The sequence below is a fragment of the Cupriavidus sp. FW305-26 genome, from assembly GCF_058787975.1.
On record NZ_JBYTAH010000011.1, the window covers coordinates 57,468 to 115,138 of the forward strand.

Annotated in this window: 42 protein-coding genes and 2 pseudogenes (2 of these 44 cut by a window edge); 13 read left to right on the top strand and 31 right to left on the bottom strand. The window is 67.2% G+C overall.

Features of this window, described 5'->3' with window-relative positions; all coding sequences use genetic code 11:
- The 5 genes from AC3WQZ_RS09270 to AC3WQZ_RS09290 all read right to left on the bottom strand — a co-directional run.
- Positions 1-1,630 carry the 5' portion of a fimbria/pilus outer membrane usher protein gene (locus tag AC3WQZ_RS09270; protein WP_492300380.1) on the bottom strand. Its footprint begins 941 nt before the window's first position, so only the first 1,630 of its 2,571 coding nucleotides appear in the window; it begins with the start codon at positions 1,628-1,630; its stop codon lies off the left edge, out of view.
- Positions 1,631-1,746: 116 nt separating this feature from the next.
- Entirely contained in the window at positions 1,747-2,517 is a 771-nt protein-coding gene (locus AC3WQZ_RS09275; RefSeq protein ID WP_011617636.1) for a fimbrial chaperone, read from the bottom strand.
- 101 nt (positions 2,518-2,618) lie between these two features.
- Positions 2,619-3,173 (bottom strand): fimbrial protein, encoded by a 555-nt coding sequence (locus AC3WQZ_RS09280; protein WP_010811044.1) that lies wholly within the window; start codon positions 3,171-3,173, stop codon positions 2,619-2,621.
- A 416-nt stretch (positions 3,174-3,589) separates the two neighbouring features.
- Positions 3,590-5,038 (bottom strand): sensor histidine kinase, encoded by a 1,449-nt coding sequence (locus AC3WQZ_RS09285; RefSeq protein WP_492300381.1) that lies wholly within the window; start codon positions 5,036-5,038, stop codon positions 3,590-3,592.
- Positions 5,035-5,757 (bottom strand): response regulator transcription factor, encoded by a 723-nt coding sequence (locus AC3WQZ_RS09290; protein WP_010811042.1) that lies wholly within the window; start codon positions 5,755-5,757, stop codon positions 5,035-5,037. Before AC3WQZ_RS09290 ends, AC3WQZ_RS09285 begins: the two co-directional genes overlap by 4 nt.
- Positions 5,758-6,006: 249 nt before the next feature.
- Between AC3WQZ_RS09290 and AC3WQZ_RS09295 the strand changes: the two genes are divergently transcribed.
- On the top strand, positions 6,007-7,977 hold the full coding sequence (locus AC3WQZ_RS09295; protein WP_037024666.1) for a ligand-gated channel protein: 1,971 nt from the start codon (positions 6,007-6,009) through the stop codon (positions 7,975-7,977).
- 173 nt (positions 7,978-8,150) lie between these two features.
- Here AC3WQZ_RS09295 and treF read toward each other — a convergent pair whose 3' ends face one another.
- The 4 genes from treF to AC3WQZ_RS09315 all read right to left on the bottom strand — a co-directional run bounded on the left by treF (position 8,151) and on the right by AC3WQZ_RS09315 (position 13,304).
- Positions 8,151-9,938: an alpha,alpha-trehalase TreF gene (gene treF, locus AC3WQZ_RS09300; RefSeq protein WP_492300383.1), complete on the bottom strand. Its 1,788-nt coding sequence runs from the start codon at positions 9,936-9,938 to the stop codon at positions 8,151-8,153.
- 121 nt (positions 9,939-10,059) lie between these two features.
- Positions 10,060-11,484, bottom strand: a complete 1,425-nt coding sequence (gene mdtD, locus AC3WQZ_RS09305) for a multidrug transporter subunit MdtD (RefSeq protein ID WP_010811039.1) — start codon at positions 11,482-11,484, stop codon at positions 10,060-10,062.
- A 117-nt stretch (positions 11,485-11,601) separates the two neighbouring features.
- On the bottom strand, positions 11,602-12,705 hold the full coding sequence (locus AC3WQZ_RS09310; protein ID WP_492300385.1) for a metal-dependent hydrolase: 1,104 nt from the start codon (positions 12,703-12,705) through the stop codon (positions 11,602-11,604).
- Entirely contained in the window at positions 12,681-13,304 is a 624-nt protein-coding gene (locus tag AC3WQZ_RS09315) for a hypothetical protein (RefSeq protein WP_010811037.1), read from the bottom strand. The genes AC3WQZ_RS09310 and AC3WQZ_RS09315 overlap by 25 nt, the downstream gene beginning before the upstream one ends.
- 277 nt (positions 13,305-13,581) lie before the next feature.
- On the opposite strand from AC3WQZ_RS09315, the gene AC3WQZ_RS09320 reads away from it, so the two are divergent.
- Genes AC3WQZ_RS09320 through AC3WQZ_RS09330 form a run of 3 tightly spaced genes read left to right on the top strand, consistent with a single transcriptional unit; the run spans position 13,582 to position 17,944 of the window.
- Positions 13,582-16,428 carry an AMP-binding protein gene (locus AC3WQZ_RS09320; RefSeq protein WP_010811036.1) on the top strand — a complete coding sequence of 949 codons (2,847 nt, stop codon included), beginning with the start codon at positions 13,582-13,584 and terminating at the stop codon, positions 16,426-16,428.
- 59 nt (positions 16,429-16,487) lie between these two features.
- Entirely contained in the window at positions 16,488-17,507 is a 1,020-nt protein-coding gene (locus tag AC3WQZ_RS09325) for a TerC family protein (RefSeq protein WP_011617644.1), read from the top strand.
- Between the two features lie 11 nt (positions 17,508-17,518).
- Complete coding sequence (locus AC3WQZ_RS09330; RefSeq protein WP_010811034.1) at positions 17,519-17,944, top strand: universal stress protein; 426 nt, start codon at positions 17,519-17,521, stop codon at positions 17,942-17,944.
- 204 nt (positions 17,945-18,148) lie between these two features.
- Here the strand turns inward: AC3WQZ_RS09330 and AC3WQZ_RS09335 are convergent.
- The 7 genes and pseudogenes from AC3WQZ_RS09335 to AC3WQZ_RS09365 form a co-directional block, all read right to left on the bottom strand.
- Positions 18,149-18,293, bottom strand: a pseudogene (locus tag AC3WQZ_RS09335) (site-2 protease family protein); the annotation flags it as partial.
- A gap of 144 nt (positions 18,294-18,437) precedes the next feature.
- Positions 18,438-19,537 (bottom strand): annotated as a pseudogene (locus AC3WQZ_RS09340) (IS5 family transposase).
- A gap of 316 nt (positions 19,538-19,853) precedes the next feature.
- Positions 19,854-20,249, bottom strand: a complete 396-nt coding sequence (locus tag AC3WQZ_RS09345; RefSeq protein WP_136227881.1) for an immunity 50 family protein — start codon at positions 20,247-20,249, stop codon at positions 19,854-19,856.
- A complete protein-coding gene (locus AC3WQZ_RS09350; protein ID WP_492300410.1) occupies positions 20,246-21,046 on the bottom strand; it encodes an RHS repeat-associated core domain-containing protein in 801 nt (266 codons plus the stop codon). Before AC3WQZ_RS09350 ends, AC3WQZ_RS09345 begins: the two co-directional genes overlap by 4 nt.
- On the bottom strand, positions 20,997-25,004 hold the full coding sequence (locus AC3WQZ_RS09355; RefSeq protein ID WP_492300386.1) for a DUF6531 domain-containing protein: 4,008 nt from the start codon (positions 25,002-25,004) through the stop codon (positions 20,997-20,999). Before AC3WQZ_RS09355 ends, AC3WQZ_RS09350 begins: the two co-directional genes overlap by 50 nt.
- A gap of 41 nt (positions 25,005-25,045) precedes the next feature.
- Complete coding sequence (locus AC3WQZ_RS09360; protein WP_492300387.1) at positions 25,046-28,000, bottom strand: type VI secretion system Vgr family protein; 2,955 nt, start codon at positions 27,998-28,000, stop codon at positions 25,046-25,048.
- Between the two features lie 496 nt (positions 28,001-28,496).
- Positions 28,497-30,695: a TonB-dependent receptor family protein gene (locus AC3WQZ_RS09365; protein ID WP_492300389.1), complete on the bottom strand. Its 2,199-nt coding sequence runs from the start codon at positions 30,693-30,695 to the stop codon at positions 28,497-28,499.
- A gap of 314 nt (positions 30,696-31,009) precedes the next feature.
- On the opposite strand from AC3WQZ_RS09365, the gene AC3WQZ_RS09370 reads away from it, so the two are divergent.
- On the top strand, positions 31,010-31,630 hold the full coding sequence (locus AC3WQZ_RS09370; protein ID WP_010811027.1) for a flavodoxin family protein: 621 nt from the start codon (positions 31,010-31,012) through the stop codon (positions 31,628-31,630).
- A 74-nt stretch (positions 31,631-31,704) separates the two neighbouring features.
- Here the strand turns inward: AC3WQZ_RS09370 and AC3WQZ_RS09375 are convergent, their stop codons facing one another.
- Complete coding sequence (locus tag AC3WQZ_RS09375; protein WP_081050138.1) at positions 31,705-31,902, bottom strand: hypothetical protein; 198 nt, start codon at positions 31,900-31,902, stop codon at positions 31,705-31,707.
- On the opposite strand from AC3WQZ_RS09375, the gene AC3WQZ_RS09380 reads away from it, so the two are divergent.
- Positions 31,870-32,562 (top strand): MFS transporter, encoded by a 693-nt coding sequence (locus AC3WQZ_RS09380; RefSeq protein ID WP_081225831.1) that lies wholly within the window; start codon positions 31,870-31,872, stop codon positions 32,560-32,562. The genes AC3WQZ_RS09375 and AC3WQZ_RS09380 overlap by 33 nt on opposite strands.
- A gap of 10 nt (positions 32,563-32,572) precedes the next feature.
- Here the strand turns inward: AC3WQZ_RS09380 and AC3WQZ_RS09385 are convergent, their stop codons facing one another.
- On the bottom strand, positions 32,573-33,394 hold the full coding sequence (locus AC3WQZ_RS09385) for an HpcH/HpaI aldolase/citrate lyase family protein (RefSeq protein WP_492300391.1): 822 nt from the start codon (positions 33,392-33,394) through the stop codon (positions 32,573-32,575).
- 11 nt (positions 33,395-33,405) lie between these two features.
- The gene (locus tag AC3WQZ_RS09390; protein ID WP_492300392.1) at positions 33,406-34,578 is read right to left on the bottom strand and encodes a CaiB/BaiF CoA transferase family protein; all 1,173 of its coding nucleotides are present in this window, start codon (positions 34,576-34,578) and stop codon (positions 33,406-33,408) included.
- 125 nt (positions 34,579-34,703) lie between these two features.
- Here AC3WQZ_RS09390 and AC3WQZ_RS09395 point away from each other — a divergent pair, with 125 nt between their 5' ends.
- A complete protein-coding gene (locus AC3WQZ_RS09395; RefSeq protein WP_010811022.1) occupies positions 34,704-35,681 on the top strand; it encodes a LysR substrate-binding domain-containing protein in 978 nt (325 codons plus the stop codon).
- A gap of 107 nt (positions 35,682-35,788) precedes the next feature.
- Complete coding sequence (locus tag AC3WQZ_RS09400) at positions 35,789-36,772, top strand: Bug family tripartite tricarboxylate transporter substrate binding protein (protein ID WP_439669311.1); 984 nt, start codon at positions 35,789-35,791, stop codon at positions 36,770-36,772.
- A 9-nt stretch (positions 36,773-36,781) separates the two neighbouring features.
- On the opposite strand, the gene AC3WQZ_RS09405 is transcribed toward AC3WQZ_RS09400, so the two are convergent.
- From AC3WQZ_RS09405 to AC3WQZ_RS09425, 5 genes are all read right to left on the bottom strand, one after another.
- Positions 36,782-38,179 carry an ABC transporter permease gene (locus AC3WQZ_RS09405; RefSeq protein ID WP_492300394.1) on the bottom strand — a complete coding sequence of 466 codons (1,398 nt, stop codon included), beginning with the start codon at positions 38,177-38,179 and terminating at the stop codon, positions 36,782-36,784.
- 2 nt (positions 38,180-38,181) lie between these two features.
- On the bottom strand, positions 38,182-39,594 hold the full coding sequence (locus AC3WQZ_RS09410) for an ABC transporter permease (protein ID WP_492300395.1): 1,413 nt from the start codon (positions 39,592-39,594) through the stop codon (positions 38,182-38,184).
- Positions 39,591-40,307 carry an ABC transporter ATP-binding protein gene (locus AC3WQZ_RS09415; RefSeq protein ID WP_492300397.1) on the bottom strand — a complete coding sequence of 239 codons (717 nt, stop codon included), beginning with the start codon at positions 40,305-40,307 and terminating at the stop codon, positions 39,591-39,593. The genes AC3WQZ_RS09410 and AC3WQZ_RS09415 overlap by 4 nt, the downstream gene beginning before the upstream one ends.
- Positions 40,308-40,328: 21 nt before the next feature.
- Positions 40,329-42,440 (bottom strand): TonB-dependent receptor, encoded by a 2,112-nt coding sequence (locus AC3WQZ_RS09420; RefSeq protein WP_454749940.1) that lies wholly within the window; start codon positions 42,438-42,440, stop codon positions 40,329-40,331.
- A gap of 138 nt (positions 42,441-42,578) precedes the next feature.
- Positions 42,579-42,986, bottom strand: coding sequence for a DUF2946 family protein (locus AC3WQZ_RS09425; protein WP_492300399.1), 408 nt, complete (start codon positions 42,984-42,986; stop codon positions 42,579-42,581).
- A gap of 208 nt (positions 42,987-43,194) precedes the next feature.
- Here AC3WQZ_RS09425 and AC3WQZ_RS09430 point away from each other — a divergent pair, with 208 nt between their 5' ends.
- The gene (locus tag AC3WQZ_RS09430) at positions 43,195-44,352 is read left to right on the top strand and encodes a methyl-accepting chemotaxis protein (RefSeq protein WP_010811015.1); all 1,158 of its coding nucleotides are present in this window, start codon (positions 43,195-43,197) and stop codon (positions 44,350-44,352) included.
- Positions 44,353-44,446: 94 nt separating this feature from the next.
- Here the strand turns inward: AC3WQZ_RS09430 and AC3WQZ_RS09435 are convergent, their stop codons facing one another.
- The 7 genes from AC3WQZ_RS09435 to AC3WQZ_RS09465 all read right to left on the bottom strand — a co-directional run bounded on the left by AC3WQZ_RS09435 (position 44,447) and on the right by AC3WQZ_RS09465 (position 52,640).
- A complete protein-coding gene (locus AC3WQZ_RS09435) occupies positions 44,447-45,784 on the bottom strand; it encodes an aspartate aminotransferase family protein (protein WP_010811014.1) in 1,338 nt (445 codons plus the stop codon).
- A gap of 25 nt (positions 45,785-45,809) precedes the next feature.
- Positions 45,810-47,315 (bottom strand): N-acyl-D-amino-acid deacylase family protein, encoded by a 1,506-nt coding sequence (locus AC3WQZ_RS09440; RefSeq protein ID WP_010811013.1) that lies wholly within the window; start codon positions 47,313-47,315, stop codon positions 45,810-45,812.
- Between the two features lie 27 nt (positions 47,316-47,342).
- A complete protein-coding gene (locus AC3WQZ_RS09445; protein WP_010811012.1) occupies positions 47,343-48,296 on the bottom strand; it encodes a Bug family tripartite tricarboxylate transporter substrate binding protein in 954 nt (317 codons plus the stop codon).
- Between the two features lie 202 nt (positions 48,297-48,498).
- Positions 48,499-49,854 (bottom strand): amidase family protein, encoded by a 1,356-nt coding sequence (locus tag AC3WQZ_RS09450; protein ID WP_454749937.1) that lies wholly within the window; start codon positions 49,852-49,854, stop codon positions 48,499-48,501.
- A complete protein-coding gene (locus AC3WQZ_RS09455; RefSeq protein WP_454749936.1) occupies positions 49,844-50,023 on the bottom strand; it encodes a hypothetical protein in 180 nt (59 codons plus the stop codon). Before AC3WQZ_RS09455 ends, AC3WQZ_RS09450 begins: the two co-directional genes overlap by 11 nt.
- Before the next feature lie 18 nt (positions 50,024-50,041).
- A complete protein-coding gene (locus tag AC3WQZ_RS09460) occupies positions 50,042-51,367 on the bottom strand; it encodes an MFS transporter (protein ID WP_492300401.1) in 1,326 nt (441 codons plus the stop codon).
- Between the two features lie 181 nt (positions 51,368-51,548).
- Positions 51,549-52,640, bottom strand: a complete 1,092-nt coding sequence (locus tag AC3WQZ_RS09465; protein WP_010811008.1) for a helix-turn-helix domain-containing protein — start codon at positions 52,638-52,640, stop codon at positions 51,549-51,551.
- Between the two features lie 235 nt (positions 52,641-52,875).
- Here AC3WQZ_RS09465 and AC3WQZ_RS09470 point away from each other — a divergent pair, with 235 nt between their 5' ends.
- The 4 genes from AC3WQZ_RS09470 to AC3WQZ_RS09485 all read left to right on the top strand — a co-directional run.
- Positions 52,876-53,997, top strand: a complete 1,122-nt coding sequence (locus AC3WQZ_RS09470) for an aromatic ring-hydroxylating oxygenase subunit alpha (RefSeq protein WP_010811007.1) — start codon at positions 52,876-52,878, stop codon at positions 53,995-53,997.
- Between the two features lie 28 nt (positions 53,998-54,025).
- Positions 54,026-55,492 carry an aldehyde dehydrogenase family protein gene (locus AC3WQZ_RS09475; protein ID WP_010811006.1) on the top strand — a complete coding sequence of 489 codons (1,467 nt, stop codon included), beginning with the start codon at positions 54,026-54,028 and terminating at the stop codon, positions 55,490-55,492.
- Positions 55,493-55,577: 85 nt separating this feature from the next.
- On the top strand, positions 55,578-57,314 hold the full coding sequence (gene betA / locus AC3WQZ_RS09480; RefSeq protein WP_492292350.1) for a choline dehydrogenase: 1,737 nt from the start codon (positions 55,578-55,580) through the stop codon (positions 57,312-57,314).
- Between the two features lie 169 nt (positions 57,315-57,483).
- Positions 57,484-57,671, top strand: partial view of a TorF family putative porin gene (locus AC3WQZ_RS09485; protein WP_058696601.1) — the start only. 703 nt of this gene lie beyond the right edge of the window; the window shows 188 of its 891 coding nt (coding positions 1-188); its start codon is at positions 57,484-57,486; its stop codon lies beyond the right edge, outside the window.

Consider the following 57,671-nt stretch of genomic DNA (forward strand, 5'->3'; position numbering starts at 1 on the left):
GGAACTGGGTATCGGAACCGCCGCGGTTCCAGTAGTTCTGCGTGGAGCCGGACAGGTAGAACGAGCCATAGCCTTGCGGCAGCATCTGGTTGATGGTCACCTGCAGGCGCCCGCGCTGGATGCCGCCGAGGAACGTGCCAGGGCCCAGGCCGCGCTGGTCCAGGTCGCGCAGCGCCATGGCATCGGTCATGCTCAGGTAGCCGCTGCTGGAATAGCGGTAGGCGGCCAGCGTCAGGTTGGTGTTGGTCGGTGCCACCAGCTTGCTGTACGACAGCCGCATGCTCTGGCCGCTCCGGTTGGGTGCATTCTGCAGGTTGGTCCAGGCCTGGGTCACGTCGGCGCCAAAGGCGCCGAAGTCCGTGTTCAGCGCCCCGCCGCCCATCACCGCCGTGTAGTCCTGTGCCGCGATGACGCCGCCGTAGCCGGTCACCATATTGCTGATGCCGTGCTGAACGGTTGCCTGCATCAGCATCGGCCTGCTCTGGATCGACGTATTGCGGTACTGGCCGACGGTCACGCTGTAGCGCGTGACGCCCGGGCGCAGCGCATTGACGGCTGCGGCGTAGGGCACGCGCGAGGTATGGACGCTGCCATCGGCTTCCGTGACCACCACCTCGAGATCGCCGCCGTAGCCGGTCGGATACAGGTCATTGATCTCGAATGCGCCGGGGGCAACCGTGGTTTCGTAGATGATGTTGCCGCCCTGGCGGACCTGCACGCGGGCGTTGCTGTTGGCAATGCCATGGACCACCGGCGCATAGCCGCGCTGGGATTCCGGGTACATCCGGTCGTCGCTGGCAATCTGCACGCCACGGAAGCCGAAACTGTCGAACAGGGTGCCGTCGGTGAAGGCATCGCCGATGATCAGCTGGCTCCTGATCGGCGCAATCGAGCGCTGCAGGTTGGTCTGCACGCTCTGGTAGCGCGTGCCCTCGACGTCGCCGTGCGTCAGGTTGCCCAGATGGCGAAAGCGCCAGCCACCGAAGTTGAGTCCGGCGTTCACCCCGACGTAGCTCTGCGTGGTCGATATCCCGCTGGAGTCGGAGTGATAGACGTTGGCGTTGTACTGCAGGCGCGCCGCGGTCACGCCTTCGTCCCAGTACTTGGGATCGACATAGCCGCGCGCCGAGCGCGACATGGCGATCTGCGGCACCGAGACGTCCAGGCGCTGCTCGCCGTTGTCGAAGCTGGCCGTGGCAACGGGGATCAGGTCGGGCAGCGACACGCACCCCGTGTCCAGCCGCGCCGACGCCTCCGGTGACAACCTGGCCAGGTCCACGCCCATGCGCTCGATCGCGGCACGGTCAAAGCACGGCTGCACGTTGCGGCTGTCTTCGCCCACCTGGCGCATCGTCACTTCGGCACGGCCCAACCAGACCTGGTTGACGTACAGCTCTGCGCGATAGTTGCCCGGCAAGGCCACGTTGCCCTTGTTGAAGCGGCTCGCGTCGATGCGGGCACCGCCGGGCTGCTGCAGGAAGGTGTCGTTGAATTCCACTTCCGCCACCAGCGTCGGCGCGCTGTTACCACCGGGCGCGGCCCATGCCCCCACGCCGGCGAACAAGGACAATACCACCGCACTGGCCGGACGCAGCCGGGACGGGAAGGAAGAGGTCTTCTGGGTTTTCATGGGTTTATGCCGGATATCTGGCCTTGCGCGGGCAAGACTTGCCCCTGCCGCTGGTTGCGGCATCGTCAATCGGAGAAATCAGCTCGGAAGAACGCCGGACGCGGCCCGGCGTGTGGTCAGCGCGAAGCGGCCTTGGTGGCGCTGCTGCCCAGTGCGGCTTCGCCGCTTACGGCGCCGCCGTAGTCATTGATGGCCTTGTAGCGAACCCTGGCTTCGGTGCCTTGCGCAACATCGCCGGTCAGCGGGAACGTTTTGGCTTCGCCCGGGCCGACCATGCCGCCTTCTTCAAACTTCGCGGTCTTGCCGCCGCCAACCAGTTCGAGGTTGGCGAAAGAAACGTGATACTTGCTGGGGTTGCTTGCCTCAAGCGCCGGCTTGCCGCCTGCATGGGTGACGCGCCAGCTGATGCTGCCAGGGGCGTCGTCGGCGTTGCCCTCCAGGCCCGCGGGGCGGAAGAAAAGCTTGATGCGCGAGCGGAAAGCCAGCTGCAGCTTGTTGACATCGGCTTCTTCGGCGGTGGGCTTTGGCGGGATCTCCAGCACATTGAGCCAGAACACGGATTCGCGGTCCTGCGGCAGTGGCTCGCCGGTGTAGATGATGCGCAGCGTCTGGCCCTTTTTCGGGTCGATGCGCGACACCGGCGGCGTCACGGTGAACGGTACGTCGATGGACGACGGCGCAGCCTTCGCGTCGCCCTTGTCGATCCACGCCTGCGTCAACGCCGGCGACTGACCTTCGTTGGTCAGCTTGATCGTGGTCTCGGTGTCTTTTGCCTTGTAGATGACCCGCGTGCCCGCTATGACCACGGAAGCTTGCGCGTGCAGCGCGCTCATGAGCCCCAGCGCAATCACGCCGGCGGAAATCAGGGACTTGATGGACGTTTTCATGATGGTTGCAGCGGACTTGACCGGGTGAAGCGGCACACACTCAATATTCGGAAGGCGCGGAGCGCGCCGGTAACACGCTCCGCGCCCTGTGGTACCAGGGCTTACTGGTAAGCGATCGAGTACATCACGGTCGAGTTGGCGGCACCGGCCGTTGCCGCGCCAGTTGCGTAGTACTGTGCGTAGTACTCCAGCTTGGCCGCGCCGCTGTTGATGGCGACTACGCCGGAATTCTGCGCGGCGTCGGCAAAGCCGGCCTTGATCGGGCTGTTATCGGTGCCGCCGTTCAGCAGGCGGATCTGCACGTTGGTGGCGCCGCCGGCGTCCACGATCAGGTTACCGGTGGTGGTGTCGGTGGTCGGGCCAGCCTCGAAGTAGGTATGCACGTTGCCGGTGTTCGGCGTGCAGTTGGTCAGGGCGATATAGAACGGCGTCTGGCCAGCGGTGTCACCAGCCTGGACCAGGGTGGAGGCCGAAACGGTCGGCAGTGTCACGGTAAAGTTCTTGCTGCCCGTGCCGTTGCCGTTGATCGTGCAGGTCTGGGCGGTGATCTGGCCGTTGAAGGTGATCTGGCCGTCGGCATTTGCGGCATGTGCAAACTGCGCGCCCATGGCGGTACCGGCGACGATCAGAGCAGCGAGGAGCTTGGTATGGGTCATGATGGGTGATTCAAATAAGTTGATAGGTAGATGGCTTTCGGATCCAACGGATCCCGCCCCGCCCCGTGCCGCCATTGAACCGCCAGATCTGTGTTGCAGTTGCCGGTTGCCCCGGGGACAGCTGAACTATATGTATGGCACCTAATGCCACCAATCAGGCAAGCCCTAGATCTTGCTCGGAATTTTTTCCTTTGCCGCGAACAGCTCGCCGTGGTTCTTATGCGTCATGAGGTGTAAATCTGACTTGCCGGCGCAAGGCAGATGTGCCTGCGAAGAGCCTGGACGGTGAGGAGACAGGCGCCGGATTGATCTGCATCATGGCAGCCGCATTGAAGCGCCGCATCTACGCCAAAGGGTACGCGCCGCTTGCAGCGGCTGCATGGTGCAAAGGCCATCTCCGCAGCATCCGTCCGCCCTTAACTGGCCAAAGTCCCGGCCGTGCCAACAGCGCCGTCACACGTCCTGCGCGGCAGGCAGACCTGCAGCGCCAGCCCGCTCGGCGCCACGTTGTGCGCCGACACCGTGCCGCCATGCGCGGCAATGCCCGCCTGTGCGATGCTGAGACCCAGTCCCGCCCCGGTCGGATGCCCCGGACCGCTGCGTACGCGGTAGAAGGGTTCGAACAGGCTCGCCAGCGCGTCTTGCGGAACGCCGGGCCCGCCGTCGACGATGTCGATCCGGATCGCCGTCTCATCAGCCTGCAGCGTCACGGTCACGGGCGCGGCGGGGTCGGTGTACCGGATCGCATTGCGCAGGATGTTCTCGATGGCGCTGCCCAGCGTCGCGGCATCTGCGTCGACGATCAGTTCATCCGGGGGAGTCCAGCAGATCGCCACGCCCCGGGCCGCGGCTTCAAAGCGGGCATCGGTGACGATGACGTCGAGCAGTTCCGCCAGGTCGATCGGGCGGAGCACCGGCGCCATCGCATGCAGCCGCGCCAGCTGCAGCGTGCGTTCGACCAGCGCGTCGAGCCGTTCCGTCTCGCGCTCGATGCGCTCGAACTGCAGGTCGAGCATGGCATCGCGCCGCCGCGCCAGTTCCAGCGACAGGCGCAGCCGCCCCAGCGGCGACCGCAGTTCATGCGCGATATTGCGCAGCAGCTGCTCGCGCCAGTCCATCAGGCGCTGCAGGCGGTCGGCCATGGCATCGAAATCGCGCGCGAGCTGGCCCAGCTCGTCGGCGCGGCGGGCCAGCACGGGCGGCGTGCGCGTGGCCAGCTCGCCGTCGGCAAGCGCTTGCGTGGCTTCGCGCAGGCGCCGCACGGGGCCGGTGACATGCCGCGTCAGCGCCCAGCACAGCGGCGCCGAGACGGCCAGCGCGAACAGGCCTAGGGAGAGCACCACAGGCGACAGGTGCAGCACCTCCCAACGCGACGAATCGAACGGCAGGAACAGCATCAGGAGCTCGCCGCCTTGCGGCAGCGCGATGGGTTGCGGGTCCCACCATGACACGCGCGCGCCGGGCCCGGGCACATGCGCGACAGCATGGCCGATCAACCCCGCGCGCCACATCGGCACCAGCCGGTCGGCCAGGCGGTTGCGCAGCCGCGCCGGCAACGGGCGGCCCAGCAGTTCCTGCAGCGTGTCGTCGACAATGTAGATGTCCAGCGCCGAGGCGTGCGAATCCATCGCCCGCAGCCAGCGCTCGAGTCCGGGGCGCCCCTGGGTCTGGGCGACTTCCAGCGCATCCTCGGTCAGGGCCGCGGGGCTCAGGCCATCGAGCGCGTCGAAGCGGTACCAGGCCACCGCGGCCGTCAGCGCCATGCCGATGCCGACGATCGCGGCCATGCCCAGCCAGAAGGTCAGGAAGTTGCGCCAGAACAGCGGCAGCGGAAACAGCGCGCGCACGCGGCGGCGCCAGTTCACGGCGCCTGCACCAGCAAATAGCCCTGCCCGCGCAGGTTGCGGATCAGCAGCGGCGAAGTGATGCCGTCCAGCGCCAGCTTGCGGCGCAGCGCGCTGATATGCGTGTCGAGGCTGCGGTCGTAGCGTTCCGGCGCGCGGCCCAGCGCGAACCGGCCGATCTCGGCGCGCGCGACCACCCGGCCCGGCGCCCGCATCAGGATTTCCAGCACGCGCTGCTCGGCCCCGGTCAGCGGCGCCTCGGCGTTGCCGTGGATGGCCAGGCCTGATGCCAGGTTCAGGCGCAGCGCGCCAGCCTCCAGCCACGGCGCCTGTGCGGGCGCGGCAGGCGCGGCGCGGTGGAAACGGCGCAGCACCGCATGCATGCGCGCCTTGAGCTCGCGCGGGCTGAACGGCTTGCTCAGGTAGTCGTCGGCGCCCAGTTCCAGCCCCAGCACGCGGTCGGCTTCATCGCCGTGCGCGGTGAACATGATCACCGGGCGCTGCGAGCGCGCGCGGTGCAGCCTGAGCAGGTCCAGGCCGTTGCCGTCGGGGAGCATCAGGTCCAGCAGGGCGACGTCGTAGTCGTTGCGGGCCAGCAGGGTCTCGCCCTGCTGGCGGGTGTGCGCCAGCGTGACGGTGCAGTGATCGGGCTCCAGGTACTCGCGCAGCATCTGCGCCAGTTCCAGGTCGTCGTCGATCAGCAGCACGCGCGCGAGCGGCGTGTGGAAGCACATCAGCATGCAGCTTGCCGGGGCCTTGCGGACGTGGACGTGGCCGCCGGTCCCCGGTTCCGTCAAGAAACGTCAAGAAAACAAAAGCTATCCAAAGTGACTGGTAGGCACCTTCATCTCGAATTTTAATATGAGAATGATTGTTATTTACAGAAGACAGGGAAAATGATGAAGTTCAGGCAGGTCGCCGGGATCGGGGCGGCAACAAGAGCGGCGGCAGGGTTGCCAGCACCGGCGGGCGTACAACGGGGTCAATGGATGCGGATGCTGGCGGCGGCATGCGCCGCCTCCGGCATGACGGGAGCCTGGGCACAGGCGCAGGCGCTGAAGACGGAAGCCACCCTCGCCACCGTGGTGGTGACGGCGGCCGGCAGTGAGCAGGACATCCGCGACGCGCCCGCGTCGATCAGCGTGGTCACGCGCAAAGACCTGGAGAACAAGGCCTATCGCGACATCAACGATGCGCTGGTGGAAGTGCCAGGCGTGATCGTCAGCGGCGGCGGCGACCGGACCGACATCAGCCTGCGCGGCATGGGCGCCAAGTACACCCAGATCCTGATCGACGGCAAGCGCCAGAACTCGCGTGAGACCCGCACCAACTCCGACTCGTCCGGCGTGGAAAGCAGCTGGACGCCGCCGCTGTCCGCGATCGAGCGCATCGAGGTGGTGCGCGGGCCGATGTCGTCGCTGTACGGCTCCGACGCCATGGGCGGTGTGATCAACATCATCACGCGCAAGGTGCCCAGGACGTGGACGGGCGAGTTGCGCGGCGACGCCACGCTGCAGGAGAACAGCGACTCCGGCAATCTCTACCAGGGCAACTTCTACCTGGCCGGGCCGCTCAAGAGCGAGCTGCTGGGCCTGCAGCTGTACGGCCAGAGCACGCACCGCATCGAAGACGATATCGACTACGGCTTCCGCGGCCGCCGCGCCGAGAGCCTGACCGCCAAGCTGGCGCTGACGCCCACGCGCAACCACGACATCGTGTTCGAGGCCACCGGCATGCGCCAGCTGCGCAGCGAGACCGTGGGCAAGACCGTGCCGCCGCTGCCGCCCGGCACCGCCTGCCCGCGCTCCGGCTGCCCCACCTCCTCCGAGACCGACTACCGCAGCGAGAAATACGCGCTGTCGCATACCGGCCGCTGGGGCTTCGGCGTCTCCGACAGCTATATCCAGCAGGAGGAGTTCGACAACCGCAGCCGCCGGATGAAGATCAAGAACCTGGACCTGCGCACCAGCTGGGCCATGCCACTGGGCAACCATATGCTGTCGGTCGGCGGCGAATACCTGAACCAGCGCCTGAACGACCAGACCGGCAACCAGATCGCCGGCGGCCCGAACCAGGTCGAGCGCTACCAGTGGGCGCTGTTTGCCGAGGACGAGTGGCGCCTGGCGCAGAGCTTTGCCCTGACCGGCGGCGTGCGCATGGATCACGACCAGAACTTCGGCCAGCACTACAGCCCGCGCTTGTACGGCGTGTGGCATGCGGCCGAGCGCTGGACGGTCAAGGGCGGGGTGTCGACCGGCTTCCGTGCGCCGGACCTGCGCCAGACCGTGGCCGGCTGGGGCCAGACCAGCCGCGGCGGCAATATGTACGGCAACCCGGACCTGAAGCCCGAGACGATGTTGTCGCAGGAACTGGGCCTGCTCTATGACAAGGGCAACGGCCTGCAGGCGGGCGTGACGCTGTTCAACAACGACTTCAAGGACAAGATCACGCGCGTCGCCTGCCCGGCCACGCAGTGCACCGACGGACCTAACCGGTTCGGCGCCAACCCGACCACCTACATGAACGTGGACCGCGCCTACTCGCGCGGGGTGGAAGCCAGCCTGCGCTGGCCGATCGCGCAGGCGTGGTCACTGACCGGCAGCTATACCTATACCAAGTCGGAACAGAAGAGCGGCCAGTACCAGGGTCAGCCGCTGAACCAGTTGCCGATGCACCTGCTGGTGGCCACGCTGAACTGGCGGCCGAGCGAAAAGGTCAATGCCTGGGCGCGCGTCAACTACCGCGGCAAGGAAAGCCAGCCGATCACGGGGCCGTCATCCAGCACCGTGGTGGCGCCGTCGTACACCTCTGTCGACCTGGGGGCGACCTACACGGTTACCAGGAACGTGTCGGTGTTTGCCGGGATCTACAACCTCTTCGACAAGCAGGTGAACTACACCGACTATGGGCATGTCGAGGATGGGCGCCGGTACTGGATGAGTGTGTCCGTGAAATTTTGAAGGTGGCTGTTCTTGTTGTTGCCATGCGATTCGGCTGTGGCTCTTGGCAGGCGTGGGCTGTTTCGCCGGCGCAGCCGGCAAAACACCCCACGCTAGTCAAGAGCGACACCCCGACCGCATTGAGCAGCAATCCCCAAATCCCCCCAACGCGATGCAAGCGCAGTGTGCCCACCTCAGCTCGCCAAATCATCCGCCCGGCATCTTGCCGGCACCTCTCCGTATAGAGCCATCAACGCGCCGGCAATCGCGTTGGTCCAGCCAAAGCCATCCTGCAACGGATACTCGCCCCCGCCCCCTCCCCGGGCCGGCCCTTCGATATGCCGGATGCGGTATTTCTCCACCAGCTTGCATTCATGGGTGTAGAGACTGGCCACGGTCGCCAGCCAGCGCTGCGCAATCTCACGCGCCAGGTCGTCATGGCCATAGCGTGCCAGCCCGCGCACGGCCAGCCATTGCAGTGGCGCCCAGCCATTGGGATGGTCCCATTGCTGGCCCGAAGCACATTCCGTGGTGGCCAGCCCGCCGTCAACCAGCAGCCGGTCCTTCACCGCCTGCGCCACGGCTTGCGCCTGCGACGGCAACGCAAGACCGAGATAGAGCGGCATCACCATTGCCGCGGTCAGGCACAGCCGCGGCGCGCCGCGGCACCAGTCGTAGTCGACAAAGGCGCCCGCGGTGTCGTTCCACATGTATTGCAGGATGGCTGCCTCGCGCCGCTGCGCCGCCACGCGGTAAGCCTCCGCCGCGGCATCGCCCGCCTGCTCGCACAGCACGGCGAGGCGCGTTTCCAGGTGCCAGAGCAATGCGTTGAGGTCGACCGGCAGCATCGCCGTGGTCCGGATGGTGGCAAGGTCCGCGGGCTGGCCGGTGGGCGTGGATGGCGAATCGAGCCAGCGCGAGCTGAAGTCCCAGCCCGATTCCGCCGCGGCGCGCAGGTCGCGGAACACCAGGTGATGCGGCCGGCCGCTGCGCATTGCGGTCTCCATGTCTTCCAGGAAGGCCTCTTCGCGCGGCCACGGGCGGTCGTCCCAGTAGCGGTTCAGCACCGCGCCGTCGGGCAGGCACACCACCCGTCGGTGCGCGTGGCCCGGCCGCACGCAGTCGGCACCGTCCATCCAGAAGGCGTATTCCCGGCGCAGCTGCGGCAGGAAGTCGATGGCGCTGGCCAACTGCTCGCGCTCGAGCAGGTCCACCATCAGCGCAAACACCGGCGGCTGCGAGCGGCTCAGGTAGTAGTTGCGCGTGCCGTTCGGCACCAGGCCATAGGTGTCGATCAGGTAGGCGAAGTTCCGCGCCATCTCCACCATCAGGTCGCCGCGCCCGCTGCCAGCCAGCCCCTCCATGGTGAAGTAGGAGTCCCAGTAATACAGCTCGCCGAAGCGCCCGCCCGGCACCACGTAGCGGTGCGGCAGCGGCAACAGCGACGACAACGGCGGATGGGCCACGGGCTCGCGCGTCAGCACCGGCCACAGGCCGTCGATATGCTCGCGCAGGGTGCTGGCCGGGTCTGACACGTAGTGGCTCTCCGGCACGGTGGCGCGGGTGAAATGCGCCTGCACGAAATCCGCCAGACAGAAACCCGGCGTGTCGCGCGTTTCGCGGTAGCGTGCCACGATCAGGTCCGGGTCGCAGTTGGGAATGCAGTCAGGGAAGGTCTTGCTGTCGGCAAACAGGCCGCTGTGCTGGACGTCGACGAACAGCTCGCAGTAGCGCGCCGCGGGCGACAGCATGTCGGCGCAAGCGCAGCCGGGCAGCATGTGCGGCGGCGGGCAGTCCCGGTCCGTGACCAGCGCCGGCTGCGCCGCCGCATGGACCTTGCCGGGCGCCGCCAATGGCCCCGGCACCGCGCCGGCGCCGTCAGGGGTGGCCGGGGCCGTGCGCGGCACCGTGCTGCCGCCGGCAGTGGCGCCGGACGACGGCGGAATGGCGGGTTCGGTCTCGGGCTTGCCTGTCGGCTGCATGGGCGCCTCCCTGCACCGGGCGCTGCCGGCTCATGTGGATAGGAGCCGCGAAGTGCGGGTAAGTTCGCGGCCGCCCCCGCAAAGCGCCCCATGTGTCACGCAGGCGCCCGGGCGCAGGCGCTCACACCTCCTTCTCGCCATGCTGCACCGGTATCGCCGGCGCGGCTTCGCGCACCCCCAGCTGCATGAAGATCCAGGCCGACGCGCACGTGATCAGCCCCATGCAGACAAAGGTGGCATGAAACGCCGGCAGCACCGCCGTGGAATCGCCGCCGAAGCGGTGCTGGAAGGTCGCCAGCAAGGCGCCCGCCGCGGTCACCGCCAGGCTCATCGACAGCATCTGCACCATTGACAACATGCTGTTGCCGCTGCTGGCGCCGGCCCCGCTCAGGTCCTTCAGCGTGACCGTGTTCATGGCCGTGAACTGGATCGAATTGACCATGCCGAACAGCGCCAGCAGCGGGACCAGCAGCCACAGCGGCAACTGCGGCGTGATCAGCGCAAAGGCTGCCATCACCAGCCCCACCACGAAGGTATTGGCCACCAGCACGCGGCGGTAGCCGTGGCGCTGGATCAGGCGCGTGGCCAGGCGCTTGGAGGCCATGCCGGCGGCGGTGACGGGCAACATCATCAGGCCCGCATCGAACGGCGAATAGCCCAGGCTGATCTGCAGCGTCAGCGGGATCAGGAACGGCATCGAGCCATTGCCGATCCGGGCGAACAGGTTGCCCAGCAGCCCCACGCTGAAGCTGTGGATGCGGAACAGCCGCAGCGGGAACAGCGGCTGCTTGCGCCGGTTGGCGTGCAGCCCGTAGGCGGTCAGCGCGGCCATGCTGGCGATCAGCAGCATCAGCACGGTGGCATGCTGGAAGCCCAGCCCGGCCAGCCCGTCGAGCGAGAACGACAGCGACAGCATGGCGATGGCCAGCAGCAGGTAGCCGGCGATGTCAAAGGGCCCGATGCCGGTCAGCCGCGCGTTGGGCATATAGCGCACCGTGGCCAGTGCGCCCAGCAGCCCGACCGGCACGTTGATCAGGAAGATCCAGTGCCACGACAGCACCTGCGTCAGCCAGCCGCCCAGCGTCGGCCCGATCAGCGGGCCGATCATGCCGGGGATGGCGACGAAGCTGAGCGCCTGCAGGTACTGCTCGCGCGGGAAGGTGCGCAGCACCGAGAGCCGCCCCACCGGCAGCAGCATGGCCCCGCCCACGCCCTGCACCACGCGCGCGCCGATCAGGAAGTTCAGCGTAGGCGCGTAGGCGCACAACAGCGAACCCACCACGAACAGCCCGATGGCGGTCTGGAAGATGGTGCGGGTGCCGAAGCGGTCAGCCAGCCAGCCCGATGCCGGGATGATCACCGCCATGGTCAGCGAGTAGGCAATCACCACCGACTGCATCCGCAGCGGACTCTCGCCCAGGCTGTGCGCCATCGACGGCAGCGCGGTGTTGACGATGGTCGAGTCCAGCGTCTGCATGAAGAAGCCGACCGCCACCACCCACAGCATGATGCGGCGGGTGCGGTCGTCGGGCTGGGGTGCGGTCATGTGGCGGGCTCCGGGCCGGCCGGGTCCCGGAATCCCGGTATGCGCCGGCCAAAGCCGACACCTTAAAGGTCTATCGCGGAACAGGCAAATCGATGCGTGGCCAAGCGCCTCGCTGCCCTAGTCCAGGCGCTGGCGCTGGTCCTGGCTGAAATAGGCAAGCCGGTACAGCCGCCACGGTGCCTGCGCACTGTCGCGGCAATAGCCATAGCGGAAGATGTCTTCCAGCGCGGGCAGGTCGTAGCGCAGGTCGGTGAACCAGACGCAGGCGACCGCTGCGCCCGGCGGCACGGATGGCGATGCCCGCATCGCCGTGATGGCGGACAAGGCCGGATAGACCGCGAACTGCCTGAAATCGGCAAAGTCCGGCCGCACCCAGAGCTGCCATGCCAGCGCCTGCTCAGCCGGCGCCTCCAGCAGCTGCGGCCGCTCGGTCCAGACCATGCGCCCGGGCGGTTCGTAGGCCCTGGCCATGGCCGGCAGGCGCCCCAGCACCTGCCATTGCGGCACCCAGGCCCGATGCCCGGCCAGGTTGACGTGGGCGACGCGGTAGTCCGTCTCCGCGCGGGCAATCAGTTTCCAGTTGAACGGAGAGAACGGCTGGGGCAGCGCATCCACGCGCTGCGCCTGGATACCGGCAGTGCGCAAGGATTCGTTGCCCAGTTCCAGCGCCCGTTGCCTGAGCACAGCCTGGACGCCGACATAGGCACACAGCAGCGCCATGCCCGCCAGTGCCGCCCGACCGCGCCACTGCAGCGCCAGCAACAGTGCCAGGACCAGTCCGGACACGACAATGCCGCTCAACAGCGGATCGATCAGGAAGCTGGTGCCAAGGCTGAAGCGCCGTTCGGAGCCGGGATAGAAGATGCGGGTGCCATAGACCGTGACCAGGTCCAGCGCGATGTGGCTGGCCACGCCGAGGCAACTGACGGCGAACGCTTCCCTCCAGGCCTCGCGCCGGTGCGCCGCCAGGCAGAACAGGCCGGCAAGCAGCGCGCCCCAGGCGGGGAGCAGCAGCAGCGAATGGGTCGGCCCCTGGTGCCACTGCGCCAGGAAACGCAGCGGATGGACCAAAAAACCCAGGAAATCGATATCCGGAAAGGCACCGGCCGCAGCGCCAAGCAGCAGGCGTTCGCGCGTGCTGAGTCGCCGGCCCGGAACCTCGGCGACAGGGATGGCGAGCGCGGCCTGCGCCCCCATCAAGGCATGGGTGATCGTGTCCATCCGGACCGGGCTCCCTTGTCGCCAGGGCGGCGCCAGGCCAGGCGCTCGGCGCAGCGCAGTTGCCGTTCGAGCCACGCTTGCGTGTGGCCGGAATCCGGAGAACGGTCGCGTAGCCAACAGCCAAAGGTGGAAAGGAAGATTCCGGTCAGCACGACCTCGCCCAATTCGCGGCGCCAGCCGGATTCGGGCAGGCGCGCCGATTCCCGCAGCCATTGCACGGTGCGGCTGATATGCAGCAGGCCCTGCACCTGCAGATGCACGTGCTCCGGCTGCAGCTTGTAGCGCAGCATCTGGGCGGTGAGCTGCCGGTGCGGAGCCAGCGCCTCGAGCCAGGCGAGGATGGCCTGCTCCAGGCGCTCGCGGTGGGACAGGGCGGCCCAGCCTTCACGCGAGGAAGCGCGCACGAGCGCAAGGTCGGCCCGCTCGAACCAGGCCTCGGCCAGGTCGTCCTTCTGCCGGTAATGCCGATGGATCTGGTCCAGGCCGATGCCCATGTCGTCGGCAACGTCATGCAGGTGCAGGGCATCCCAGCCGCTGCGCTCGCCCAGCATCAGGGCAACCTCCAGGATCCGGCCGGCCAGGGCTGCGTCAGCGTTCATGGCTTTGCCATCCTCGGGAATGCGCGTCCGCGCTCTACCTTCCAGCATAGAGAGGCAACCCGTACGCGGGCGCGGATTTCATTGTCATGTGCACGATGCTGCCGGATCGGCGTGCAGTCGGGGCTTGCCCGCCTGTGCCCGGTTCGGCACCTGCCTCGACAATTTCCGCACGCAGCCTATCTTTAGGGTGTCAGTCCAGGCGTCATCGACAAGGGCCGCCGTGCCAGCCAGCACTCGGCGGCGGCCGCGGTGTCGCGTGGACAGAGGCCGTACGCGCATGAAAGCGGATTCTCCCCCGAGGCAGAACTACGAAGATGCCCTGCTCGGCATCGTGCGGGAGATGTCTTCGGCCATGCGCCCGCCGGCAGAGTCCGAAGTGACGGTCGCGCTGGACAGCACGCTCGAAGGCGACCTGGGCTTCGACAGCCTCACGCGCGCCGAGCTGCTGACCCGCCTTGAACACCGCTTCGGCGTCAGCCTGCCGGAGCAGGTGCTGGCCCAGGCCGACACCCCGCGCGCGCTGCTGCGCGCCTTGCTCGCCGCCCAGGACCTGCCGCCCGGAGCGAGCGGCACGCACCTGCGCCAGGCCCGCCCTGCCCCGGCGGCACAGGCGCCCGACAGTGCCGCCACCTTGCCGGACGTGCTGCGCTGGCACTTGCGCAGCCACCCGGAGCGCACCCACATCATCCTGCAGGACGGCGACGGCGCAGACACGCAGATCAGCTTTGCCCAGCTGCACCGCGGCGCCGCGGCCATCGCGGCCGGGCTGGTGTCCCGCGGCGTGAGCGCGGGCACGGCCGTGGCCATCATGCTGCCCACCAGCCCCGAATACTTCTACAGCTTCTGCGGCGTGCTGCTGGCGGGCGGGATTCCGGTGCCGCTCTACCCGCCGGCGCGGCTGGCGCAGATCGGCGACCACCTGCAGCGCCACGCCGGCATCCTGGCCAACGCGCAGGCGCCGGTCCTGATCACGGTGGCACAGGCGCGGCCGCTGGCGGCCCTGCTCAAGGCCAGCACGGGAACGCTGCATAGCGTGCTCACGCCGCAGGAGCTGGCGGACGGCGGCGGCGCCCCGGTCCATCCGATGCTGCGCGCGCACGACATCGCCCTGCTGCAATACACCTCAGGCAGCACCGGCTCGCCCAAGGGGGTCGTGCTCAGCCATGCCAACCTGCTGGCCAACCTGCGCGCCATGGGCAAGACCCTGGCCGTCGGCTCGCAGGACGTCTTTGTCAGCTGGCTGCCGCTCTATCACGACATGGGCCTGATCGGCGCCTGGCTGGGCAGCCTGTACTACGCCTACCCGCTGGTGGTGATGTCGCCGCTTGCCTTCCTGGCGCGGCCCGAGCGCTGGCTCTGGGCGATCCACAAGTACCGCGGCACGCTCTCGGGCGGGCCCAACTTCGCCTTCGAACTGTGCCTGCGCAAGCTCGCCAATGCCGACCTGGCCGGGCTGGACCTGTCCAGCTGGCGCTTCGTCTTCAATGGCGCGGAGCCGGTGAGCCTGCAGACCATGCGCGTCTTCATGGAGCGCTTTGCCCGCTACGGCCTGCGCCCGCAGGCTGCCGCGCCGGTGTACGGGCTGGCGGAGGCCTCGCTGGGCCTGACCTTTCCGCCGCTTGGCCGAGGGCTGGCGGCCGACCGCATCGACCGCGACAAATTCACGCGTACTGCCGTGGCCGTGCCCGCGGGCGAACACGGGCCCACTGGCGAGCGCGAGACACTGGAATTCCCGTCCTGCGGCCGGCCGCTGTCCGGCCACGAAGTCCGCATCGTCGACGCCACAGGACGCGAACTGGGCGAGCGGCATGAAGGCCTGCTGCAGTTCCGCGGCCCTTCAGCCACCAGCGGCTATTTCCGCAATCCCGTGCAGACCCGCCAGCTGTTCGACCGCGGCTGGCTGAACACCGGCGACTATGCCTATATCGCCGCCGATGAGGTCTATATCACCGGGCGCGCCAAGGAAACCATCGTTCGCGGCGGCCGCAATATCTATCCCTATGAACTGGAGCAGGCGGTCGGCGCCATCCCCGGCATACGCAAGGGCTGCGTGGCCGTGTTCGGCAGTCCCGATCCGGATAGCGGCACGGAACGCATCGTGGTGATGGCGGAAACCGCAGAGAAGGATGTGCAGGCGCGCCGCGCGCTGCACCGGCAGGCGCTGAAGACCGCCCTCGACGTGCTGGGCATGCCGCCCGACCATATCGCGCTGGTGCCGCCGCACAGCATCCTGAAGACATCGAGCGGCAAGATCCGGCGCGCCGCCTGCCGCGAGCGCTTCGAGCACGGACGCCCCGGCCGCGGCGTGGAAGCGCCCTGGCTGCAGATCGCGCGCTTTGGCTGGCGCGCGCTGCGGCCGGAACTGCGGCGCGGCCGGCAGACCGCCGCGAGCCTGTCCTACGCGCTCTACACCTGGCTCCTGTTCGCAACGCTGGCGCCGGCGACCTGGCTGGCATCGGTTGCGCTGCACCGGCCGGCACTGGGCTGGACGCTCAGCCACCACGCCGCCCGGCTGTTTCTCAGGCTGGGCGCGGTGCCCTGGTTCGTGCAAGGGCTTGAGCACCTGCCGCGCAACCGGCCCTGCATCCTGGTCTCGAACCACGCCAGCTACCTGGACGGCATCGTGCTGGTGGCCGCGCTGCCCACGCCGGTATGCATGGTCGCCAAGCGCGAGCTGCAGCGCCAGCGCATTCCCGGCACCTACCTGGCCAGCATCGGCGCGGACTTCATCGACCGCTTCGATAACGTGCGCGAGCACGAGGATGTGGAGCGCGTGGTGGCCGCGGTGCGCGCCGGGCATTCGGCGCTGTTCTTCCCCGAAGGCACCTTCGGCCGTGCGCCGGGGCTGCAGGCCTTCCGCTCGGGCGCTTTCCTGGCGGCCGCGCGGGCCGGCGCGCCTGTGGTGCCGGTCGCCATCCGCGGCACCCGCTCGGTGCTGCGCGACGGCCAGTGGCTGCCGCGCCGCGGGCCAATCGGCGTGGTCATCGGCAGCCCGCTCTGGCCGGACGGCGCAGACTGGCCCGCCGCCATGCGCCTGCGCAACACCGCCCGCGCCGAGATCCTCCATTACTGCGGCGAACCGGATGCGCGGCGCACGACGCACCGGGATGCGAGGCGGGCCTAGTGCCCCGCGCCGCGAGGAACTTGCCATGACATCTGCCGACGGAGCAGGACCCTAGCGGCATGGATACCTTTGCCACCGCCCCGATGTGGGCCGGCTTCCTGGTCCTGGTGCTGGGGACGCTGGTGGTGGACGTGTTCGTCCTTGGCGGCCGGCACGCGCACCGCGTTTCAACGCGCGAGGCGCTGGGCTGGACCCTGGCCTGGTCGACGCTGGCGGTGCTCTTCGGCATCGCCCTGTGGTGGCTGCTGGCCGGAAGCGCCGGACGCGAGACCGCAGACCGCAAGGTGCTGGAGTTCTATACCGGCTACCTGATCGAGCTGTCGCTGTCGGTCGACAATATGTTCGTGTTCGCGATGATCTTCGGCTATTTCGCGGTGCCGCCGGAGTTGCAGCGCAGGGTGCTGCTGTTCGGCGTGGTCGGCGCGATCGTGATGCGCGCCGTCATGATCCTGCTCGGCGTGTGGCTGATCAGCGAATTCTCGTGGATCCTCTACGTGTTCGGCGTGTTCCTGCTGTTCACCGGCATCAAGATGCTGTTCGTCTCCAGGCGTGCCCCCGATCTCTCGCGCAATCCCATCGTTCGCTTCCTGTGTGCGCATATGCGGATCACCGCGGACTATCACGGCGAGCACTTCTTCGTGCGCGTCGACGGCCTGCGCCATGCGACACCGATGTTCCTGGTGGTGCTGCTGGTCGAGGCGACCGACCTGGTGTTTGCCGTCGACAGCATTCCGGCCATCTTCGCCGTCACCACCGACCCGTTCATCGTCTTCACCTCGAACATCTTCGCCATCATGGGGCTGCGGGCGCTGTATTTCCTGCTGGCCAACCTGGCGCAGCATTTCCATTATCTGAAGTACGGCCTGGCCATCGTGCTGGCCTTTATCGGCGCCAAGATGCTGGCCGAGCCGTGGTTCCATGTGCCGGTGCACTGGTCTCTCGGCGCCGTCGCCATGACGTTGTTCGTGTCCGTCCTGGTCAGCCGGGCCAGGGCCAGGCGCACGCTTGCGCACGCCGGGGACGAACTGGGCGGCCACTGCGCCCCGCGCGAGCGCAGGGCAGGGAACCGGCGCACATAAGGAGCGATTCCATGAACAAGATCCTGCTTGCGACCGACGGGTCGGCCTATAGCGACGCGGCCGCCCGCTACCTGGTACAGAATCCCCTGTTCAGCCGCGATTTCGTGGTGCACGTGGTGCACTGCGAACCGGATGTGGCTGGCGACATCAAGACCTTCATCGACCGGTCCACCCTGGATGCCTGGCATCGCGAACAGAACGACAAGGCGATGCAGTCCGTGGCGAGCATCCTGGGCGAGGCCGGTATCGCTTGCGAGTGCCACGGCTTCGTCGGCTTCGCACCGGCCCGCATCGTCGAGTACGCGGGCAGCATCGGCGCCAGCCTGATCGTGATGGGCTCGCACGGCCGCGGCGGCTTCCTGGATGCCATCATCGGCTCGGTCGCCAGGCGAGTGCTTGCCCATGCGCACTGCCCGGTGTTGCTGGTCAGGAGCTAGTGCCCTCTGATCGCTGAGAAAACTGGCCTGCTGGCGGTTTGCTTCCCCTCGCAAACCAATGCCTCTAGCTGGCGCGGTTGACTGGGAATTGCTGGAGTCTGGCTACAGATCGCAGGGCACCCGGCGCCTCGCCGGATTGTGCGGCCGGGGCGATTTTACCTCGGTGGCTTGCGCGCCGCCGCAGTGACCGTAACAGTAACGGGCTGGTGCTGTCATTGCCACAGCCCGCCCCCCGCCATCGAAGGGTGAAAGCGGAACCAGGTTAAACAGGTTCAGGAAGAAGCCCGCAATAGGCCAACGCCAGCAGTGACCCGCTGTCGGCGCTACGCTCAAGGTAATAGCAGACTAGCAGGCTGCTGAAGTACTGCCGCACAAACGGAATGCTTTCCGCCTGTGCAGGTAAGCACTGCTTGATTTCACAATCCGGAAGCTATGCGCCCCTGAATCGTTTTTTTCGGCTGTTGGGCGCCCGTTTCCGGCATTCTTGGCCCGCTTACTGCAACTGCGGACGGATTTTTCCCAGCGAACGCATGCGCACGAGGTGTAGGCGGCCATGCTCAGCACGAACATCTAGTCGCCTCGCTTCAGTCCGCGCACCATCACCTGGCGCATGCGCCCGACCGTCTTGACCCAGCCGAAGCCTTGCTCGATCAGCTTGCGCTTTTGCTGCGAGATGGCATATCCCTCGCTGCGGGCAATGGCATCAGGAACCGCCGAGCGCCGACCCGAGGTGTTTTGCGCCACATGCGGCGTCACCTTCATCTCCAGGCAGGCTTGAATGAACTCCTGCGCGTCGTAGCCTTTATCCGCGCCCACGGTGACTTCCACATTCAGATCTTCAGTCACCTGCCTGGCATCGTTGATGCATGACCTTCGCGGGCCTCGCGCTCGGCGTGTCCGTCCGCATTGGTCACCATGGCGTTCACCACCAGGCCGTGGCGGTTGTCGCTCAGGGTATAGCCCATGTAGCGCAGTTCACTCGCAGTCTTGCCCTTGCGGTACAGCCTGGCATCGGGATCGGTCTTGGACTCGTGCGTGTCGTTGCTGCGCTTGCGACCCTTGAAGTTACCGCCGTCGTTATCGTCCTTGTCACCGCCGTCCTTGCGCACAAAGCTCTTGTGGCCTGCCCACGCCTGAATCAGCGTGCCGTCGACGCTGAAGTGCTCCCCCGACAGCCAGTTCTTCTTCTGCGCGATAGCCAGCACCTCGTTGAAGAACTCGATCACAGCATCATGCTTAGTCAGCCGTTCGCGGTTCTTGGTGAACCGTTGGCACGCAAACTGGGGCGTCCATCTATAGCCCGATGAACCAGCGAAACAGCAGGTTGTACTGCGTCTGCTCCATCAATTGACGTTCGGAGCGGATGCTGTAGAGCACCTGCAGCAGCATGGCGCGCAGCAACTTCTCCGGCGCGATGCTAGGCCGGCCACCCTTGATGTCGGCCTCGTACATCTGCGCGAACAACCGGTCCATCTTCACCAGCGCCTGGTTGGCCATGGTTCGGATCGAGCGCAGCGGGTGCGACTTCGGCACGAAATCATCCAGACGCCGCATGGTGAACAAACTTTCGGTGAAGGTGTCTCCGCCGCGCATGAATGTGGGGTTGGATGGGGTCCTCAAATCAACGCTTCAGCCAGTTGTCACGCTGACGTCCGCTGGAGGTATTTCAGCGACCTGTTAATCCTTGCTTCAACAATTTCATCCTATCCACACCTTGTGGCAAATCATTTTGTCGCCCCACTAATGTATCGGATATGCCGTCCATCGATCATGGATAACATTGTGGTTCTGATAGCCCGTTGGTCGGGGGCAGGCTGATTGCCGTGACTCAATTCCACAGGGCCTACCGGGTTCGACACGTTACTGATTCGAGGGCGCGGCGTCAGCTTGCGGCCCCTTCGTATGTCTTTCACGGACTGCCAACATGCCCGTAAGTAATGCTCTCGATGCGAATCCAATCACATGAGAATGCCAACGTAGTTTGATTTTTGCATACAAACCGCACAGATACTGATTCTTCCATATCCTCCCATTCGAACTTGTCGATGATGTTCTCATGCCCCCAGTGGCTGAAGGACAAGCAGCTCAAGCCGACAAATGATAGCTTAATATGAACCACGTCATAGTTCTTGGGCCATCGGTCAGGGCAAGATTTTGGCTTCTCTTCAGTTATAAGCTTGACCGATAGCCGCGGCTCATCGCGCTTGACATGGACGTCAGAAAGTTCAGATCCACTAAGTGACGGAAACTCACCATATATGGAAATCATGGCTTTGGGATTCATTAACCTCGCAGTTGTCTTCATTTCTTATTCCGGCAATTGAAATGGTAATGATCGTCCATACCATCGACTTTGCCCGTCCGAGTATTGTCTTCGGGGCGTACATTATGGTGCGACGGCTGGTCGCCAACACCTCCTTCATTGTAGTAGTGCCCTGCCGAGTGGTCTTGAATAATCACGTTCTTCCCATTCAACTGATAGGTCAACTCTCTGGTCATGATCGGGTGCTTGTCGTTGCCGAGGATCCAAGCACCGCTTGAGTCAGTTAATGGAACCATTTTCTGACTTGTTGGTTGCTGAGACATTGGAATGCCAAGCTGTCGCCGAACTTCTCTCAGACTAGCGCGCCGCGTCTGACTGCATGCCAGCCCGAGCGGATCAACCCAGCTTATCGGGTTCGGCGCGTACTGATTCAGGTTCAGCCCGCCAGCCAGCCCGATAGGGTCTTTGGAGACGAAGCGCCCGGTTCCCGGATCATAATACCGGTGCCGGTTGTAGTGCAGCCCATTCTCGTGATCGTAATACTGCCCCTGGAAGCGCAGCGGATTCTGGATGCCGGCCTTCCTCGCGGCGTTCGAGATTGCCTCCTGCGCGGCGCCCCATGCCTTGTACTGCGCGCTCCACGCCAGCTCGCCCGCCTCGTCGGTCAGTTCCTGCGGCGTGCCCAGGTGGTCGCATTGATACCAGGCCAGCGCCTCGAACGGCTGCGGCGCAATCTCGCGGGTCCACAGCGGATCGTCGTCCAGGTCGTAGTCGCCCTCCCAGGCGGGTTCAGGCAGCAGGTCGATGGCCTCGCGCCGCACCGCCTGCGCCAGCGGCACCAAACTGCCCGGCTCGTACAGGTAGTGCGTGGTGCGCTCCGCACCCGGTATTATCCGGAAGTGGTCGCCGACACCGGCCCTCGGGTTCCTGGCGGCTCTCCCACGCAAGTTGGTCACCGTCCCAGCCATACAGCGTGAAGGCGCAGCCGTATTCCTGGTTCAGCCGTGCCCGCTCGTTGCGCCGGTAGATTTCGCCGTCATTCTGATTCTCGAAGTAGTTGGCCGATGACGACTTGGACAGCCGCCGCCCAAGTGCGTCGTACCGGTAACGCACCTCCACCTTCGGATTGTGCCAGCCCACCAGCCGGTTGAAGGCATCCCAGGCGAAGCGCTCATGGACACCGTTGACCACGCGCAAACTCAGGTTGCCGCGCTCGTCCCACTCGTAGTGGGTACCGGCGTACTGCTTGAGCAGGTTGTCCACCAGCTTCGGGCGGCCTTGCAGGCGGCTGTGGAACTCGGGCCGGCCACGGGCCGGGTCGGCTTTGAATACGCGCGTGTCGGGGTCGTGCAGCAGATTGCCCGCCGGGTCGAAGTCAAAGGTTTCCACCCCGAGCGCGCTGTTGGCCTCCAGCAGGCGCCCCACCGGATCGTAGCGGTATTGCAGCGTGCCGCGCCGCAGGTCGCGGATGCTGGACAGTTGCCCCGCCGCATCGTATTGGTACTCGCGGCGCAGCATGCGCTGGCCCGCATGGGCGCCCTCGACGTGTGAAAGCGTCTGCTCCAGGAGGCGTCCCGCGGGGTCGTACACCTGCGCCTGCGCCAGCCGGTTGCCCTGCGTGCGGGCAATCTCCCGGTGCAGGTTGTCGCGCTCGAACTGCACCAACTCCCGGTCGTCCAGCATCACGCCGTGCACATGGCCCGAGCCGTAGGTAAGCACGCCCACGCGGTGCCCGTCCGGGCGAACGGTGGCGATGCGCTGGTTCAGCGCGTCGTATTCGTGCCGCCACACGGCCACCAGCGGCTCCTTCAGGCAGCGGTAGTGCTGGTGCTCGCGTACCACATTGCCCGCTGCATCGTGGAACCATTGCAGGCGGCTGTCGGCGTTTTCGGCCAGGATCAGGCGCCCGTTGCCGTTATAGGCGAAGGTTTCCGTCAGTACATGCGGCACCCGGTTGTCGGCGTCGATCAGCCCCGCACGGCGGCGCGTGAGGCGACCCATGGCGTCAAAGACGAAATCCGTCATCAGTTGGCCCGAGTCCACCGTCCAATCCAGCAAGCCGCTTGCCGGGTCGTAGTTGTACTCGGTCGTCTTGCCGTCGAAACCGCTCTCGCGCAGCAGGCGCCCCACCGGGTCGTACTGGAATTCGGTGCTGGCGCTGTTCTCGTTGGTGAGCGTGGCCAGCCGTCCCAGCCGGTCCCACCGGTAGCTGAGCGTCTGGCCGGCGGCGTCGGTGCGCTCGGCAATCAGACCGACCTCGTTATAGCGCCAGGCGGTGCGGCGGTGCAGCGCATCGGTGTGCACCAGCAGCCGCCCCTCGGCGTCGCGCTCGAAGCGCTCCACCCGCTGGTCGGGATGGGTAACGCTGGCGAGCTGCCCGGCCTCGTAGTGGTACTGGGTGGCATTGCCCGCCGCATCGGTGAACCTGACCAGTTCCCCGCGCTCGCCGTACTTCCAGGCGCTGGTCTTGCCCGAGCAGTCGGTGTAGCTGGCCAGCTGTCCGGTGGCGGTGAAGGCGAGCTGCTTCTTGCCGCCCTTGGCATCGGTGATCTCCACCGGCAAGCCCGACTTGTTGTAGGCGTATGCTGTCTTGTGCCCGAGCGGATCGATTTCCTCGGTCAGGTTGCCCTTGATATCGTAATCGCGCAGCCACAGCCCGCCCTCGGCGTCGCGGATCTTGATGAGCTGGTCCTTATCATCCCAGGCGTAGTGCACCACGCTGTCGTCGGGGCGGATGTGTTCGACCAGATTGCCGCGCTCGTCGTAGGCATAGCGATCGACCGCGCCATCGGTGTGCACATGCTTGACCACGTTCTTGGCGTGGTCGCGGAAGAACCACTCCGACAAGCCATCCGGGTGCTGGATGCGATAGGTGTAGCCGAGAATGTCGTAGTAATGCCAGGTCTCGTTGCCATGGGCATCGGTAACGTAGGTCAGCCGGATGTTCTCGTCCCACTCCAGGCGGGTATCGAAACTGCCATCGTCGGCCCATTCGCGCACGGCCCTGGCGTCCGGGCCGTCACCTTGCCACTGCAGGTTCATGCCGCGCCCGGTGCGGTCGGTATAGCGCGTGACGAGATGGTGCTGATAGGTGTACTCCCAATGCGCGGCGTTCTCGTCCTGCGCCATGGTGAGGTCGCCCGCATCGTCGTAGGTGTAGCGGGAAAGCTGGCGCACCAGCTTGCTGTCTGCGATCTGCCACAACTCGGCAATCCGGCCCTTGGCATCCGGGCGCACACCAACGTGGGCGAAGACGGTCTCGCCCTGATAAGCGATCACGTCCGACAGCACGGTGTCGCCGTCAATGCGGTGGTCGTAGTGCAGCGCGACACCTGCACCGCTTCTAAGCGTAATGCCGGTCAGGCGGAAGCGCTGACCATGGCGCCGGTAGGTTTCCTGGCTCTCGAAGCCGCGCGCCAGCGTCAGGCCGTTCTCCGACACCCGCACCAGCGTCACGTTATCGATGGGGTCGTGGTGGAACTTGCCCACCGCCGGCAGCGGGTAGTCGTGGCTGCGCCCGTCGGCGGCATGGTAGCGCAGCGCTTCCTGGCCCTCCTTGCGTATCACATCAAAGCGCGTGGTGTACGGCGTGATCCAGCGCGCGCCCTGTTCACCGCCGTCATAGGCGCCCAGGCTGGAGCGGTAGGTGCGCGCCCAGTCGATGGGGAACAGCCCCGGCAAGACAAAATCGGTGTGCGACAGCGTTTCGTCGCCCATTGCAAAACTGATGCTGTTGGTGCTGCCCGCCGGCGCGGGACAGTTCTTGCAGCCGGGGCTGGCCTTGGCCGGCGCCTGGTGGCTGCTCACCTCCAGTTCGCCTTCGTGGCCGGTCTTGCGGGCCTGGCTGGTTTGCTTCGGGTGGACGTTGGCGGCCTGATGGTTGCCTTTCCTCTTGCGCCAGGCAGCCACCGCCTGGACCAGCATCGACAGCAGCCAGCCAATGCTGTGCTGTAGCCTCGGGTCGGCGAGCCTGGTCATCTGCGCGCGCAGCACGGGCCCCATGGTGCGCAACTGGCCGACATGGGCCACCACCGTCTGCCGGATTTCGGCCGGCATGCCAACCTTGACCGCCGTGTTGACAACGGCCTTGCCAGCGGCCTTGTAGGCGTTCCAGGTAGCGTTCAAGAAGTTGCCAATGGCCTTCTTGGGATCATGCAGGAGTTGGCTGGCACCTTCTCGTGCCTGGCTGACCGCTGTTTGCGCATTGCCGGCAGCGTTGAGCTTGCCCAGCGCCACCTTCTCCAGGCCGCCGGCGACCTCCAGCACCATCTTCTCGCCCAGCACCCCGGCATCATTGAGAATGGTGGCGAGCTTGGCCTGCGCCTTGGCCACGAAGTCATCGATCTCACCGATGATGGTGGCGTTCAGGTGCCCGACCAGCACCTCGATGATCCCATCCCCCAGCGCGGCCTTGGCCGCCTGGCGTAGCTCCTGGCGCACCAGCGCCAGCGTCGGGCGCAGGCTCATCCTCGCGGCGGCCATGGTCGGCGGCGCGGGCAACACGCCGATCAGGTTGATGCCCAGGCTCACCCAGTCCAGGAAGTTCTGCGACTTGGTGCGTACCAGCGTGACGACATCGCCCAAGGCGTCGACCAGCGCGATAATGTTGCCCACCACCGGCAGGCTGCCCGCCACGGTCTTGATGCGCTCCAGCGTCACGAGGCCGCCGCTGGCGCTTTGCAGCCAGGCGTCGAACCTGGCGGCGCCCTTGCCGATGTCCTCGAGCGCGATGGTGTTCAGGGGCACGACGGCGGTTTGCGGCTCGCGCGGCTTTGCTGCGGGTGTAGGTTCAGCCATAGGTCAAGTCAAGGATTGTTCGTATTCTTGGCTCGATGTGCTCAGACAAAGCCGGGCACGCGCATCGTGGTCTGCGTGGGATGCGGGCTGGCCTTGGCAAGCGTCGGCGTGCCTGCGGTTGGCATGGCCTCGCCCAGCAGGCTCTGCGCACCGGACAGGCCCAGGCCAACCAAGCCGGCAGGACCGGCCTTGACCGCGCCGGCCACTTGTTGCGCCAGTTGCAGTGCCTGGGTGGCCTGTCCAGCGGCTGCCAGCACCTGGCTTGCCATGGCGCCGGCGGCGGTGCCGACAGCAATGCCTGAAGCCTGCGTCAGCGCGCCTGCGCCGTCGGCCGATGCGCCGGCCGGCGGCCAGGTTGGCTTGGCGACATAGCTGCCCTCGGCCCAGGTATCGGTCGGGTCCTTACCAAAGCTGACCCTGGCCGGGCCCGGTGCGATGCCGCTAACCGCCGCGAAGCCCTTGGTGTCGAGCTTGCCAGTGGTGACCTTGCCCAAGGCGTCCTCGACCGTGAAGTCGCCACCATCGATACCCAAGCGGTTGGCGTAGTGATTGAACAGTTCGAGATTGCCCTTGCCGGGCTTGGGCGGCTCGGGGAACTGCGCGACATACTTCTGCGCACTGGTGAAGGTATAGCTGGCCGCGCGGATGGTGTACGCGCCGCTCGTCTTGTGGGTGATGCCGCCCGCGTTGTAGATGGTGGCGCTGCCACCGCCCGCCACCACCAGTTCCTCCTTGGCCGACAGCGTGATGCGGTTGGCCGTGGCCGTGACGTTCAGCTTCGCCAGCAGGTTGATGCTGTCCTGCAGCGCGCGCAGGTCGATGTCGCCCCCGGCGGCGACCAGCCGCCAGCCCATGCTCTGGATGAAGATGCGCACGCCCCGGCTTACGCTCGCCAGCAGGCGCTGCCCGATGGCGAGGCTCGTGTGCCCGGCGCTGGTGAAGGCCAGGTGCTCTCCAGCGGCGAAGTGGGTCGAGCGCGCGGTACTGGCCTCGATGCCGGCCGGGCTAGCCAGTACCAGGTGGGGCGCGGCCAGTTCTGGGAAGTCGCCGGTCTCGGCGTTGGCGGTACCATTGCCCCGGATGTCGTCGTTCTGCGCCTTGATGATCTTCGCGACCTCGGCTTGGTCGGTGCACTCTTGCGCGTCGTGTTCCTGCGCCAGTTCCGCCAGCGTCTCCTGCTGGTCACGCGCCACCGCGAGGCGCTGCACCGTCTCGCCCATGTCCTTGTGGTGGGCACTGGCGTTGGCGCGGGGCTCGGTGGTAAGCAGCAGGCCATTGGCACGCACCACGCCCTGCGCGTCGGAGCGCAGCTCGAAGCCTTCGCCACGCTTGTCCTTGCGGCCACTGCCGCGGATGATGCGAGTGAGGAAGCCCAGCCCCAGCCACGAGGTCTGATGGTCACTCTGCAGCTGGGTCTGGATCTGTCCTTCGCTGGCGTCCTGCACGAAGGTATTGGTGCGATTCCCGTGCACCTCCTTGCTGACGAAGCCCGACAGCGCGTGGAACTCCGGTAGCGGCCACTGCGGCATGTTCAGCTTGTTGGGCACGCTGCCGGTCACGATAGGGCAATCCGGATCGCCGTTCAGGTGCTCGACCATCACCTCCTGACCGATGCGCGGCACGTGCACGGCGCCGAAACGCTCGCCCTGCCAGGACGAGGCCACCCGCACCCAGCATGAGCTATTGGCGTCGCGCTTGCCTTGCCGATCCCAGTGCAGCTGAATACGGATGCGCCCGTACTCATCGGTCCACGTTTCCTGGCCCTCTGGACCGACCACGGTGGCGGTCTGCGGCCCGTGGGTGCGCGGCTTGGGCTGGGTGCGCTCGGGGCGGAACAGTTCGTTGGACGGCTGGGCGGTGAATGCCACCTCGCAGCGCCACGGCTGGCTGCCGCCCGACGCTTCCGGTACGTCCTCGATCAGCAGGTGCGTGCCGAGAATGATGTATTCGCGGTTGGCCTTGGGCTGGATGAAGTTCGCCAGCGTGAAGGTGCAGCCGGGCACCATGGCGCGCACATTCCCGCGCCCGCTGGCGCGGCTGCCATGCTGGCGCAGCGCTTCCATGCGCTGCCGGGCCACCTGGTCGCCTTCCTTCCACGGGTCGTTGCCGGTGGCCGGCTCGCTGTGGTCGCCAGGGAACTCGTAGATTTCCTGGCCGGCGTGCGCGGTGTCGAGTGGATCAGCAGCGCGTACCGTCAAGTCGGCCCGCGTCTTGACGAAATCGTAGTCGGAACTGGTCCACTGGCCCGACACCAGCCGGTCGTGCAGCTCGAACTCGTGGAGGTGTTCCTCGTCGATGCGGTCGGACGAGCGTGCCCAGCGGATCGAATGGTAGGCGGAGCTGGCAAACGGGGCAAAGGCGCCGTTGCCGTCGGTCAGCACCAGCCGGTGCTTGCCCTCGCTGTGTTCGATGTGCCAGGAAATCCCCCATTCTTGAGTGAGGCGCTGGAGGAAGTCGAAATCGCTCTCGCCATACTGGACCTGGTATTCGCGTTTGGGGTAGCGTGCCACGTCCAGGCGCCGCTCGACGGGGAAGGTATAGTCCGAGAGCAGCGCGTCGAGGATTTCGACGGCGCTTTGCTGCTGGAAAATGCGGAAGTCCTTGGTCAGTGTCGCCAGCCACAGCCAGGGGCGCAGGGTGAGGCGGTAGACAATCTGGTGACCGACTGCAATGGGGCCGCGCACATCGGTGACCATGCCCGTGATTTCTCGCGTGCCCGCGCCGACACCGCCCGCCATTCCGGTGCCCATGCCGTCGAGCTGAATCGTGACGGTCAGCTCCTGGCCGCGCAGCGCCTTCGTATCGAGGTCCGCCGCCGGGCCGAACAGCGCGTGGCGGTCGTCCGGCGTCTTCAGCTCCAACTCGTATTCGAACAGTTCGCACAGGCGCTCGGTGCCAGACAGCTTGGAAAGCACCAACGCGGGCTGCCCCATCAATTCGGGCAGGCCATTGCCCTTGACAGTGACGGTACGAGAGGAAAGCGATCGGCTGCCCATGCAAACACGCTCCGTGAGAATGGATTGGTGACTGCCACAGGCAGCCAATGGCTAGCTATTTTGCGGGGCGATCGCTGCGCCCGCACTTGATGCGCATCAATACGCCTTTTATATGGAAGTGGAGTCCAGCCGGATATCGGACGTTTCCTATAAATGAATGCGATCCATTTAAATCAGAATAAAAAAAATCTGAGTTTTCAGGCGGGATTTTCGTTGGCTGGTATAAGCGGACAGGCCGGCGCGCGCGAGTCTCCCGCGATGCCATGACGATTTCTTGCAATGGGGGTTACACGGTCAGTGTGTGCCACCAGCGCGCCTGCGTCGTACTGGGCGTCGCTGGCGAGCGAGTTGTCGATGGTGGTGAGAGCATAGGGGGGAGCACACCAACGGTGTGCCGGAACCAGTGGCATTAGCCCGCTCTGAGGGATACAGGACAGCTTTGCCAGCCTGACGGCATAGAGTCCTGATCCGCAGGCTGACCGCTATCCGGCGCGCCTCAAAGGGCAGCGCGCAGCCCCAGGAAGAAGCGCCGCCCCGGCGCGGGTTCGAAATACCGCCCGTTGGCCTCGTTGACGATCACCGAGCCGATATAGCGCCGGTCGGTGAGGTTGTCGATGCGGCCGAAGACGTAGAGCCGGGTCGGGCCGATGCGGAACTCATAGCCAGCGCGCAGGTTGAACACCGCATAGCCTGGCGCGGCCTGCGTGTTGAGATCATTGGCGTAGACGCGGCTGTCCACGCGCATCTCTGCCCCCAGCGTCAGCGGCGCAGCCGGCCGCCATGACAAGTCCGCGCCCAGGCTGTGGCGCGCGGTGCCGGGCAGGCGCTTGCCGGCCGCCACAGTCTGGCCCTGCGCGTTGACGAAGCTGTCGCCGAAGTAAGCATCGAGCCAGGTATAGGCCAGTCCTGCCTCGATACGGCTGCCGCCGCCCTTGCCCGGCGTGCCCACCTCACCGAGAAAGCCGCCGCGCCAGCCCAGTTCGAAGCCGCGCCGGTGCACGCCGCTGACATTCTGGTAGACGGTGCGCCCGGCATTGTTCGATTGGGGCACCACCTCGTCGTGGCTGTCGGCATCGAACAGCGCCGCCTCCAGCCGCTGCCCCGCCGCCAGCCACTTGATGCCGATCTCGCCCTGGCGGCTGGTGGAGGCCTGCAGCCCCAGGTTGCTGCCTACGCCGCCGGGTCCGTAGGCAACTTCGGTCAGCGTCGGGGTCTCGAAGCCGCGGCCGAGGTTGGCGTAGACGTTGAGGGAATCGAGCGCGTGCCACACCACGCCAAGCACGGGGCTGACGTTGCTGTAGGTCGCGCTGCCACTGTCATCGGGGCTGGCCGCATTGATGAAGTGGTCGTCAATGCCAAGCCGCACCCGGCTGGCGCGCACGCCGCCCACCAGTTGCCAGGCCGGGTGGAAGGTCCAGTCGAACTGTGCAAACGCGCCGAGGTCGGTCGCGGTATTGGTCTCGTCGCGGCGCAGCGCGCCCTGCGTGCCGTTCTGGTTGACGTAGCCGTTGCGGCCATCGCGCATGCCGTTGGCTTCGAGCCCGGCGCTCCACAGCAGCGGCAGGCCGGCGGCGGTGGCGGTGCGCCGGCTCCATGACAGCGCGGCGCCGCCGTAGGTGCGGTCCAGGTCGACGATGCCGCCGGCCGAATTCGGCGCGGCTCCGCTGAAGCCCAGCCGCTGGTACAGGTTGCGCGTGCCGCCGTACAGGCGTGCCGACACGCTGTCGGTCCCGGTCAGCTGGTGGTCCACCACCACGCCGGCCTGGGTCTGCTCGACGTTCTTGCCGGTATCGAACTGGGTCGCCGCGGACACCGCCTGGCGCGGATTGGCATCGGCCTGCGCGCGCGTTAGCCCCAGCGGGTCCTGCGCCAGCGGCTGGTTGAAATAGTTGAACTGGCCGGTCACGCGCGTGCCGCTCGCCGGCTGCGCCACTACCTTGGCATTGAGCTGGTAGCGGCGCGCCGCGCTGTGGTCGCGGTAGCCGTCGGTCTGGTAGGTCCAGGCGTCGAGCGAGCCGCCGAGCCGGTCGTTGCCGCCGGCCAGCGCGATGCCCGCCTGCCACTGGCCATCGGAGCCGAAGCCCGTCGACGCGCGCCCGCTGAAGCCGTCCTTGGGCGGATCGGGCGTGAACACCTGCACCACGCCGCCCGACGCATTGCCATACATCTGCGCAAACGGGCCGCGCAGCACCTCGACGCGGCTGGCGTTGGCAAGGTCGGCAGTGGAAGCCTGGCCCTGCCCGTCCGGCATGGTGGCCGGGATGCCGTCGACATACAGGCGCACGCCGCGCACGCCGAAGGTGGAGCGCGTGCCAAAGCCACGCACCGCCAGTTGCAGGTCCTGCGAGTAGTTCTGCCGGTCGCGCACCGCCACGCCCGGCACGCCGGCCAGCACCTCGGACAGGTTCACCAGCGGCGTGGCGCTGCGCAGCGGATCGACCGGCACGCTGTCCACCGCCGCCGGCGCGTCAAAGCGGCGCTGCTCGCTGCGGGTGGCGCTGACCACCACGTCGGGCAGCGTTTCGGCAGTGGCGGCGGCCACTGCCGTGCCGGGCGGGTCGGCGGCACGCGCGCCGGCGCTGGCCAGGACCAGCGCGGCGAACGCCAGCGCGGAGCGGTTCGCGAACGGGATGCGGGGGATACCGGAACGGCGCTGCTGCCGGACCGCCAAAATCTGCCTGCCGCCTGGTTTCATGGGGATCGGAAGCGGTTGCGGGTTCTGGCGCGGAGGATGGAGGCGCCGGGCACAGGTGAATGTGTCGCAACTTTATCGTGTCCACAGCACTATTGCCACGCGCTTGGCCGCGGGGAAAACCCGCGGAGGAGATGGAGCCGGCACCGGATTCCGGTTGTTCAGAAAAATTCAACAACTGATTGCATGGACGCTCACGCAGTCCGCCCCACGGCTCCCTACACTGCTTTCACCACCCGCCGCAACCGCACCAGTCCATCACGCGATGCAGCATAAGGGTATTCAGATTTTCGCTACTACCAAGGGGATCCGCCATCATGACCACCGCACAAACCCGCGTCGCCATCGTCTACCACAGCGGCTACGGCCACACCGCCAAGCAGGCCCAGGCCGTTGCGCGCGGCGCCGGCAATGTCGCAGGCACTGAAAGCCTGCTGATCCCGGTCGAGGACATCGACCAGCACTGGGACACGCTGGAACAGGTGGACGCCATCATCTTCGGCGCGCCGACCTACATGGGCAGCGCCTCGGCACAGTTCAAGGGCTTTATGGACGCCACCTCGCGCAATGTCTTTGCCAAGGGCGGCAAGTGGGCCAACAAGGTCGCAGCCGGCTTCACCAACGCGGCTTCGCGCTCCGGCGACAAGCTGGCCACGCTGCAGCAGATCGCGATCTTCGCGGCACAGCACGGCATGCACTGGGTCAACCTGGGCCTGCCCCCGGGCCACAACAACTCCAAGTCGACCGAGGACTCGCTGAACCGCCACGGCTTCTTCCTGGGCGCCGCCGCACAGTCCAACGCCGATGAAAGCGCCGACGTGGTGCCGCCGCTGGCCGACCTGCGCACCGCCGAGCACCTGGGTGCCCGCGTGGCCGAAGTGGCGCAGCAACTGGTCGCGGGCCGGCGCGCGCTGGCGGAACTGAAAGAAGCTGCCTGATCCGGTCGCACCCAGACACATCGGCCCCACATGGGGCCGATTTTCTTTTCCGGGCAGTCGCGAGCCCTGGGCGCTCAGTACAAGACTTCCAGCTCGTCGAACAACTCGCTGTCCTTCTGCGCCGCCGAGCGCGCGCGGCGCCGGATTTCCTGCAGCAGGCAGTCGGTGAAGCACTGCGCCGCGGGGCTGCGCACCGCGTTATGGCGCGTGATGATGCCGAGCCGGCTGGTCTCGTCCTGGTGATCCCGCTCGGTCTCTATATCCGCCGCCACCTGGAAGAAACCGCCGAAGCGCCGGCCGCCGGCGCGCCGGGCCATGAACGCGCAGGCCTGACTGAAATCTTCCGTGGGCACGGCCGCGTGGTGGTGGCCGGCGTGCTGGTGACGATCGGCGGCACCTCCGCCACCTATATCGTGCTGCACTACATGACCAGCTACGCGGTGACGGTACTGAAGATCCCGCTCGGGCTCAGCATGGCCGCCGGCTGCGTCGCCGCACTGGTGCAGGTGGCCCTGTCTGCGTATGCCGGCAGGCTGTCCGACCGCATCGGCCGCAAGCCCGCCATCCTGTGGTCGCGCGTGGCGATGCTGGTGCTGGTCTACCCCGCCTTCCTGCTGCTCAACGCGCGGCCGTCGCTCGGCACGCTGCTGGCCGTGGTCGCGATGCTGGCCCTGCCGCTGGTGCTGAACGTCGTGCCGTCCGTGGTGCTGATCACCGAGCTGTTCCCGCGCCGCATTCGCGCGAGCGGGCTGTCGGTGGTCTATTGCATCGGCGTGCTGGTGTTCGGCGGCTTCGCGCAGCTGATCGCCACCTGGCTGATCGAACTGACCGGCAATGCCAGCGCCCCTGCGCTATATGTGATCGGCTGCGGCCTGATTTCGCTGGTCGGGCTGGCGATGGCGCCGGAGACGGCGGGCAAGCGGCTGGACTGACTGTGGCAGACTACCCACCGGACAAGATCCGGCGCGCGCGCTCCAGCACCGGGCGGTCCACCATCTTGCCGTCCACCGCCACCGCGGCGCCATCGGCAGCGGCAGCCGCGGCCATGACGCGCCCGGCCCAGTGCCGTTCATCGGCCGACGGCGCCAGGCCGTCGTGCACGCCGCAGACCTGGCCCGGGTGGATCAGCAGCTTGGCGCCAAAGCCGAAGGCCCGGGCGCGGCGCGTTTCCGCGGCAAGTGCGGCGTCATTGCCGATTGCGGTGCAAACGCCATCCACGGGCGCGGGCAAACCCGCCGCGCGGGAATGAAGCACCAGCCGGCTGCGGAAGTAGTGCAACGCTTCACCGTCGTCCTGCACGTCGAGATCGAACATCAGGTCGATGCTGCCGAACAGCAGCCGGACCACGCCGCCGGCACGGGCCAGCTCGCGTAAGCCGGCGAAGCCGGCGGCGTTCTCGACCAGCGGGAAACAGCGCACACCGGGCAATGCCGCAGCAAGCGCATCGACGCCGGACGAATCGGCCTTCGGCAGCACGATTTCCGAGACACCCTGTGCGCGGCACCAGGCGAGATCGTCTTCGTAGTACGCGGTATCGGCGCCGTTGATGCGCACCAGCATGGCGACGCCGGCTGCCGCTGCCTGCTGGCCCAGCGCCGCCCATGGGGCGCCAAGCCCGTCGCGGGCCTGCCCCTTGTCGGCGGGCGCGACCGCATCCTCGAAATCGACAATGACGGCATCGGCGCCGGAGCCGATCGCCTTGGCGATGCGCTCCGGGCGCGAGGCCGGGACAAACAGGTAGCTGCGAGGATTGGCGATCGGCATGGCTGCTCCTTTCAGACTGCGCCGGCCGAGCGCAACGCGGCAATCTGCGCCGCGGTCTGGCCCAGTTCGGCCAGGATGGCATCGGTGCTCGCGCCGAGCGACGGAATCGGGTCCATGCGTGCCTCGGTCATGCCCGGCGGCAGCAACGCCGGCACCGGACCCACCGGCGTGTCGACCTGGCGCCAGCGCTGGCGCGCCGCCAGCTGGGGGTGGTCCCAAACGTCAGCGATGGTATTGACCCGCGCATTGGCAATCCTGGCGGCCTCCAGCCGGTCGACCACTTCGGTGGCGGTCAGGCCCGAGAAGCTGTTGACGATGCGCGCGCGCAGCGCAGCGCGGTTCTGGTTGCGCAGGCTGTTGCTGGCAAAGTCGGGATGCGTGGCGAGATCGGGTTCGCCCAGCACCGCCTCGCAGAACACGACCCACTCGCGCTCGTTCTGCAGTCCAAGCATCACGGTCTTGCCATCTCCGGTCGGAAACGGGCCATAGGGATAGATGGTGGCATGTGCCGCGCCCGCGCGCGGCGGCGGCTCGGCGCCATCGAAGGCGTAGTAGAGCGGGAAGCCCATCCACTCCACCATCGATTCCAGCATCGAGATATCGATGCGCTTGCCGCGCCCGGTCTTGCCGCGTTCCAGCAGCGCGGCCAGGATATTGGTATAGGCGTACATGCCGGCCGCAATATCGGCCACCGAGGCACCTGCCTTGACGCCGTCGTCCGGCGTGCCGGTCACGGAGACAAAGCCGGACTCGCTCTGGACCAGCAGGTCGTAGGCCTTCTTGTCGCGGTACGGGCCGTCGCTGCCATAGCCCGAGATATCGCACACGATCAGGCGCGGGTACTTTTCGCTCAGGCTGTCGAAGTCCAGGCCCAGGCGCGCGGCCGCGCCGGGCGCGAGGTTCTGCACCAGCACGTCCGCGCGTTCGAGCAGTCCGGCCAGCACGGGGGCGGCCGCGGCGTGCTTGACGTCGAGCGTGAGGCTCTCCTTGGAGCGGTTGGTCCAGACGAAGTGCGAAGACAAGCCGCGCACGCGCGTGTCGTAGGCGCGGGCAAAGTCGCCGCTGCCAGGCCGCTCGATCTTGATGATGCGCGCGCCCAGGTCCGCCAGCTGGCGGGTGCAGAACGGGGCCGCGATCGCCTGCTCCAGGGAAACGACGGTGATGCCTTCGAGGGGATGGGGCATGGTGGTATCCGGTTTTGCGCAATGTCCTGACGGCAATCTACCGGAGCGGGCCGCACCTGGGAAATACCGATTGCCGAGGGGATCATAAGTAAAATGAATACTTTGGAATTCTCCCGGAGCCTGCCATGGACCTGCGCGCCATGCGCTATTTCATCGCCATTGTCGACCAGGGCAGCCTGACGCGGGCAGCCGAAGTGGTCTGCGTGGCACAGCCCGCTCTCAGCCAGCAGCTGGCGGCACTGGAAAAAGAGCTGGGCGTGCCGCTTGTCCACCGCGGCGCCAAAGGTGTCAAACCCACGGAAGCCGGCCGCACGCTCTATCGCCACGCCCGCAATATCCTGCGGCAGGTGGAGATCGCAGGCGCCGAGGCCCGGGTGGCCGGCACGGATGTTACCGGCATGGTTGCCATCGGCCTGCCCACCACGGCGGCAGCGGCATTCGGCATGCCGCTGATCCGCGCGGTGCGCGCCCGCTATCCGCAAATCCGGCTGCAGCTGTTCGAGAGCATGAGCGGTTATATCTCGGAGCTGCTGGACCACAACCGGCTGGACTTCGCCATCCTGTTCCGCGATGTGCCGTCGCGCGCGGTGGAACTGGAGCGGCTGGCAAGCGAATCGCTATACCTGGTCGGGACGCTTCCCGTGACGCGCGGGCGCGCAAAGGCGCAAGCGAAGCCTCGGGCGCTGGCCGGTGCGGAAGGCGCTACGGTCGCGATCAAGGCACTGGGCGAGCTGCCACTCGTGCTGCCAAGCGGCTCGCAGGGCCTGCGTGAAGTGGTCGAGCTTGCCTTCGCGCAGGCCGGCGTGTCGCTGAACGTGGTGGCCGACCTGGATTCGCTGCCCTTCCTGCTGGCGACCGCGCGCGAGGGCCTGGCCTGCACCATCCTGCCCGCGTCGTCGCTGTCCGACGCGGACAGCGAAGTGCCGCGGCACCTGATCGTGCCGGAACTGCGCCGCACGCTGTCGCTGTGCTGGCCACGCGCGCTGCCGCGCACCAGCGCGGCCGAGGCCGTGGCGGAGGTGCTGCGTGAGCTGGTGGCCGAGCGCATTGCGGCGGGCGGGTCGCTCAAGCCGCTCATTTCGCCGCCTGCGGCCGATCAATAAAACTTATGCCCGTAGTCGGCGATTGAATTTCACGCCGGCGCGGCAGTCGGCTAGAGTTGCCACCAGCCTGGGCCGGCATTCACGGCCCCGCAATTCCAGGAGACACCATGCAACGCACCCGCCGCGCCCTGGCAGCCGCCGCTGCCCTGGCCGCATGCCTGCCGCTGTTCAGCGCCAGGGCCCTCGCCGCCGCCCCCTATCCGTCCAAGCCCATCCAGATGATCGTGCCGCAGGCACCGGGCGGCACCAACGACATCGTCGCGCGACTGGTCGCCGCGACCCTGTCGCAACGGCTCGGCCAGCAGGTGGTGGTGGAAAACCGCCCGGGCGCCGGCGGCAATATCGGCACCCAGGCAGCGGCCCGCGCCACGCCGGACGGCTACACGCTGCTGATGACCATCAGCAGCACGCAGGCCATCAACCCGTCGCTGTACCGCAGCATCCCGTTCGACCCGGTCAAGGATTTCGAGCCGATCGCCCCGGTGGCAAGCGTGCCGAACGTGCTGGTGGCCAATCCCGCCTTCCCCGCCAAGTCGCTGCCCGAATTGATCGCGATGGCCAAGGCCAGGCCGGACTACTACCGCTATGCCTCCGCCGGCAATGGCACGCTGAACCACCTGCTGGGCGAGATGCTCAACAGCATGGCCGGCATCAAGCTCGAACATGTGCCCTACAAGGGCGTCGCGCCGGCGCTGAACGATGTGCTGGGCAACCAGGTGCCGCTGGCCTTCGCCAGCCTGCCGTCGGTGCTGGCCCATATCAAGGCGGGCAAGGTGCGCGCGCTCGGCGTCAGCTCCGCCAAGCGCTCGCCGTTCGCGCCGGACATTCCCGCGATCAACGAAACCGTGCCCGGGTATAGCGGCGACCTCTGGGTCGGCCTGTTCGCGGTCAAGAATACGCCGAAGGACGTGACCCAAAAGCTCGGCCAGGCCATGCAGGAGATCCTGGCGGACAAGACCCTGCGCGACAAGCTGGCGGCACAGGGCGCCGAAGTAATGACGGGCACGCCGCAGCAGTTCAGCAAGATGCTGGCGTCCGACATGGACAAGTGGGCCCGCATCGTCAAGACATCGGGCGCGCAGGTGGACTGAGCGCGGCGTTCAAGGGCGCGCCAACCGCGCCCGGAACACCACGAGCAAGCCTAGCATTGCCGCTGCCAGCCCAAATTGCTGCAGCCCGCCAATCCCCACCTCCCCGCGCTCCCCTTCAATCCACTCGAACCGCGGCGCATTCCGGTACTCGTCCGTCGACACGCCACGATAGCCCATGATGCGCGGGACGAAGTACGCGCGCCACTGCGCTTCGAAGCGGTCTACCCGTGCCATGAAGCTGGCGTACCGCGGCGCGTCACTGCCTGCCAGCCGGTCGGCAGCAAGCAGCAGCGACAGTGGCGGCGACAACCAGCCCCATCGTTCCGCCTGCTCGAAACGCAGCGCGCGCGCCTGGTCGAACGCGGACACGACCGGCCGGATATGCGCTGCCTGCTCGAGGTAGCGCGGCATGAAGCTGACCGGCCATGCGTGCTGTCGTGCCGTGGCCGGGGCCCACTGCGGATTAGCCTGATACCACTCGTCCACCAGGGCCGACATCCTGGCTTCCGCGCTCTGCTGCGCCGCGCGGATCTGGACGATTGCCGCCAGCCGTGACGGCATCGGCGCCGCGCGATCCGCCAGCGCCGCGATCATCGCAGGCGTGCCGAACGTGGCGATGGCCCACAGGCCAAGCCCGGCCAGCACCGCCGTGGCACCGGAACCGGGCAGCAGGTTGAGCGCACCGCTGGCCGCACTCCAGAACGCGATGAACGCCGTCACGCAGAACAGCCATGCGAGATACGCCGACAGCGTTGCTGCGGGGTCCAGCACGAATGCCAGCGTGGAAGCGAGCACTGCAATCAGCCAGACGGCGCCCGCCCGAACCGCGATGGCGGCGAACAGCACACGCCCGCCGGCCGCACCCTGAGCCATCAACATCCGCCACGTGCCATGTTCGCGCTCGCCCTGGACCATGCCTGCGCACAGGCACACCAGCATGAGCGGCGCCAGCAGCGCGATCGCCGTCGCCAGGTCGAAGGTGCCATAGCGCTGCAACAGCGGGTTGGCCAGCCGCTCCTCGTTGCGCGCGTCGGTGTGGCGGCTCTCGACAGTGACGCGAACCGACGGCGGCAGCAGGTCCAGCACGCTGCTCGCCAGCGCCAACCCGCCACCTGGCGGCAGCTGCGCCACCGGGGCTTCCGACCTGGCGAACCGGAATGCCGCCATGGCGGCCTGCTCCCGCGATGCCGGCAATGCCTTGGCCTGGGCAAGGCGCAACGCCGCCTGCCCGTTTGCTTCCAGCTGCTGCAGCTTCTCATGCCATGCGCGCGCACTGAGACCCGATGCCAGCGCGCACGCGCACAGGGCGGCAGCAAACAGCAGCAGCGCCCAACGGGCACTGCCCGCCGCGCAGAAGCGGCGGCATTGCGCGGCAAGCGCCTGCCTGGTCTGTCTTATGGGGTTCATGGCTATATCCTGCGAAGAGAGAAGAACAGGCCGGCCACGGCCAGCCCGCACCACCAGAACATGATCGCGATCTCCGGCAACGCTGCCCGCAGCGCGAACAGCGCCGGCGGCATGGTGTAGGCAAAGGGCCGGATTGCGCGCCAAAGCGCAGCGCCTGCGTACCTGGCATCGAACGAAGTCATGCCGCGCGTGTGGCTGGCATCCCATTCATCGATGGCCGTGTTGACGCTGCGCCGATAGCGCTCCGCGGCGGCCTCGTAGTCGCGCTGGTGCGAGAGATCCGTTCCCGCCATCTTCATGGCGAAGTTGCGGATCGCCAGCGTGGGGCTCAGCAGCGCGGCGGCGCGCATCACGTTCTCCTGCGCCGCATAGCGCTGCCACAGCGCATCGAAATGCAGCGCATGGACCCGGTCGGCGTAGGCGTCGCGCTCCAGCCGCCGCAGCGGCGCCGCGCCCACGGGCAGGTCCTCGAGGCGCGTGACGCCATAGCGCGACAGCAGCGCCGCGTCATGGCGTTCGGTGCGGGCCGCCAGGTTGCCGTCGCCCGGCAATCCCTCCGTGAAGTCGCGCTGGATCGCCGCCCAGAACGCTTGCGCCGACGGCAGCGGCACGGCATGCCGCGCAACCGCCGCGCCAATGCCCGGGATCACGAAGACAAAGGCCAGCCACAGGCCCACCAGCACGAACAACGCGCTCCTGCCGTCGGCCAGCCAGGCCGACACCGCCAGGCCCAGTCCCACCAGAATCGCGGTGTATAGCAGATAGGCGGCACCCAGGCCCGCTGCCCGCCACCAGACCGCACCATCCAGCGTGCCGCCGGGGCGGGTCGCGATGACCGGGGCCAGCGCGACGGCCAGCGCAAACACGGCAAAGCCCGCGCCCAGCGCCAGGAATTTGCCGGCCACGAGCCTGGCCGGCGCCACGCCGGCGCCGTGCATCATGCGCAGTGTGCCGCGCTGCCGCTCGCCGCTGACGGCATCGAAAGTGACTGCGATCACCAGCAGCGGCAACAGCACCGCGAACACGAAGCCGGCGCTCAGGTCGCCGAAGCGGGTGGATGGCAGCGCATCCTGCGCGGGCTCGAAGCGCGCCACATTGCGCCGGTGCGGCTCCAGCCACAGCGCCTGGCCAAAGTAGTCGCCCAGCCCCGGCTCGATCACCGTCAGCGCGGAGGCGGGCCGGAACACGTACAAGCCGAAGTGCGCGCCGCGATGCGGATGCTTGTCACCCTGGTCGTCCCACTGCTGCCGCGTGGCGGCGGTAACCTGCGCCACCTCGCTGGCGACGGCGGCATGCCGCTGCAGCGAGGCCAGGATGGCGACGGCCAATACCGCGGCGCCGATCGCAAGCAGGGCTGCGAAGCGCCCCTCCCTGGCCATCGCCCTGAGTTCCTTCACAACCACGGTCCTGATCATGGCGCAACACTCTGCGCGCGCGCATGGGCCAGGTAGATTGAGGCCAGTGCCTCGTGGCCGACGGTGGCCGCGTCAAACTCGGCCACCAGCACGCCGGCACGCAGGATGCCGATGCGGTCGGCGAGCTGCCTGGCGTTGAACAGGTCATGCGTGGCCATCAGCACCGCCGTGCCCGCGTCCGCCGCTTGCCGGACACGGCTTGCCATGTCATCGGCCGCGGCCGGGTCCAGCCCTGAGGTCGGCTCGTCAAGCAGCAGCAATGACGCGGATTTGGCCTGGGCGATGGCCAGGCCCACCTTCTGGCGCATGCCCTTCGAGTATTTCGCTACGCGCCGGCCGTGCGCGTCGCGGGCCAGCCCCGCGCCGTCCAGCAGCGCCGTGGCCTCGGCACGCGACAGGCTGATGCCGGCAATCGCGCAGAAGTAATCCAGGTTTTCCGCGCCGGACAAGTAGGGATACAGCGCGACGTTCTCGGGCAGGTAGGCGACGCGCCGCCTGACCGCAGCCGGATCGGCAACGGGCGACAGTCCGTCGACCAGCACCGTGCCACCGGCCGGCGGGACAAACCCCAGCGTCACATCGATGGTGGTGGTCTTGCCCGCGCCGTTGCCGCCCAGCAAGGCGTAGATGCAGCCCTTCGGCACGGTAATATTCAGACCGTCCACCACGCGACGCCCGTCGCGATGGACAACCAGGTCACGAATTTCAAGCATGTCGTGTCTCCGTCGAATACGTCAGAAGAAATAGCGTGCCGCCATGCCGGCCTGCCATTTCGGCTGCGGCGCTACCAGCAGCCCCGCTGCGGACCCATACGCGGCCTCGGTCGAGAACCGGTGCGGCTGCAGCACCGCGAACAGCGACAACTGGTATTGCTTCCAGTCGAGCACCGCGCGCAGGTCAAAGCGCGTGTAGGCCGGCATGAAACGCAGCTGGGTCTGCGGCGTTCCCATGTAGTAGGGAATACCGGTAGTCAGATAGGCATCGGCATTGACGGTCAGCTGCGCGCCCTGCAGCCGCTGGCGGTACTCGGCGCCCAGCTTGAGCAGGTGCCGGGGAACCGACAGCCTGGCCCCCGTGTTGGGCAGCGGGTTGTTCGCTTCGGCCTGGATGATCTGGCCATAGCTGGCGTAGACCGACACCGGGCGGATGGGCCGCCAGCGGGCCTCCAGCTCATATCCCTTGCGCGTCGTGTCGCCGACCGACTTGAACGATCCGTCCGGCTGCCCCACGATCTCGTCCTCATTCAGCGTGTAGTAGGCTGCTGCGGTCACGGTCAGGTTGTTGGCCGGCGTCGCGGTAAAGCCCACGTCGTAGGATTTCACCTTCGACGGCGATACGTCATAGACCGTGCCGCCGGGCGCGCCCAGCGGGCCCGTGGCCCCGCTGCTGCTGATCTGCTCCGCGGCCGGCGAACGGAAGCCCTGCGCGACGTTGGCGAACAGGTCGAGCCGGGGCAGCACCGACCAGACCGCGCCGAGCTTCGGCGTGGTGACGCCCGAGAAGTAGTCGGTGCTCGCTGCCGGCAGCTTGCGGTTGACGATGTCGTAGTCGAACCAGTCGCGCCGCAGGCCGGCGGTCAGCTTGACCGCTTCGACGGGCCTGAACTGCCCCTGCACGAACAGCCCGTAGGTGAGCAGGTCGAGCTGCTGCGCGTTGATATAGTTCGCAGTGGGCACGCCACGCACCCAGATCTGGCGCTGCGCGTCGCCGCGGTCGCGGCGCACTTCCGCGCCGACCATGAGCGCGGCCCGGTCTCCGAAGGTGAAGTTGTTGGCCAGCCGGCCGCCGAAGATGTTCCGGTCATCCGAACCCACGGTGTGCTGCACGCTGCTGGTGGCAATGCCACGCTCGCGCTCGAAGGCTTCCCCGTACAACGTCGCATACCAGCCGTCCTCGCCATGCGCCGGGGCGCGATTCAGCGCGAACATCGAACGCTTGCCGCTGCCGAAGCCCGGCAGCCCGTATTGCGTGGAGCGCGGGTCCACCTTGCCGGATTGCAGGTCGCTCAGCAGCAGGTAGCCGGCGGCTGTCGATTCGGAGCGATAGTGGTTGAGCCGCAGGCTGTAGACGCCGTCGCCGATCCTGGTCGACAGCTTCCAGAAAAAGTTGTCGCGGTCGGTGCTGCCGTCGTACCGGTAGCTATGGGTGCGGTAGATATCGGCCACGAACAGCGACTTGATCGGCTCAGGCCCGGGCCGGAACGCATGGCTGCCTGACAGGACCAGTGTTGCGCGCTTGCCGTTGTACCGGTCGAAGCCGATGCCGATGCTGGAGGGCACGTCGCCCGACTGCGTGCTGATCGGCACGGCACCCGCCCGGTTCTGGTCGCCATACAACGCGGACACCGGCCCCTTGATGACGTCGATCTGGCCGATCATGTCCGGGGTCAGCCATTCCAGGAATGCAGGCCCATGCCCGGCGCCGGCCTGGCTGGACGGCATGTTCTGCGGCACCCCGTCCACATAGACTGCGGTGTCGGCGCCGTGCGTGCCCTGGGTGGCGAAGCCGCGCATGCGGAAACCGTTGCCCGTATCGCCCTGGTCGATGTTGTTGGCCACCACCCCAGGTACACGACGGAACATGTTGGAGATGTCCCGGCCGATATTGATGGTGCCCAACTCGTCGGCGGTGACGACCGAGACCGCGGCCGGCAGGCCGGTGCTGTCCGTGGTCACGAGCTTGCGTTTGCCTTGCAGGCTGGTGTCCTGCGTCGCCACCACGCTGACTTCCGGCAGCACCGTATGCTGGCCTTCGGCAAATGCGGCCTGACTGAAGACGCCCGACGAGAGCGAGAGCAGTGTCCAGGCCAGGGGGCGCGCGGCACCCGTGTTTTCGTTCTTGTTCATGAGGCCTCGCGGCAGCCCGGCGGTATCCGCTACGGGCACCGGGCTTGCCGTACAAAATTCAGACGTGAGCATGCCGCCCGCCTGGCATGACGCAGCGGACGCGCAATCAGATATACGGGAAAGGGATGCGGCCGGGGGTTAGCCGGCGGCGCGGGCCAGCGCCGGTGGCGCGCGCAAGGCGGGCGGAGAGAGGAAGCGGGTACGCCATGTCGGCGCGGCGACATCGACCTGCCGTACCCGTGACAACAGGCGCAGGATGACGCAGAGCAATTGCACCGCGATGGCGGCGCTGATGAAGAGATGCAACCGGGGCGAGCACCACAGGCAATCGCATTCCGTCGTGCCATCGGCAGGCACGCGGTCCGTGTCGGACGTGTCCGGCGTGGCGGCCGTATCGGGGATTGCGCCTGCGCTTGTGTTCGCCACGACAGCCTCCAACCGCGTTCCCGGTACCGCATGCACGTGCGTCACCGCGGCCCACGCCTGCACTAGCAAGAGCAGGAGCACGGCCCAGATGAGACGAACGAAGTTCGCATGCTTACGCATTGATGGAGGCGCTGGCTGTGTCGACCGGCGCCATATTAACGCAACTCAATTGCAATTGTAAGTCGATGCCGCGACAAGCCTGTCCTGCAAGCCGCTAAAGACTGCACCGTTCCCGCCGTTAAGCAAGAGTTGGCCAGCGAAGACATTGGCAAGACAGGCAGCCGGCGCGCCGGCGCCTGCACTTCTGGGGTGGAAACGGGGGAGAGACATGCAAAACCTGGGGATTCGCATACGCCTGGGCGCGGCGTTTGGCGCCATGTGGTCGCTGATGGCGATCGGGATCGCGGTGGCCTTGCCGCGGATGCAGGAGGCGGCCGATGCGCGGCGCCTGCTGATCGCGTTGGGCGTGGGTGGGCTATGCCTGGCGGTGGGCGCGGTCTGGGCGCTGGCGCGCAGCATCGAGGCGCCGTTGTCAGAAGCCGTCTACATAGCCGAGACCGTGGCGGCGGGCGACCTCAGCCAGGAGTTCGACACCGAGCGCGGCGGCGAGTTTGGGCGGCTGCTGGGCGGCCTGGGAGAGATGGAAGACATGCTCACCGACCTGGTGACACGCATCCGCGCTTCCACCGATTCGATCACCGCCGCTTCGCACCAGATTGCCGCGGGCAATACCGACCTGTCGCAGCGCACGGAAGAGCAGGCGGCGGCGCTGGAAGAGACCGCGTCAAGCATGGGCGAGCTGACCTCGATGGTGCAGCAGAACACCGAACGCGCGCGCGCCGCCAACGGGCTGGCGGCAACCGCATCGGGAATCGCCGCGCGCGGTGGCGAAGTGGTGGGCAACGTGGTGCAGACCATGTCGGCGATCAGCGCCAGCTCGCGCAAGGTCACGGACATCATCGAAGTGATCGAAGGCATTGCCTTCCAGACCAATATCCTGGCGCTGAACGCGGCGGTGGAAGCCGCGCGCGCGGGTGAGCAGGGGCGCGGCTTTGCCGTGGTGGCCGGCGAGGTGCGAACGCTGGCGCAACGCAGTGCGTCGGCGGCGCGGGAGATCAAGCAACTGATCGACGATTCGGTGCAGCAGGTGGACAGCGGCTCGGCACTGGTGGGCCAGGCCGGCGAGACCATGCAGGAGATCGTTCAGGCAGTGGCCAGCGTGACCGGGCTGCTGGGCGAGATCACTGCGGCCTCTGAACAGCAAAGTGCCGGGATTGCGCAGGTCAACGAGGCGGTGGCGCAGATGGACACCGTGACGCAGCAGAATGCGGCGCTGGTGGAGCAGGCGGCCAGTGCCTCGCACGAACTGGCGGGCCAGGCCACTGAGCTGCAGCGCGTGGTGGGCGAGTTCAAGCTGGATGCGAAGCCGGCGTCAGCACAGGCGCCGGGGCATGGCGCATTCAGGCAGGTTGCGGCGTTCGGCTGATGTGGGCAGCGCGGATTGCTGACTGATTGCGCGCCCCCTCTCCCGCAAGCGGGAGAGGGGAGCAAACCAGCGGGAGGCAGGACCCTTCAGCAATTCAAGCCGTCACGCAAGCCGGCAGCACCGCCTGCACCGCCGCCGCAAAGCGCTCGACAATCCTGTCGATATCCTGCGGCGTGCAAATAAACGGCGGTGCGAACAACACGTGGTCGCCATGCACGCCATCGACCGTGCCACCCATCGGATAGACCAGCAGGCCGTTCTGCACGGCGGCGGCTTTCAGGCGCGCATGCGTCTTCAGCGCCGGATCGAGCGTGGCCTTGCTGTCGCGGTCGGCCACGAACTCCACACCGACGAACAAGCCGCGTCCACGGATATCGCCCAGGTTGGGATGGTCACCCAGCACCTCGCGTAACCGTGCGCGCAGTTGCTCGCCGCGCGCCAGCACGTTGGCCAGCAAGTTGTCTTCGGCAATGGTCCGCTGCACCGCCAGCGCCGCGGCGCAGGCCGTGGCATGGCCGATATAGGTATGGCCATGCTGGAAGAAGCCGCTGCCGCCGACGATGGCGTCGTAGATCCTGCGCGTCGACAGCATCGCGCCGATCGGCTGGTAGCCCGCACCCAGGCCCTTGGCAATGGTGACGATATCGGGCACCACGCCATCCTCTTCGCACGCGAACAGGAAGCCGGTACGGCCCATGCCTGACATCACTTCATCCAGGATCAGCAGCACGCCGTACTTGTCGCACACGGCGCGGATGCGCTTCAGGTAGTCGCCCACCGGCGGCACCGCGCCGGCGGTGGCGCCCACCACGGTTTCGGCAACGAAGGCGGCCACCGTGTCGGGGCCAAGTTCCAGGATCTTGGCTTCCAGCTCGTCGGCCAGGCGCCGTGCGTATTGCGCGTCGGTCTCGCCGGCCTGCTGGTCGCGGTAGGCATAGCACGGCGACACGTGGTGCGCCGGCACCAGCAGCGGCAGGAAGGGCTCGCGCCGCCAGGCGTTGCCGCCGATGGCCAGCGCGCCCAGGGTGTTGCCATGGTAGCTCTGGCGGCGCGCGATGAAGTGGCGGCGGCTGGGCTGCCCGGCTTCGACGAAATACTGGCGCGCCAGCTTCAGCGCCGACTCCACCGCTTCGGAGCCGCCGGAGACAAAGTAGACATGGTCGAGATCGCCCGGCGCGGCCTGCGCCAGCGTCTCGGCCAGCATTTCCGATACCTCGGTGGTAAAGAACGACGTATGCGCGTAGGCGATGGTGTCGAGCTGCGACTTGATCGCCTCGATCACGCGCGGATGGCCGTGCCCCAGGCACGACACGGCGGCACCGCCGGAGGCGTCGAGATAGCGCCGGCCTTCGCTGTCGATCAGTTCGATGCCCTGCCCGGCAACGGCAACGGGCAGCTTCTGGCGCGGATTGCGATGGAATACGTGGGTCATGATGGTGTGGTGGTGGTGCCGCGCGTCAGCGGCGCAGAGCGGAATCGGTGTCGGCGGGGTGGCGCTCCAGCACGCGGCCGGAAAACGCGGGCAGTGCGCTGCCTTCGCTGTCCGTCTGTGTGGACTGTTCCCAGACCCTGGCACCGTTGACCCAGACGCCGTGGATGCCGGTGCTCAGTTGCAGCGGGTCTTCAAAGGTGGCACGGTCCTGCGCCCGGTCCGCATCGAACAGCACCAGGTCGGCAAACGCGCCTGGCACGATCCGGCCGCGGTCCGCCAGCCCGTATTGCTGCGCGGCCAGGCCGGACATCTTGTGGATTGCGGTTTCCAGCGTCATCAGCTGGTCTTCGCGCACCATGCGCGCCAGGATGCGCGGGAAGGTGCCCCACTGGCGCGGATGCGGGCGCGGATCGAACGGCAGGCCGTCCGAGCCGAAGATGGTCAGCGGAAACTGCGCAATGCGCTCGACATCGCGCTCATCCATGATGAAGTAGATCGCCGCCGCGGGGCGCAGCTTTGCCAAGAGCGCGTCCTCGTCCAGGCCAAGCTCCTGCATCAGCTCGTGGAAGTCGCGGCCGCCCGCGGGCGGGTAGCCGGTGGACCAGGTGATCATGGTGCGCGTGGACTGGCGCACGCGGTCCAGCCGCAGCATGGTCGAGGTCGCGGGATAGGGATGGCAGTCCAGGCACAGCGGCTGCAAGCGCGCGGCGTCGGCCAGCAGGCCGAGGGTTTCGACCGAGCGGCCATGATTGCGCTTGCCCGCGACCTTGTGGTGGGAAAACACCACCTGGCAGTCAAGCGCGCGGCCAATGCGCAGCGCTTCTTCGATCGACGGCACAATGTCGTCGGTCTCGTCGCGCAGGTGGGTGGAATAGACGCCGCCGTGGGTGCGGACCGGCTCGCACACGGCGATGATCTCGGTTTCGGTGGCGGCTGCCGCGGGCGGATAGAACGTGCCGGTCGAGACACCGAAGGCGCCCGCCTCCATTGCCAGCCTTACCTCGTCGCGCATCGCAGCGATTTCTTCTGCATTGGCGGCCCGGTTCAGCTCCGGCATCGCGCGCACGCGCAACGTCGAATGCCCGAGCAGCGGCACCACGTTGACGTTGGCCGGCGTCGCGCGCAATGCGTCGAGCCACTGCGCGAAGGTATCGAAGCGGAACAGCGCGGGCGGCCCCAGCAGGTCCAGCGGCTGCGGCGGCGCGCTGCTGACCAGCGGTGCCACGCTGATGCCGCAGTTGCCGGTGACCACGGTGGTGATGCCCTGCGACACCTTGGGCGTCATGTCCCGATGCACCAGCAGGTAGCCGTCGTCGTGCGTGTGGGCATCGATAAAGCCCGGTGCCAGCACGCGGCCGGCTGCGTCCACGGTATGGTCCGCGGTCATGTCAGCGCAGTCGCCTACGGCGACGATGCGGTCGCCCGCGACTGCCACATCGGCCGCGCGGCGGGCTGCGCCCGTGCCGTCCACGACCGTGGCGTTGCGGAAGATCAGGTCGGCGCGCCGGGGCGCGGCTGGTTGCGATGCCATCGTCAATCCTTGTCTCGTTGGCGGGCCTTACTGCGGCGTGATGCCGGCCTGCCTGACCACGGCCGCCCATTTGTCGGTTTCACGCGCGGCATAGCCGGCCAGCGCCTGCGGCGTGCCGCCGACCGTCTCGGCGCCCAGTGCGGCGAACTTGTCCTTGATGGCCGGATCCGCCAGCGCGCGGTTGAAGGCGCCGTTGAGCTTGCCCACCACCCCGGCGGGCGTGCCTTGCGGCGCGACCAGGCCGCCCCAGGCCACCCCCTCGAAACCCGGCACGCCGGACTCCGCGATGGTGGGCAGCGCCGGCAGCAGCGGCGAGCGCGCCAGGCTGGTCACCGCCAGCGGCTTGAGCTTGCCGGCCTTGATCAGCGGCAGGATGGTCGGCATGTTGTCGATCAGCACATTGACCTGGCCGCCCATCACATCGGTGGCGGCCTGCGGGCTGCCCTTGTAGCCGACGTGCGTCCAGGCCAGCCCCGCCTTGTCCGCGAGCAGCTGGCCAGTCAGGTGGCCGGACGTGCCCTGGCCCGGCGAGGCATAGGTGACCTTGTCCGGGTTGGCCTTGACGTAGGCCACCAGCTCGGCAAAGGTCTTCACCGGCATCTCCGGCCTGACCGCGATCACATTCGGCACCTTGAACAGCAGCACCACCGGCACGAAGGCATCGGGCCGGTACGGCAGCTTGCGGAAGGTGCTCTTGTTGATCGACAGCGTCACGTTGTTGGCATAGCCGAGCGTGTAGCCGTCAGGCGCGGCGCGTTCCAGTTCGGAGATGCCGATCACGCCCGAGGCGCCGGGCTTGTTGTCGATCACGAACGACTGGCCCAGCGACTTGCCGACTTCGGCGCCCAATGCGCGCATCAGCACGTCGGGACTGCCGCCGGCGGCTGACGGCACCACCAGGCGGATCGGGCGCGACGGATAGCTGTCCGCCATTGCCGGGCCAGCCAGGCCCACGGCGCCCAGCCACAACAGGGTGGCCATGAACCGTCGCTTTTGCTGCTGCCTTTGATCTTGCATCTCGATATCCCGTTCAGTACCTGGGTTGGACCCGGCTACGCGTTTGCAGTATAGGGGCATGACCCGAGCCAATGCAACATTTGTTTCTTAAATTGTCATCATGAAACAATAGCAGCGTCGGCACGAATGCCTTTGCCGCAACGGCCCGAACTCCATGAAACAGTCGTTACAGCCATCGGGGCGTCGCGCTGCGGCACAGCCCCTGCGCCTCAAGGAAGCGCGCCGCCGCCAGTGCCTGGCTCTCGAGCCCGGGCGCGGCCACGATCTGGATGCCTGCGGGCAAGCCCTCGCCCGCGCACGGCGCGGCTACAACGGGCAGGCCCGCCAGCGACAACGGGCGCGTCAGGTGCCCGGCATCGGCACGTGGGCAATAGATGCGGCCGGTGCCGTTAACGGTGTCGGCACCGATCGGCGTGGCCGCATAGGGCGTCGAAGGGGCCAGCAGCAGGTCGACGTCATCGAACAGCGCCAGCAGCCGCTGCCGCCACGCTGACTGGTACTGGCGCGCGATGTCATACCAGCCGCGCGGCATCGCCAGCCCGGCCAGGATGCGCTGGCGCACGAAGGCGCTGTAGCCGCCATGGCGCTCGGAGAAGCCCATGGCCTGGTGGTTGCGCCCGACTTCGTAGGCGGAGATCACCGAGGCGGCATCGCGCGAACTGTCGGCGTCGGGCAGGTCAATGGTGCGCACCGCGCCAAAGGCCGAGGCCACACGCAGCACCGCCGCCTGCACCGCGGGCTCGGCAAAATCGGAGAAGCCGCGGCCGAGCACGCCGACGCGCAGCGTCGCGGCACCACGGCCTTGCGGATCAGCAGGCGCGTCCACGCCGAGCATTGCCGCATAGGCCAGCGCGAGGTCACAGGCGCTGCCGGCCATCGGGCCGACCGTATCCAGGCTCTGCGCATACGGCACGCATCCGGCCAGGGACAACCGCCCCGTGGTCGGGCGCAGCCCCCAGATGCCGCAGAACGCGGCCGGGGCGCGGATCGACCCATTGGTATCCGAACCCAGCCCGAACGGCACCACCCCGGCAGCCACCAGCGCCGCGGTGCCGGCCGACGAGCCGCCGGTGATGCGCGACGGATCGAGCGGATTGCGCACCGGACCGCCGATCACGTTCTCGCCGGTGGCGCCGCACGCGTATTCGTCCATCGCCGCCAGCGCAACGGGCACCGCGCCCGCGGCGACCAGCGCCTCGACCGTATCGGCATGGCGCAGTGCCGGCGGCTCCTGCGCGCGTGGCGCGGCGCCGGCCAGCGTGGCGTGGCCGCGCACGTCCAGCAGGCTCTTCACCACGAACGGCACGCCCGCCAGCGGCGGCAGCGGCCGGCCCTGCGCGCGCAGCCGGTCCAGCGCGGCGGCCTGCGCCAGTGCGCTGTCCGCCAGCAGCGCCGAGCAGGCATTGAGCGGCGCGGCGGCTTCGGCGCGCTGCAGGGCGTCTTGCACCAGGTCGAGGGCAAGCCGCTCGCCGCTGCGTACTTGCGCGGCCATGGCGGCGGCGGTCGGCGTGTCAGCAACCATGCTGCCCCTCCGCTTGCGCCAGCGCCTGGCGCAAGCCCGCCACCATGGCCGCCATGCCGGCCAGCAGCGCGGCGGCCTGCTCGCAATCCTGAGGTGCCACCGGCACCTGCAGGCCCGCGGCGGCTTGTGCCACCAGGCCGGCGGGATCGTCATCGCTTGCTTGTGCCATGGTTGCTTGCGCCATCCCTCAGCTCCGCGATTGCATCAGCTGGCGTGGAATCGCCAGGATCAGCACCGCCGCGGCCAGCATCAGCCCGGCCAGCGCCAGCACGCCCAGCGAGATGCTGCCGGTGCTCTGCTTGATGCCGCCCATCAGCACCGGGCCGATCAGGCCGGCCAGGCTGGCCGCGCTGTTGATCATGGCAATGCCGCCAGCCGCGGCGGTGCCGGCCAGCACGCGGCCCGGCAGGCCCCAGAACATCGACAGCGTGGCCATCAGGCCGGAAATGCCGATAGTCAGGAACACCATCGCCATCACCGTGTTGTGCGGGAACAGCGTGCTCGCCCACATGCCGACGGCGGCCACCAGCAGCGGCAGCGCGGAGTGCAGGCGGCGCTCGCCGGTGCGCTCGGCGTGCGCGGCGTTGACGTTCATCGCCACGCACGCGACCGCATACGGGATCGCCGTCAGCATGGCGATCTCAAGCGGCGACGACATCCCGGTCGACTGGATGATGGTGGGCAGCCAGAACACCAGGCCGTAGTTGCCGATATTGAACAGCAGGCAGATCGCCATCAGCATCCACAGGACCGGCGACTTGAGCGCGGCGATGAAGCGGGTGTTCTTCTTCGCGTTCTCGGTGGTCAGCGTGTGGGTGATGGCGCCCGCCTCGGCCGGCGTGAGCCATGGCGCGGCCTCCGGCGACTCGGGCAGCATGCGCAACAGCAGCAGGCCCAGCACGATGGCCGGCAGCGCCTCGATCAGGAACATCCACTGCCAGCCTTGCAGCCCGTGCAGGTCATGCGTGGCTGACATCAGCGCGCCGGAGATCGGGCCGCCCAGCACCATGCCCAGCGGCATCGCCAGGAACAGGATCGACATGATGCGCGACTGCCGGTCGGCCGGGTACCACTTGTTCAGGTACATCACCGCGGCCGGGAAGAAGCCGGCCTCGGTCACGCCCAGCAGGAAGCGCGCCGCGTAGAACTCCATCGGCGTGGTCACGAACATGGTCGCGGCGGATACCAGCCCCCACAGGATCATGATGGCCGCCATGCTGCGGCGCATGCCGAGGCGGTAGATCAGCAGGCTGCTGGGCACCTGGCACAGCATGTAGCCCCAGAAGAAGATGCCCGCGCCCAGGCCATAGACCACGTCGCTCAGCCCCAGCGCCTGCTGCATCTGCAGCTTGGCGAAGCCCACGTTGACCCGGTCCAGGTAGCTGAAGAAGTAGCACAGCACGATAAACGGCACGATGCGGCGCGTGACCTTGGCGAACGCGGTGGCGGCGGCGTCCGGCAACACCGCGGCGTGGCCCGGGGACTGCGGGATGGCTGGCTTGGCCAGGGACATGATGGATCTCCTCCTTGTACGGGCGCGCGGTATCCGGCGCCATGGAGATGCCATCATAGCGGAATATGAAACAAACGTTCCACTAACGTTTACACTGAAACAAACGGTTTTATTCCTTCACGTGACGCGGAAGACCCGCCCAATGAAAAAGGGCGGCAATGCATGCCGCCCTGTGGCGCTGTCAGGCTGGTGCGCGCGGCTTGTCCGCCGCACGCTTGCGCGGGGCCTTGCCGCCGCCTCTTGCCGGCGGCGCTGCCGGCCCGGTGGTGACATCCTGCGAGGCGCCGACCATGGTCAGGGCGTTGCCGTGCTCGTCCAGCGTGACCTCGCCTTCCTCATGGATGTCGCGATGGCTGCCGTCGGGCAGCTGGATGCGGTAGTCGACACTGTACGGCGCCTTGTCGACGATGGCCGCGCGGATGGCCGCCTGCACGCGCGCGCGGTCCTCCTCGACGATCGACGCCAGGTAGCGCTCCATGGTCACCTTGAACGCCTGCGGGGCCCAGCCGAAGATGCGGTAGGCCTCGTCGGTCCAGGCGCAGTCGTCGGTCTGGATATTCCAGTACCAGCCGCCCAGGTGGGCAATCTCCTGCGCCTTGGCCAGCAGCGCCTCGTTCTGGCGCAGCGCAGCCTCGGCGCGGCGCCGCTCGGTGATGTCCAGGCTGACGCCGATCATCTTGACCGGGCGCTGGTCGAAGTCGCGCACCAGCGTGGCCCGCGACGAGATCCAGCGCGTGGTGTCCCCGTGCACGACGCGGAACTCCCACTCGTGCATCTCCTGCGCGCCCAGCGTGCGTGCCAGCACCTCGCGCAGGCGCGCGACATCGGCCGGATGCACGCAGGCCCAGAAGTCGTCCATGTTGCGGATGTGGCGGCCGAACAGCGTGACGTCGTTGGACGAGTAGGTCAGGCCATCGGTCAGCACGTTCCATTCCCAGGTGACGATGCCCGAGACCTCCTGCGCGAACTTCATGCGCGCCTCGCTCTCCATGATCTCCGCCAGGTGCTTCTGGCGCAGTTCCTTGATGTGTGGGTCAGAGGCGGTGCTGGCCTCCAGGTCGGCGATGGCCTGCTCGCCGTAGCGCAGCCACAGCCAGTTGACGCCCAGGAAGCGCGCCAGCGCGAGCAGCCGCTCGTATTCGATCTCGCCGCCGCGGGTCCACTTGTGCACCGCCGACGGCGATACCGACAGCGCCTCTGCCACCTGCTTGAGCATGATCCTTTTGCCTTCCAGCACCCCCTTCAGGCGCGTGGCAAAAGTGTCTTCCGTCATGGGCATCCCCTCCGCTTTTTTTCAACCGATGGTGAATTGAGTAACTCGAACCTTACACCATCACCGCAAATCGCGCGAATTGATAGCCATGGACCATCAAGCGAGCAGATTTCATCGGTTTTTTGAATTGCAATACCCCGGCGCTCCTCACTAGACTTCACTTCACATCACCAACAGTAATTTAATTAACTGTTAGTGAATCGATAAGGCAACGAGACCAACAAGGAGACAACCCATGCAAGAGACCACCGCCCCCGCCTGCGGCACCACCCCGCCGCTGGCCTATACGCTGCCGGCCCACTACTACACCTCGCAGGAAGTCTTCGAGCAGGAGAAGAAGACCATCTTCGCGCGCAGCTGGGTGTGTGTGATGCACAAGAGCCAGGTGGCCGAGAACAACCAGTACGCCACAGTGAAAGTGGCCGGCGAGAACGTGTTCGTGGTGCGCGGCCGCGACGGCGTGTTGCGCGCGTTCTACAACGTCTGCCCGCACCGCGCCCATGAGCTGTTTGCGGATGGCGCGGGCAAGGCCAAGAACGTGATCACTTGCCCGTATCACGCCTGGTCGTTCGGCCTGGACGGCAAGCTGATCCACGTGCGCAACGCCGAGAACGTGCCGGGCTTCTGCAAGGACAACGCCGGCCTGACGCCGGTGCGCGTGGAAGAATTCTGCGGCCTGGTCTTCGTCAACCTGGACATGGACGCGAAACCGCTGGCCGAGCTGGCAGGCGGCCTCAACGACGAGATCCGCGCGCGCTGCCCGGATGTCGACAAGCTGGTGCCCGCGCACAAGCTCACCTACGAGATGAAGGCCAACTGGAAGGTGGTGGTCGACAACTACCTGGAATGCCTGCACTGCCAGACCGCGCACCCGGCGCTGGTCGAGTCGATCAGGATGGAGACCTACAAGCACGAAGTGCGCGGCCTCTACACCAGCCAGGTCGGCCAGACGCGCTCGGGCAGCGACGCCTTCACCTATGACAGCGACGCCCCCAACACCGACTTCGCCGCCTACTGGCTGTGGCCCAACGTGACGCTGAACGTGCTGCCGGGCGATGGCAACTACGGCGTGTTCTACATGTTCCCGGTGGATGCCGACACCACCATCCAGCACTTCGAGTTCTACTTCCGCGACAGCACGCCCACGGCCGAGCAGGAGCAACTGATCGAGTACTACAAGAACGTGCTCAAGCCCGAAGACCTGAGCATCGTCGAATCGGTGCAGCGCGGCCTGAAGTCGCGCGGCTACCGCAACGGGCAGGGCCCGCTACTGGTCACCGACGACAAGACCTCCGCCATCGGCGAGCACGGCGTGCAGCACTTCCAGCAGATGGTGCTCGACGCCCTGGCCGCCTGAAACGAACCACCGAACCGGAACCGCAGCAATGATCCTGACCCAGCTCTATATCGACGGCCAGTGGCAGTCGCCCATCGACCAAGGCACGCGCGCCATCCTGAGCCCGGCCGACGAGTCCGTGATCGCCCAGGCAGCCGAAGCCACCCGCGCCGACGCGCGCCTGGCCATCGCCGCTGCGCGCAAGGCCTTCGACGGCCCGTGGCGCCAGACGACGATCCGTGACCGCGCCAGGCTGCTGAACAAGATCGCCGAACTGATTGACCGCGATGCCGAGAAGCTCGCCCGACTGGAGTCGCTCAACACCGGCAAGACGCTGACCGAGAGCCGCACCGACATGGGCGATATCGCCGCCACCTTCCGCTACTTTGCGGGGCTGGTCGCATCCGAGTCGGGCGCCGTCAACGAAGCCCCGCACCATGTGATCAGCCGCACCCTGCGCGAGCCGGTTGGCGTGTGCGGCCTGATCACGCCGTGGAACTACCCGCTGCTGCAGGCCGCGTGGAAGATCGCGCCCGCGCTGGGCGCCGGCAATACCGTGGTGATCAAACCCAGCAACCTGACGCCGCTGACCACGCACCACTTCACGCAACTGGTGGCCGAGCTGGACCTGCCGCCGGGCGTGTTCAACCTGGTGACCGGCGGCGCCGAAGTCGGTGCCGAGCTGGCCGAGAGCCTGGACGTGGACCTGGTGTCCTTCACCGGCGGCGCCTATGCCGGCGAAAGCATCATGAAGGCCGCCACCGGCAACTTCAAGCGCATCGGCCTGGAGCTGGGCGGCAAGAACCCGAACATCGTGTTTGCCGATGCCGACCTGGACGCAGCGGTCGACTACGCGCTCAATGCCGCGTTCTTCCACGCCGGGCAGGTCTGCTCCGCCGGCTCGCGCCTGATGATCGAGGACGGCATCTATGATGCATTCATCAGCCGGCTGGCCGAGCGCCTGCCGCGCATCGTGATCGGCAACGGCTTCCACGGCGAGACCCAGATGGGCCCGGTGCAGTCGGCGCAACAGCACGAGAAGATCCTGGGCATGGTGCAGGCCGGCATTGCCGAGGGTGCACGGCTGGTCCACGGCGGCAAGCGGCCGGCTGGCGACGTCTTCAAGACGGGCTACTGGCTGGAACCGACGCTGCTGGCCGACGTGACGGCAGACATGAAAATTGCGAAGGAGGAGATTTTCGGGCCGGTGATCACGGCCGAGCGCTTCCGCTCCGAGGAAGAGGTGCTGCGTGCCGCCAACGACACCCCGTACGGCCTGGCCGGCGCGGTCTGGACCCGCGACCTGGACAAGGCCAACCGGATGTCGCGCGGGCTGCGCTTCGGCACGGTGTGGGTCAACGACTACCACCCGTACTTCCCGGAAGCGCCGTGGGGCGGCTACAAGGCGAGCGGCATCGGCCGCGAGCTGGCCCGCATCGGCCTGGACGAGTACACCGAACTCAAGCACAGCTATATCAACCTGGCCCCCAAGGCGATGGGCTGGTTCGGCGCCTGAGCGCAGCTGACTTCGCAATCGCGCGCGCGGCAGGCCCTCCCCCGGCCCGCCACGCACGGCGTCAAGCAAACAAGGAGATTGCACCATGCAGGCAATCCATGAGTACGACTACATCATCGTCGGCGCGGGCTCGGCCGGCTGCGTGCTGGCCGCGCGGCTGACCGAGGATGCCGATGTCTCGGTGCTGCTGCTGGAAGCGGGCGGCCCCGACTGGCGCCTGGACTGGCGCACCCAGATGCCGGCCGCGCTGGCGTATCCGCTGCAGGGCACCACCTATAACTGGGCCTACGTGACCGAGCCCGAGCCGCATATGAACAACCGGCGCATGACGCAGGGCCGCGGCAAGGGGCTGGGCGGTTCGTCGCTGATCAACGGCATGGTCTATATCCGCGGCAACGCGATGGACTACGACGGCTGGGCCGAAAACCGTTCGCTGGAGAACTGGAGCTACGCCGACTGCCTGCCCTATTTCCGCAAGGCCGAGACCTATGACAAGGGCGCCAACGACTACCACGGCGGCAACGGCCCGCTGCACGTGACCACGCCCAAGGCCGATATCAGCCCGCTGTTCCGCGCCTTTATCAAGGCCGGCGAGCAGGCCGGCTATGGCCAGACCGATGACCTGAACGGCTACAAGCAGGAAGGCTTCGGCCCGATGGACCGCACCACCACCGCGCGCGGGCGCCGCTGTAGCACCTCGCTGGCCTATCTGGACCAGGCCAAGGACCGGCCCAACCTGACCGTGCATACGCGCGCGCTGGCGGACCGCATCCTGTTCTCCGGCCAGCGCGCCATCGGCGTCTCGTACATCCAGGGCGACCATGTGCGCGAAGCGCGTGCGCGCCGGGAAGTGATCGTCAGCAACGGCGCGATCGCCTCGCCGCAACTGCTGCTGCGCTCGGGCGTGGGCAATGCGGACGAGCTGCGCGCATTTGGCATCGAGTCGGTGGCAGACCTGAAGGGCGTCGGCGAGAACCTGCAGGACCACCTCGAGATGTACCTGCAGTACGAATGCACCAAGCCCGTATCGCTGTACCCGGCGCTGAAGTGGTGGAACAAGCCCGCGATTGGCATCGAATGGTACCTGCGCGGCACCGGCACCGCGGCCTCCAACCACTTCGAGGCGGGCGGCTTTATCCGCAGCAGCGATGACTTTGCCTGGCCCAACCTGCAGTACCACTTCATCCCGCTGGCGATGAACTACGACGGCAGCAACCCGGTGCAGTCGCATGGCTTCCAGTGCCACGTGGGCTCGATGCGCTCGCCCAGCACCGGCTTTGTCAAGCTGGCCAGCCGCGACCCGCGCGTGAAGCCGCGCCTGCTGTTCAACTACATGGCGCACGACGTCGACTGGCGCGAGTTCCGCGCCGCGGTGCGCCTGACGCGCGAGATCATCGGCCAGCAGGCGATGGACCAGTTCCGCGGCCGCGAGATCAAGCCCGGCATGATGATCCAGAGCGATGCCGAGATCGACGCCTTCGTGCGCGAGCATGCCGAGACCGCGCTGCACCCGTCCTGCACCTGCAAGATGGGCGACGCTTCCGACCCGATGGCGGTGGTCGACAACCAGGGCCGCGTGCACGGGCTGTCTGGCCTGCGCGTGGTCGATGCCTCGATCATGCCGAAGATCATCACCGGCAACCTGAACGCGCCCACCATCATGATGGCCGAGAAGCTGGCCGACGTGATCCGCGGCCGCGCACCGCTGCAACGCTCGACGGCGCCTTACTACAAGGCCGCCACCGCGCGCGGCGGGGCGCAGGCAGACGCGGCGCGGCATCCGCCAGCCACTGCGCGAATGCCGATGCCGATGCCCGCCTGACCAGGCGGCGCGGCGCGCGGGCTTCCCGCCAGAACCCCTGACCGACGCATGTGCTGCCGGGACTTCGGTCCCCGGCGGGCAGCGTGCGTCCGGTCGGCGCGCCGCGCACCCACACCACAAAGCCGGCTACCCAGAACAAACCCAGACCGGCTGCAAGGAGGAGACTTCCATGCTGCGCAAATGCTTTGATTCAAGACGGGCCCTGCAAGGCGCCCTGCCCCTGCTGCTGTGCCAGGCGCTGAGCGCGCAGGCGCAGACCAGTGCCGAGGCCGAAACCAGGCTGGCCGTGGCGCCGGTGCCGCAGGTCACGGCGACCGTGCCGCCGGCCGAGGCCGCATCGCCAGCGCCGCTGAGCGC

Excerpts from the sequence above, each read along its gene's own strand:
- AC3WQZ_RS09355 (WP_492300386.1), bottom strand. The coding sequence starts at position 25,004 with ATGGCTGAACCTACACCCGCAGCAAAGCCGCGCGAGCCGCAAACCGCC.
- AC3WQZ_RS09315 (WP_010811037.1), bottom strand. The coding sequence starts at position 13,304 with ATGAACGCTGACGCAGCCCTGGCCGGCCGGATCCTGGAGGTTGCCCTG.
- AC3WQZ_RS09475 (WP_010811006.1), top strand. The coding sequence starts at position 54,026 with ATGATCCTGACCCAGCTCTATATCGACGGCCAGTGGCAGTCGCCCATC.
- AC3WQZ_RS09405 (WP_492300394.1), bottom strand. The coding sequence starts at position 38,179 with ATGAACCCCATAAGACAGACCAGGCAGGCGCTTGCCGCGCAATGCCGC.
- AC3WQZ_RS09360 (WP_492300387.1), bottom strand. The coding sequence starts at position 28,000 with ATGGGCAGCCGATCGCTTTCCTCTCGTACCGTCACTGTCAAGGGCAAT.
- treF (WP_492300383.1), bottom strand. The coding sequence starts at position 9,938 with ATGCAGCCGACAGGCAAGCCCGAGACCGAACCCGCCATTCCGCCGTCG.
- AC3WQZ_RS09400 (WP_439669311.1), top strand. The coding sequence starts at position 35,789 with ATGCAACGCACCCGCCGCGCCCTGGCAGCCGCCGCTGCCCTGGCCGCA.
- AC3WQZ_RS09470 (WP_010811007.1), top strand. The coding sequence starts at position 52,876 with ATGCAAGAGACCACCGCCCCCGCCTGCGGCACCACCCCGCCGCTGGCC.
- AC3WQZ_RS09395 (WP_010811022.1), top strand. The coding sequence starts at position 34,704 with ATGGACCTGCGCGCCATGCGCTATTTCATCGCCATTGTCGACCAGGGC.
- AC3WQZ_RS09455 (WP_454749936.1), bottom strand. The coding sequence starts at position 50,023 with ATGGCACAAGCAAGCGATGACGATCCCGCCGGCCTGGTGGCACAAGCC.
- AC3WQZ_RS09370 (WP_010811027.1), top strand. The coding sequence starts at position 31,010 with ATGACCACCGCACAAACCCGCGTCGCCATCGTCTACCACAGCGGCTAC.
- AC3WQZ_RS09280 (WP_010811044.1), bottom strand. The coding sequence starts at position 3,173 with ATGACCCATACCAAGCTCCTCGCTGCTCTGATCGTCGCCGGTACCGCC.
- AC3WQZ_RS09415 (WP_492300397.1), bottom strand. The coding sequence starts at position 40,307 with ATGCTTGAAATTCGTGACCTGGTTGTCCATCGCGACGGGCGTCGCGTG.
- AC3WQZ_RS09310 (WP_492300385.1), bottom strand. The coding sequence starts at position 12,705 with ATGGACACGATCACCCATGCCTTGATGGGGGCGCAGGCCGCGCTCGCC.
- AC3WQZ_RS09290 (WP_010811042.1), bottom strand. The coding sequence starts at position 5,757 with ATGCTGATGTGCTTCCACACGCCGCTCGCGCGCGTGCTGCTGATCGAC.
- AC3WQZ_RS09420 (WP_454749940.1), bottom strand. The coding sequence starts at position 42,440 with ATGAACAAGAACGAAAACACGGGTGCCGCGCGCCCCCTGGCCTGGACA.
- AC3WQZ_RS09390 (WP_492300392.1), bottom strand. The coding sequence starts at position 34,578 with ATGCCCCATCCCCTCGAAGGCATCACCGTCGTTTCCCTGGAGCAGGCG.
- AC3WQZ_RS09410 (WP_492300395.1), bottom strand. The coding sequence starts at position 39,594 with ATGATCAGGACCGTGGTTGTGAAGGAACTCAGGGCGATGGCCAGGGAG.
- AC3WQZ_RS09345 (WP_136227881.1), bottom strand. The coding sequence starts at position 20,249 with ATGAAGACAACTGCGAGGTTAATGAATCCCAAAGCCATGATTTCCATA.
- AC3WQZ_RS09460 (WP_492300401.1), bottom strand. The coding sequence starts at position 51,367 with ATGTCCCTGGCCAAGCCAGCCATCCCGCAGTCCCCGGGCCACGCCGCG.
- AC3WQZ_RS09465 (WP_010811008.1), bottom strand. The coding sequence starts at position 52,640 with ATGACGGAAGACACTTTTGCCACGCGCCTGAAGGGGGTGCTGGAAGGC.
- AC3WQZ_RS09365 (WP_492300389.1), bottom strand. The coding sequence starts at position 30,695 with ATGAAACCAGGCGGCAGGCAGATTTTGGCGGTCCGGCAGCAGCGCCGT.
- AC3WQZ_RS09425 (WP_492300399.1), bottom strand. The coding sequence starts at position 42,986 with ATGCGTAAGCATGCGAACTTCGTTCGTCTCATCTGGGCCGTGCTCCTG.
- AC3WQZ_RS09330 (WP_010811034.1), top strand. The coding sequence starts at position 17,519 with ATGAACAAGATCCTGCTTGCGACCGACGGGTCGGCCTATAGCGACGCG.
- AC3WQZ_RS09385 (WP_492300391.1), bottom strand. The coding sequence starts at position 33,394 with ATGCCGATCGCCAATCCTCGCAGCTACCTGTTTGTCCCGGCCTCGCGC.
- AC3WQZ_RS09275 (WP_011617636.1), bottom strand. The coding sequence starts at position 2,517 with ATGAAAACGTCCATCAAGTCCCTGATTTCCGCCGGCGTGATTGCGCTG.
- AC3WQZ_RS09320 (WP_010811036.1), top strand. The coding sequence starts at position 13,582 with ATGAAAGCGGATTCTCCCCCGAGGCAGAACTACGAAGATGCCCTGCTC.
- AC3WQZ_RS09295 (WP_037024666.1), top strand. The coding sequence starts at position 6,007 with ATGCGGATGCTGGCGGCGGCATGCGCCGCCTCCGGCATGACGGGAGCC.
- mdtD (WP_010811039.1), bottom strand. The coding sequence starts at position 11,484 with ATGACCGCACCCCAGCCCGACGACCGCACCCGCCGCATCATGCTGTGG.
- AC3WQZ_RS09325 (WP_011617644.1), top strand. The coding sequence starts at position 16,488 with ATGGATACCTTTGCCACCGCCCCGATGTGGGCCGGCTTCCTGGTCCTG.
- AC3WQZ_RS09435 (WP_010811014.1), bottom strand. The coding sequence starts at position 45,784 with ATGACCCACGTATTCCATCGCAATCCGCGCCAGAAGCTGCCCGTTGCC.
- AC3WQZ_RS09445 (WP_010811012.1), bottom strand. The coding sequence starts at position 48,296 with ATGGCCACCCTGTTGTGGCTGGGCGCCGTGGGCCTGGCTGGCCCGGCA.
- AC3WQZ_RS09450 (WP_454749937.1), bottom strand. The coding sequence starts at position 49,854 with ATGGTTGCTGACACGCCGACCGCCGCCGCCATGGCCGCGCAAGTACGC.
- betA (WP_492292350.1), top strand. The coding sequence starts at position 55,578 with ATGCAGGCAATCCATGAGTACGACTACATCATCGTCGGCGCGGGCTCG.
- AC3WQZ_RS09430 (WP_010811015.1), top strand. The coding sequence starts at position 43,195 with ATGCAAAACCTGGGGATTCGCATACGCCTGGGCGCGGCGTTTGGCGCC.
- AC3WQZ_RS09440 (WP_010811013.1), bottom strand. The coding sequence starts at position 47,315 with ATGGCATCGCAACCAGCCGCGCCCCGGCGCGCCGACCTGATCTTCCGC.